Origin of the sequence: Lysinibacillus sp. NPDC056232 (assembly GCF_042267565.1) — a bacterium.
Classification (GTDB): domain Bacteria; phylum Bacillota; class Bacilli; order Bacillales_A; family Planococcaceae; genus Lysinibacillus.
In genome coordinates this window covers 1-55,177 of record NZ_JBHJTF010000033.1, presented here as the reverse complement: position 1 = coordinate 55,177, position 55,177 = coordinate 1, and the positions used below count along the sequence as shown (strand labels likewise).

Genomic DNA, 55,177 nt, shown 5'->3' with positions numbered 1-55,177 from the left:
ATACATTTTTTGGGTAAAATGGTATTATACTTTTACTTGAACAAAATTTACATATTTTTCATTTAAAGAAATAAATAGTATTAAAGATTTTATTGGTTAAAGAATTGTTCTAAGACAAATTATTTAAAACTTTGGATTATTTCGAATTTGAATATTGGAGGGTTATTTATGAATTTATTTATGGTTCAAAGATGAATTATCAACTATTGCTAAAAAAATTGAGATTATTGACAAGGAATTGATTTTTAATAGAAAAGCACTGAACATAAAAAGGCATGAGTCCGATACACTATCGAAACTCATGCCCAAACACTGCCTAATGAAATAACGGAGTCACTTAAATATCCGATTTCTTATAGTTGTTTTTTGATAACTATGTTCTATTAAGTCTTTTCATGCTTACCGGACATACTCACGCTCAAACCAACCTTTAATTTGATGCCGTTCATTAGCACATTCCCCATTGACAACCGCTTCAAGCATCGCCTGCAACACTTCTTTTACCCATGGTCCACCTTTTTTTCCAGACCATTTTATTAAATCTGTACCGCTTACAATGAGCTCTCGCTTGTGTTTAATGGGAAGCTTCGTCTGTATTTCATGAATACTTTGCTGTGGCATTTGAACGTCAAGCTGTCTCAGCTTCGCAAAATAACAAGCTGTCTCTAGTTCCTGTTGTGTATACAAAAAGTAATCCATTTTCGTCCAGCCACTTTTTAAAGCTTTTAAAGCTTCTAACACAGCTTTGACAAATGCCATCTCCTTATTCGATAAACGATAGTCACCTAGCACTTCACGCCAATGATCACCCTGTAAAGCCGCAAAATATGCCCAGCCTAATAGCTTGTCCTGCGTGTTAAATTCAGACCAGTCATCAGCTTGAAAAGTACCATTCAAATAATTCACTAAGCTACTTTCCTCAAGCTTTCTTATACCGTTAAAAACATCTTTCCCTACCCATAGCTTATCGAGCTCTGCCTTTATGCGCTCCCTCGCAATCCAAGAAATGTTATCAGCCTTGTGCTTCATTGCTTTCAAGGTTTCTGATTCGATTAGAAAACCAAGCTGAGCCGAAAAACGCACGGCTCGCAGCATTCGTAATGCATCTTCCGAAAAGCGTTTCTGCGCGTCACCAACAGCTCGAATCACGCCAGCTTCAATATCTTGGCGTCCTCCGTAAAAATCAACATAAGAGCCATCACGACGCATCGCAATGGCATTCATCGTAAAGTCTCGGCGCTGTAAATCTTCTTTTAGCGAACGTACAAATTGCACTTCCTCTGGCCTACGGTGATCCGTATACTCCCCATCTGTGCGATATGTCGTTACCTCCACCGATCCAGCTGGCACGATAACAAGTACCGTCCCATGCTGAATCCCTATATCAACCGTGTGATTAAAAACAGACTTTACTTCGTCTGGCATGGCATTTGTTGCAACATCTACATCGTGGGCAGGACGACCCAGTATTGCATCTCGTACCGCACCACCAACGATCACTGCTTCAAAGCCTGCGTGTTCTAGTTGTTCAATAACTGAATAGGCTGCTTGCCATTCTTTATTGTTTTGCATGATTTCTTTCAGCAACCTTTTCATACAATTTTTCATATTGTTCTACAATTTTAGATGAATGGAATTTTTCATCAACAGCACGGATAGCTGCTTCGCGGAAACGTTGTAATTTCTCTTCATCATTAAATAGGTTCACGGCATATTCTGCTACTGCGTCCGTATCACCTAATTCTACTATATAGCCATCTACACCATGCTCAATGACTTCTGGAATACCGCCTACAGCTGATCCAATACAAGGTACACCACAAGCCATTGCTTCAAGTAAGACTAACCCGAATGATTCCTGCTGTGATAGTAATAATTTAAGGTCACTGATCGCATATAATTCAGCCAAATTTTCTTGTTTGCCTAAAAATAGAACGTCCTCCATATAAGAGCTTTCCTTTACTTGATCCATTACACGATGCTTTTCTGGGCCATCCCCTACTAGCAACAGCTTTGCCTTCATGTTGGCACGAATCTTCATAAAAGCGTCTATAATATGAGGAAGATTCTTTATTTTACGGAAGTTAGATACGTGAATAATCACTTTTTCATCCTCTTGAATTCCAAATTGTTCCTTCAGGGTTCCTGAATTGCGCGGGAAGTATTCACGTTCATCAACAAAGTTGTAAATCGTATTAATTGGCTTTACTGTATCAATAAGCTCATAGGTTTGTTGCTTTAAGGCCTCTGACACTGTCGTAACAATATCAGATTTGTTAATGCCATACTTAATTGCCTGTGAAAGGGTGGAATCCTGCCCAAGCACTGAAATATCTGTACCATGTAGCGTTGTGACAATCCCTATGTCACGACCACTCATTTCACGTGCTAAGACAGCACAGACCGCATGTGGTATTGCATAATGCACATGAAGCACATCTAGCTCTTCATCCTTAATCACGTCCGCCATTTTACTCGCTAATGCTATATCATATGGCGAATATTGAAATACTGAATAATTATTAACTTCTACTTCATGGAAAAAGACGGTTGGATAAATTTTATTCAATCGAAATGGTACGCTTGAGGTGATGAAATGAATCTCGTGTCCTCTCTCTGCAAGCATTTTTCCTAATTCTGTTGCAATAACACCAGAGCCTCCAACAGTTGGATAACAGGTAATGCCAATTTTTAGCTTTTTCATTCGATTATCATCCTTTCTAAATCACGTCTTTTTTTAATTTCGTCTTTCTTGAATCAGTCTCCAATCCACAAAGCCTTCTTGTAGGCCTTTTAGTAATATTTCTGCAGTTCCCATATTTGTGGCCAGTGGCACTTGGTAAACATCACAAAGACGAATAAGTGCAGAAACATCTGGCTCATGTGGTTGTGCTGTTAAAGGATCACGGAAAAAAATGACCATGTCCATATCATTATTGGCAATCATTGCGCCAATTTGTTGATCGCCACCGAGTGGTCCAGAACGGAAACGTGTTACCTCTAAGCCAGTAGCTTCAATAACACGCTGTCCTGTTGTACCTGTAGCAAACAACGTATGCTCATTTAAAATATTTCGGTAAGCTATAGCAAACTGTACTAAATTATCTTTTTTGCGATCATGTGCAATTAATGCGATTTTCATAAATCTTCCATCCCAATCTTTAGATGATGTTTTCTAAACCATATACAAGTTGATCCATTTTCATGACTTCTTCTATGCAAAATGCTACACCAGACATAAAAGAATTACGGTTTAACGAATCATGACGAATTGTTAAAAGCTGTCCGTCTCCACCAAATAACACTTGCTGGTGTGCCACTAAACCTGGTAAACGAACAGAATGAAGACGCATGCCATCCAATTCTGCCCCTCTTGCACCCTCAAGTGTTTCTTTCTCCTCTGGATGTCCTTGCATTTTTTGTGCACGCACCTCTTGAATCAATTGTGCTGTTTTAACAGCTGTTCCAGATGGTGCATCTAGCTTTTGATCGTGGTGCATTTCAATAATTTCAACATCAGGTAAATATTTTGCCGCTTCCTTAGCAAACTTCATCATAAGGATTGCCCCTATCGCAAAGTTTGGAGCAATAATGCAGCCTAGCTCTTTTTCTTTAGCCATTGCTGATAATTCCACTAGTTGTGCATCTGTAAAGCCCGTTGTACCAATTACAGGTCGTACATTTAAATTCAAGGCTTCTTTAGTATGTTTATATACTGCATGCGGGTTTGTTAAATCAACTAATACGTCTGGTGCAGTTGCCTCCACAAGGTCTGACATATCTGTAAAGATTGGAGCCGTATAACTTGCCGGAAACATCTCCAAATCAGCTAATGTTTTTCCTACTTCCTTATAATCTAGTACAGCTACTAATTCCATTTTGTCATGCTTCATTACTGTATGTACAGCCTCAGCCCCCATCTTTCCCCTAGGTCCTGCTATTGCTACACGAATTGACATTATTCTTCATCCTTTCTAGTCCAGCGATCTTTATCCCTTGTTTCAAATTTATGTATAACGCGTAAAAGTGCTTCATCTAATTTAATGCCTTGTGCATTTGCAAAGCACACTAAAACAAAGAAAAAGTCACCTAATTCTTCTTCAATACTGTTTGCTTCCTCTGTACTCTTTTTCTTTTTTTGCCCGTAAACGTCCTGCACCTCGCGAGACAATTCACCAAGCTCCTCAGTTAGACGAGCCAATAACTCAAATGGTGGGAAATAACCTTCCTTAAATTGTCCTATATAATCATCCACACGCTGTTGTAAAGCTTGCATTGTCACTTGTTCAGTCATTTAAATCACACTCCTACTTACCATCGTATAAAATTTACACCATTGTTGTCAAAAACAATAAAATGTCAGATAATAGATAGCACTACTTCATTTGTTTGAGACTACAGGAGGTCATATGCTAAAACAGATCAAAGTTAGCAATATCATCGCAATAATGCTCGGAGCTGCAATTTTTAGCTTCGGATTCGTCCACTTCAATATGCAAAATCAACTTGGTGAAGGTGGCCTAAGTGGGATTACACTCATACTTTATTTTACACTAGGCTGGGACCCTGCCTTCATGAATTTATTATTAAACATTCCTATGTTTATTATTGGTTATCGTTTACTTGGGAAAAAATCATTTATTTATACGCTCGTTGGAACTTTATCTGTTTCAGTTTTCCTTAAAGTTTTCCAAAAGTATCAATTTACTATTCATTTAGAGGATGATTTGCTACTTGTTGCTCTTTTTGCAGGGGTTTTTGTTGGACTAGGGCTCGGTATCGTCTTTCGCTTCGGTGGTACAACTGGCGGTGTAGATATTTTAGCTCGCCTTGGGCATAAATATTTTGGCTGGAGTATGGGTAAAACAATGTTCATCTTTGACGCAATTGTCATTACACTGTCATGGCTAACGTTTTTAGATGCACGCTCTATGATGTATACCCTCGTCGCGGTATTTGTTGGCGCGCGCGTCATTGATTTTGTTCAAGAAGGAGCATATGCAGCTCGTGGAGCACTTATTATATCTGAAAAATCTAGCGCCATTGCTGAGATGATTGCATTGCGAATGGAACGCGGCATTACGATACTTGAAGGTCATGGCCATTTTACGAAGCAACAAAAAGAAGTTATTTATTGTGTCATTGGTCGCAATGAAGTTGTACGTTTAAAATCTATTGTTTATGACGTTGATCCTCACGCTTTCGTATCGATAATAGAAGTACGAGATGTTGTAGGAGAAGGCTTCACGCTAGACGACCAAAAACAACCACTCCAGTAAAACGAACAATTTGCCTGCTCTTTCGAATAAAACATTCGTTGAGGTAGGCTTTTTCTACATATTATAGTTTAACGGATTAAAAAACTTGCTATAGTGAAATATCACTACAACAAGTTTTTTAATTAGTCGTCACTTCGCATATTTGTAAAGATTAATATTAAACGTAATAATTCTAATACAGCTACTGCTGCCGCGGCAACATATGTTAATGCTGCAGCACTTAACACTTTGCGTGCTGGGCGCTCTTCTTCATTTGTAATAATACCTAGAGAATTCATTTGCACTAACGCACGCTTTGATGCATCAAACTCTACTGGTAACGTTACTAATTGGAAAACCACACCTGCTGCTAACAATACGATACCTAAAAGTAAAAATTTTGGATTAGTTGCAAAAATACCAATCATGACAAATATCCAAGACATATTTGATGAAATATTTGCAACTGGCACTAGCTTACTACGTAATGTCAGCATTGAGTAAGCTTCTTTATGCTGGATGGCATGGCCAACCTCATGGGCAGCAACTGCAGCTCCAGCAATACTCGCCTCATAAAAGTTACTTTCCGATAAAGCAACTGTTTTTGTCGCCGGATTATAGTGATCAGACAACACACCTTGTGTTGGAACAACTCGTACATCATATAAGCCGTTTGCATCTAAAATCGCACGCGCTACCTCTGCACCTGTTTGTCCCTTCATTGTACGTTCTTTTGCAAACTTATTATACGTGCCCTTTACTTTCATCTGTGCGTAAAGCGGCAGTAGCATTATGATTGCAAAATAAACAATATACATACTTGTTGACAATTTTTTAACCCCTTTCTATCTCAATACTATAATTCTATAATCAATTACCTAATTCGGCAAATATTTGCGCCACCTAATTGAGAAGATGGCTAGAAAAATGCATGTAATGGATAACCAAAAAGTAAAATAACCAATATAACTTGTATAATCTGCTAAATCTCGGTACATCGGCATTTGGCCAAATACATAATCAATTACATCATTATGCAATGTCCATACGGCTGCCACGGCAATATGCCAATATGAAAAAACATATTTACCAAGATACAGAATTGCTTGAAAGGCCATCATAAAATGCGAGCCTACAAGCATCCATCCTTGCCAACCAATAGATCCCGTTTCAACCAACGTCCAAATATTCATCACATCAGCCCAGATTCCATATTTTACTAATGTAATAAGGGCTAGCACTTCCATTAGCGGCCATTTTTTACCCATAATCCAAGCTAACAATACAAAGCAAAAGAATAAGCTGGCTGTCGGGCTATCCGGCACAAAAATATAAAAAATAGGCTTCGTGATGGCAAGCTGCCATCCGTACCAATAATACCCGTAAATAGTTCCTAATAGATTGATAATAAGTAAAAGTATTAAAAATGACTTATGCGTAAGGAGATACCAGACATTTGCACGTGTAATTTGCATAATTAAAACTCCTTTATCTTCTGTCTTTACTAAGATGCCTTTTTTAACTGTTATTATGTATAAACTAGTCTTTAAATTGCCACATTCTTTCTATAATGAATATTGGCAGTATTTTTTTGCCCATATCCATAACGGGGGTTGATTTCCGTTCCGACTGGGCGCTTTGTTGTTGCTGTCGCTACGCTTTCGCACAGATAAAACAATTGCTGCCGCTTCGCTTTCGCGCAGAGCAGAGCTTCCTGGGGGCGTCGGACTAACACGATGTTAGTCACGAAGGCGTTATCACAGGACGTGATGCTTTTAGCCTTCGTTCCTCTATTGCTATTCCCCAAGGGGTCGCCCAGCCTCCACTCCAATCAACTTTGGAGGCAAGGCAGTCACCGGAATTTATGTAGAGCTACACATTGTGCCGTACCAGGTCATTTTTAAAAGGAATGTTAGAAAAAATAGCTCATCAACAAAAGTTAGGGATGGCATTTGTAAAAACGCAAGCCATGTATATTCGGTTTGTTCACACAAACACTGTCTGGTCTTGAATCGCCAATTTTCCGGCAATAGTAGCAGGGCCTTTGCCTCTATCTTAAATAGTATGTATATCCTCATAAATATTATAGAACTAAAATATATTTTGCGGGAACTTTTTTAAAGTTGTAACAGTCACATTAGTAGACTAGCAGAAAAAAAGAGCCAGTTTCCTGACTCTTTTAATACAAATCTTATTCTTTAGCCTTTAAGCTCGCAATAAATTCTGCTAATTGCTTCGCTTCTTCATCTGTACCGTGGAATTGACCAGCTGGCATTCCACCACGACCATTATGAATAATATCTTCAATTTCCTCAGCCGTTAGTGTATTACCAAGTAATTTTGGAGCAGCTGGGCCACCGTTTAAATCAGCAGCATGACAACCGATACAAGTTTTAGCTTGATCACCTGAGTCACCATTCCAAATTGCAAAACCTGGTAGTGATTCATCAATATCAACATCAACTTCTTCTACAATTGCACCCATTGCTTTTTGAGCTTCCCAGTCATGGTTAACAACTGACTCCCATGTTAAGTAGAACATAGCAGCCAAAGTTAATAACATAAACGCTGTTGGTAATGGGCGTTTAGATGGACGACGCTCTGGACTTTTATCTAAAAATGGCATTAATAATAGCGCTCCAAATGCAAGACCTGGAATTACAATTGCTCCAATAACATTATATGGACCTGAAGCATATGAGTATTTTAATAATTGATACATGAATAAGAAGTACCAGTCTGGTAATGGCACGTATGCTCTTGTTGGATCAGCTGGTCCTTCAAGAGGTGATGGATGTGCAACTGTTAATATTAAATAAGCTATTAAAAATACAGCACCAACCATCCATTCTTTTAGTAAGAAGTTCGGCCAGAAAGCTTCCGTCTTACCTGGATATTCGGAATAATCCTTTGGAACGTTCGGCATTTTGTGATTCGCTTTAATACGAGAATCACCAACAAATTTCATTCCTTTTCCGCGATGCATTATGTCCCCTCCTTTAAAAAATCATCGAACCGTCAAGAACTATTACAACGGCCCTGAAATTCCTTGACGACGAATCATGATAAAGTGTGCTGCAAGTAACCCAAACAATACTGCAGGTAAGAAGAATACATGAATCGCAAAGAATCGTGTTAACGTTTGAGCACCAAGAATAGTTGAGTCACCCGCTAATAAGATTTTAATCCATTCACCGATAAACGGTACAGATGCAGCAATTTCGATACCTACTTTTGTAGCGAATAATGCTTTCATATCCCATGGTAATAAGTATCCTGTAAAACCAAGACCCATCATTACACCAAAAATACCTACACCAACCATCCAGTTTAATTCACGAGGTTTCTTATAAGAACCTGTGAAGAATACACGAAGAGTATGTAAGAACATCATTACGATTACTAATGAAGCCCCCCAGTGGTGCATACCGCGTACGATTTCACCAAATGCTACTTCGTTTTGTAAATAATAAACTGATTTCCAAGCATTCACTACGTCTGGTACATAGTACATTGTTAAGAACATACCTGATAGTATTTGAATAACTGTGATGAAGAAAGTTAATCCTCCGAAACAGTAAACGAATGCTGAAAAATGATGTGCAGGGTTCACGTGCTCTGGCACTTCGTGGTCGGCAATATCACGCCAAATAGGTGTAATATCTAAGCGTTCGTCGACCCAATCATAAATTTTATTTAGCACTGTTTTGTACCCCCTTACTTAACTAGAGTATTTGCTTTAGTTGGACCAAGCGATAAGTAACCATCTTCTTCTTTAACTTCGTATTCATCCAACGGACCTGTAGGCGGTGTACCTGGTACGTTTTTACCATTTTTCTCGTAACGTCCAGCGTGACAAGGACAGAAGAATTGATTTGGATGTTTTGAATCTTCTTCCCAGCCAACCATACATCCTAAATGCTTACAAACAGGAGATAATGCAACGATTTGATCGCCATCTTTGTAAACCCAAGCAACGTTTGTTACTTCTGATTTGTACCATGCGTCAACTTGTTCAAATTTTAAGTCAACTTTAACTGGTTTGTCAGTAATATCAGCGATTTTATGCTCTGTCTTTATAAAATTCCCACCATCATGGTTTTGTAATAATGGGTCAATTGCAAAGCGAACCATCGGCATCAGCATACCTGCCGCCATAAAGCCACCTACACCAGTTAGTGTATAGCTTAGGAATTGACGACGTGAAACTCGATTATTACTCATTTTTTTCCCCCCTCTAACTTAAAGGTAAGTCCAACGGACATTCATTTACAAATAGTAATACTAGGACATATCTATGATATATCAACTCCATAGCTTGGTCAATATAGCATTCTGAGGAAAGATGGAGAATGTGAACATTTATTGAAACAAATTGTTAAATCTGTGCCCATTTGGTCGAAAGCATCGGAATCACTTGTCGCAATTGATCTTCGAGAATAGAGCTTTTCACACCTTTATCCATACTTTCTAACGGAATCGCTGGTAGCCATACAACATTTATTCCCTCTCCAATATTTGTCCAAAAATGGTCACAAGTAATGAAGAACACATGCTTAAAACCAGCATTATGTAATTGTGCCTCTAATTGCTTCGGCATATCTTCGTTTTTTAATGTTTCACTATACGAAAATGGTGGCATCAGTAAAAGACGACCTTTAAACTGTTGTTCGATAAAAGATGTAAGCGATAACAAAAAATCCGCCTCTGTACCACTCTGTTTCAGTTTTTCAGGAGATAAATCGACGGTTACGAGTGGAACAATTGCTGTATCGATAAATTCCTTCTGTGCCATGAACGATGTCACATCACTTGCATTAAAATACATCTCACAAACCTCCTTATGTTGCATAAATCAATTTTTGCCTTGGCGTAATTGCGTAAATTGTGCCCAGGCGTGCCCGAGGGCCGACACGATGTCGGTCATTTTGGTAAACCACCGAACGTAGCAAGTTCCCTCTATTTCAGTAGGTGCATGTTACACCCACTGAATGAAGATAAAAAAATGCCCTTCTCCACTCTTCAATAGGATAGCCAATAAAAAGTGAAAACAATCATTCACTTGTTATGTTATCATATTGAGGTAGATAAAGGACATTCAATTTTTGCCTATAACTAACGTAAATTAGCTGTTTCCTTTAGAGCTTGTAACAAATTAGACAATTCATAAAACCGCTCTTCATCTCCCTGATCGAGAGCTTCATCTATTTGCGCGAGTAATTTTTCTTCTTGGAATACGAGTAAGCTGTTGGAAAGCAGCTCTTCTGCCAGTAAACGATCTTTTTCACTGACAATCAGTGCTTCCGGCATATAAGGGTTTTCTTCAAGAACTGCTAAGTATTGTGCACTTGGTGGTACATTAGGAAAATTCAATTGTATATACATATCTTCATGTTCATGTAAGCGTAAATCATGGAAAGATTTCTCGGCATCTGCTGTCATTACATTGCCTTTGTAAAAACGAAATGGCACACCTGTTGAGTCGACCGTTGACATTACCATTGCTCTAGGGCAATAGTGAGCTTCTTCAACAAATCGAATTCGTTTTAATAACTCATCATTGCTTAATAAGTAATTCAAAATCCATACACATTCACGACGTTTCAATTGATAATTTTTTAAAAACCATCTAACAAATGCTTTTTTATCGACAACTGATACAGAAGCAGTCATACCCACTCCCTCCTTTACTCAAATTCTAAGGTTTCTAACTTCTCTTGCCATTCTAGTTCACCAGGCTGAATAGTTATTAATTGACCGAGTACTTCTTTAGCTTCTGAACGCTTTCCTTCTTCTAATAAGAAATAAACATATTTTTCTAAAAATGCTGCGTCTTCCTTAAAATCATTATATGCCAAATGGTAAAATTCGTATGCACGGTCGTACAATTCTAAATTTTCATATGCAACCGCAGCAAATGGGTATAAGGTGCTCCATTCAAAATCATTTTTTTGCAACGTTTCAAATAATTCTATGACATCCTCATGTCGCTCTTGCTGTGCCAACACAGAGATTAATACTAATACTGCTTCCATGTATTCAGGATCTAGGGCAATAGCTTCACGTAAATGCTGCTCACCCTCAGCTGGCAAACCAGTTTTTAAAGCCATTTTACCTGCGAATAAAAATAAGGTCTTATCATATTCGTCACGCTTTAATCCTTCCTGAATGGCAGCGTAAGCTTTTGTATTATCCTCCGTCATAGCATAGCTTTCAGCAAGCAATAAATAGGCAGAAAAATAATCAGGGTCTAATTCTTTTAATTCCTCTAATTGTTTAATGGCCATTTCATATTTTTGTGATTGAAAGGCTGAATACGCTGCACCAAATAAAACATCTGGCTTTACTTCATCATCAAGTGCTTTTAAATAGTAATCTAAGGCCGTTTCATAGGCAGCTCCTGCACGATACACCTCAGCAAGTCGTTCAACAAGACTTACCCCAGCAAATTCAACTTGCTGTTCATATAATTCTTCATATAGTCTTGCAGCCTCTAAAAAACGACCCGTTTCAAATAACAGCTCCGCTTTAGCAAATTGTAATAATGGCTCCTCTGGTAATATAGATAGTGCCTCATTGATGCGCATTTCTGCTACTTCAAATAATCCTTGCATTTGATAATAATCTGCTAATACTAATAATGCTTGCGGGTATTCCGGAGATGTCTCCTCTACTTCTAATAAAAAATCTAGCGCTTCATCTTCAGCACCAAGTTCCATCAAGACGTTTGCACGATCAATTTTTAACTGTGCCTCTTCTGGGAATAAAAATTGTAAATGCTCCAGTACACGGTCTGCTTCCTTCATATACCCATACTGCATAAACACTTCAGCTAGCGTATAAATTTCCTCTGGTAGCTCTTTCGTTAAAAATGATTCAAGTAGCTGTTCAATTAATGCTAAGTCTCCTTGTTCAAGTGCTTGCATCATTTCAGTCATCGCATTGTTCACAGTCATTCACCTATTCTTTCATTAATACCTTTATGCTACAAAACATTTTCCTTCGAAACAAGAAAAAACTCCCCAAATTCCTTGGAGAGTCAAACATTGACGTTACCTTACTTCCTCTATATGCTCGAAAAACGATGGATAAGAAACCGCAATACATTCTGCATCATCTAAAGTTACAGCCCCATCTGTTATTAGTGCTGCAACAGCGCCCATCATTCCTATACGATGATCACCGTAAGTGTTAAGGTGAGCACCACGTAATGGAGTTGGTCCTTCAATAATCATTCCATCCTCAGTCGCTTCAATAGTAGCGCCTAGTTTTTTCAATTCATCCACTACAGCCGTTATCCGGTCTGTTTCCTTCACTTTTAACTCCTCGGCATCCTTAATAATAGTTCTGCCATTTGCCTGCGTTGCTAATAAAGCAAGAATCGGGATTTCATCGATAAGACGAGGAATAATATCTCCCTCAATTGTAGTTCCTTTTAAAGCTGACGTTTCAATTGTAATTGTTGCAGTCGGCTCTGATTGGCTATCTTCATTCGACATAAGTGTCATAGATGCGCCCATATGTTGAAGCACTTCAATGATACCATCTCGTGTTGGATTAACTCCGACATTTTCTAGCGTTATTTTACTACCTTCACAAATAGCTCCTGCTACTAAGAAAAAGGCTGCTGATGAAATATCACCTGGCACAGAAACATGCGTCCCTGTAAGCGTTTGCCCTCCTTGTAATGAAATAACACCATCCACCTCGTCAACCTGCGCACCAAATTGACGTAGCATTCTCTCAGTATGATCTCGAGATACTTCAGTTTCTCGCACAATTGTAGTACCTTCAGCACGTAAACCCGCAAGTAAAATAGCTGACTTCACCTGTGCACTCGCAACGGGCATATGATAATCAATAGCTTGTAATGCTGTACCTTGAATGGCTAATGGCGTATATTGTCCATCTGCCCTCCCAGTAAAGTGTGCACCCATTTGACGTAACGGATCAATAACACGGCGCATCGGTCGCTTTCCAATGGACGCATCCCCTGTCATCACTGAATGTACATTAGATCCAGCTAGAATCCCTAGCATTAAGCGTGTCGTCGTACCAGAGTTTCCTGTGTATAGTACCTCTGTAGGCTCTTGCCACCCATCTATACCTGGACTGTCGATGGATACATTTGTTCCTTCCACGTCAATTTTCACACCGAGCTTGCGGAAGCAGTCTATTGTACTCAAACAATCCTCACCTAATAAAAAACCGTCCACTGTCGTTTTACCCGTTGCGATAGCTCCAAACATAACGGAACGGTGAGAAACAGATTTATCACCTGGAATCGTTAACGTCCCTTGTAAGGAAGGTTTATCATATTGTAATACTTTTTCACTCATCGTTTTCTTCCCCCCAATATGAAGATAGAAAGCGCCGTAATTCCGACGCTTTCAGGCATTTCCAATTAAGTTTTTCTAGTTTGCCTATGAAATATATGTTTCATAATTAGCACGTTTTTGTATACACGCTGCTGCACGTTCACGGTCACTTTCGCTTTGTAAGCTAATAACAAGAATCCCGAAAACGTCCTCACGTGACTCTACGATACGTAAATTCGTAATACTAATCGCTTCGTCTGCAAGTAAGCCTGTCACCTCAGAAATAACCCCCGGATAGTCAGGAACATCAACATATAAGTCAAATGATGTGAACATAGCTCCTGCACTAATCGGTAATTCATCCCTTAGCTCTTTGGCAATCGCAAAGTATTGTTCAATGTCCTCCGAGCCACCATTTAAAAGCAGTTCCTTAACACGACTCATTTCCTTTTCCCAGCCTTCTAGCTGTGCAATAAGCTCATCTCGATTTTGTAATGTAATATCTCGCCATAAAATCGGATTGGATGACGCAATACGCGTTACATCGCGGAAGCCCCCCGCAGCAAGTGAGCGTGTCATCGGATACTCCCCATTTTCTCCGCCCAACTGATGCACAAGAGATGCTGCAACGACATGTGGGAAGTGACTAACTACAGCTGTCATATGATCATGCTCACGAGCAGATACACTAACAACCTTTGCATGTGTAAATTTTAATAGACTTTCAAGCTGTGCCATATGGACAATTTCTTCACCGGCAAGCGGCGTTAGCATATAATACGCATTTTCAAAAAGGTGAGCCTTTGCAGCTAAAACACCGCTTTTATGTGAGCCTGCCATTGGATGTCCTCCAATAAAGGTAATGCCTAACTCACGTAGCTCCCCAGCCTTTTGCATAATCATCTTTTTTGTACTGCCTGTATCTGTTACGATTACTTTATTTTTTAACGGCCATGTTTTTAATTGTTCCATCCATTCAAGCGTTGCGTTGACGGGTGTTCCAAAAATGATTACATCCACGTCTTCCGCAACTTCTTTTGGATCCGCCACAATATCATGAACAATATTTAATGTTTTCGCATGTTCGCGTGTTTTCGCATCCATATCATAGCCAATAATCTTTGTTTCTGGTGCCTTTTGTAATGCCAAGGCAATCGAGCCTCCAATTAGGCCAAGCCCAATAACGAGCACTTTGCGTGTCGTCATGCAAAAACTCCTTGCTCTTTTAGGACGTTTTCAAGGTGACCTAACAACGCTTCATTTTGAGCCTCTGTTCCGATTGTCACACGGATAAACCCGGGTAATCCTAACGCATTGCCACTACGGATTATAAAGCCTCGTTTCATTAGCTCATCGAAAACAACATCACTATCAGCGTTCGTATTAAAGAAAATAAAGTTCGTATCAGAAGGGAAGTATTGCAAATTATGTTTTTCACAAAATTCAATATATTGTTTTTTACCTTTTTCATTTGCTTCACGGCAAGCATTTATATATTCTTGATCACTTAAAGCGATTGCCGCGACCGCTTGACTTAAAATGGTGTTATTAAATGGCGCTCTTACTGGATCAAGCTTAGCAATTACGTCTGGTTGCCCAATTGCATAGCCCACTCGGAAAGAAGCTAGACCATATGCTTTTGAGAAAGTACGCATTAATAGTACATTTGGAAACTCATTAATTAAAGGAAGAGTATCTTTGTGACCAGGATGCATTACGTATTCGATATAGGCTTCATCTAATACTACTAGCACATCACTAGGTACCTTAGTTAAAAATGCACGCAATTCAACATCAGGTATCACCACGCCCGTTGGATTATTTGGACTACAAACCCAAACGATTGATGTGTTAGTATCTATTGCCGCTACCATTGCATCTAGATTATGTGCACCTTCTATGCAAGGAACTTTGCGTACCTCTGCGCCTTCTATTGCTGCATTGTGCCAGTATTGAGAGAAGGAAGGGTCTGCCATGACTGTGTTTACACCTGGATACAACAATGCACGAGTAATAATGGCAATGATATCGTCGGAGCCGTTACCAAACAGAAGCTGTGTTTCTTTGACATCTAGATGATGCGCAACAGCTGTACGTAAATTTTGCGCATAGCCGTCTGGATAGATAGCATGATTTACTGAATTATTTTGTAAATAAGCAGTTATCTTAGGTGAGCACCCAAATGGGTTTTCATTAGATGCTAATTTTACGACTTCTTGTAAGCCATATTCACGTTGTACTTCTTCAATTGGTTTACCAGGCTTATATGCTTGCATACCGTCCAATTGTTGTTTCCATTTCATCTCAAACATCTCCTCTAATTATTTAGCTTGGGCTAAATCTGGTCTTAATTTCACTGCATCATTGAGATACAAGTGTTTTACATCCTTTTGTGCCATATCCACATTCGCATGTATTAATACACGAATACAAAGTGGCAATGCGTTCGGCACGTCCATTTCATGCATACACATGACAGGTACATATTGCCACCCGTCCATTAACCGTACAGCACGTGCTGGAAATGCTGATGTAATATCAGGCGTTGTGGATATAAGTATGGAAGCAATATCATCTACTTCCACATTATTTGCTGTTACTACTTCACGCACTAATCTTGCTGTTTCATCCCATACAAGCTCCGGCTTGTCAGATTCAATTGTAATCGCTCCTCTAAGTCCACGAATCATACAAGCACCTCCGCTAATAGCTGTCGGAATTCCGTGTCTACTTCTCTGCACTCTGCTAAATCAATTGGTTGAACGAAAGGTTTACCAATTTTACCCAGTAACACAAATTGTAAAACACCATACTCCGCTTTTTTATCTTTCATTAAATACTCTGTTAACTGATTAAAAGAATACATTTTCACAGATTCAAATGGATAGCCATTTTTCACTGCAAATTGTAAAAATGCTGTAGTGAAGTTACGGTCTAATTCACCGTATCGTTCACTTAATAATAAACAATACACGAGTCCAATCATTACAGCCTCGCCATGCGCTACTTTTCCATAACCAGCGGCCGCTTCAATGGCATGACCATAAGTATGACCTAAGTTTAAAAATTTCCGCACGGATTGCTCGGTTTCGTCCTCTGCTACTATTTGCGCTTTTACTTCAATTCCTTTTCTAAGCTGCTTCGCTAATTCTTCTGTGTTGAAATGAATAACTGTCTCTGCTGCCATTAATTCCTCTAACCACGCTGCATTAGAAATCATCGCATGCTTGATCACTTCTGCTGTTCCTGAACGTACCTCGCGCTCAGGTAAACTTTCGATAAATACAGTATCGTAAATAACTCCCTCAGGTTGATAAAACGCACCAATCATATTCTTACCTAGTGGATGGTTAATAGCTGTTTTACCGCCTACTGCTGAGTCATGTGCTAAAATTGTCGTTGGGATTTGAATAAACGGCACCCCACGCATATAAGTAGCTGCCACAAAGCCTGTTAAATCACCTACAGCTCCCCCACCAAATGCAAAAATAAATGATTTACGTGAGCATTTTTGTTCAAGTAAAAATGTTTGGGCTGCATAGTATTGTTCGAAAGTTTTACATGCCTCACCACCTGGTAAGACAAAGACCTCAAAATGATAAGGGAAATTAGCCTTGAAATAATCTCCTTGCGCTGCCCATACATTAGCATCCGTAAAAACAATGAGCTTATCCGCTTTTTGAAGCTTATCATCAAATGCTTTTACTGCCTCTGCTAAAAATTTATGACCAAGGACAACCTCATATTGGTGCGATTTCGTTGCTACTGGTACTCGCATATTAGAACCCCTTTGTATAATGACGGTGTTCGTCGATTTGAGCTTTTAGTTGAGGTAATTGATCGCTATGGAATTGTTCCAATATTGCATTCGCTATTTCCCAGGCAATAACGTGCTCAGCAACAACTGATGCTGCTGGTACTGCACAGCTATCCGAGCGCTCTACACTAGCTTTAAATGGCTCTTTCGTTTCAATATCAACACTTTGCAACGGTTTATATAATGTAGGAATTGGTTTCATTACACCGCGTACGACAATTGGCATTCCAGTAGACATTCCACCTTCTAAACCACCAAGTCGATTTGTTGCACGTGTATAGCCTTCTTCCTCTGACCAAATAATTTCATCATGTACTTCAGAACCTTTACGGCGTGCCATTTCAAATCCGATTCCAAATTCAACACCTTTAAATGCATTGATAGATAACATGGCAGCTGCTAATTTCGAATCTAGCTTACGGTCATAATGAACATACGATCCGACACCGGCTGGCATTCCTTCTACAATGACTTCAACAACACCACCAATGGAGTCGCCCGCTTTTTTCGCTTCATCAATTGCTTCCACCATTTTTGCAGAAGCCTCTGGGTCAACGCAATAGCAAGGGTCTGCTTCAACAATGGCACGAATTTCATCCGCAGATTTTCCTTCTACTAAGGAAGTGTCTGCCTTAATACCAACGATTTCTGTTACATGTGCGACGATGGAAATGCCTAATTCATTTAAAAGCGCTTTTGCAACAGAACCTACAGCTACACGGACAGTTGTCTCGCGCGCTGAAGAACGCTCTAATACATTACGTAAATCACGGTGTCCGTACTTCATGCCTCCTACTAAATCTGCATGTCCTGGACGAGGACGTGAAATTTGGCGTTTGATATCTTCAGGATTCACATCTTCTGCTAATGGTTCTGCTCCCATAATTTTTGTCCAGTGCTTCCAGTCATCATTTGTGACTACGAGCGCTACGGGAGAACCAAGTGTTTGTCCATGACGAACACCAGTGACGATGTCCACTGTATCCGTTTCGATTTGCATACGGCGGCCTCGCCCATGCCCTCCTTGACGACGTTTTAAATCGTGGTTAATTTTTTCTGCTGTAATGGGTAAGAGCGACGGTAAGCCCTCAATAATTGTTGTTAATTGGGGGCCATGTGACTCTCCCGCTGTTAAGTAACGCATAAACACTTTCTCCCTTCAACTCGCTAAAGTATGTATTTTTCACTATAACATATATTCTCTAAAAAAACAGTCCTTTTGCAAATGTCTTTCAAAGACTTGTTTTAATTATTTGTAAATTCCGAATTGCTCTCGCGACTTCAATTATTTTTAAAAGTACCTTTAAAGGTAATTTAGAGCACCTCGTTAAATTCGAATATTCTGAACGATTTACTTAAAAAAAGATATTTTCTTCATTTTCACTAATCATTAGCTTTCACCAATCATGCTTTTACCGGTAGTTAATCTCCTACTTATTTTCATTCGCTAAATTTTGATGTTGGTGTCTTACCGCCCATTGATGCGAGATAACTAATAAAAAATACGCTTTTTGCTTATACCAAGCGAAAAGCGCACGATTCATCTATGTCTCAAGCCTTAAATTATGTACATGACATTCATATTTGTCTAGTGTACGAATGCTTTTCTCATATTATTAACTATTTTCGTCTATAGAAGAATGTATCCTCAACTTCAAACTCATAACGAGATGGATTAAAAATTTGCTCTGTAGATCCAACAAATAAAACGCCATCCTTACGCAATGCTTTACTAAAATTCGTATAAATCTGATCTTTCGCTTCTTCAGTAAAATAAATCATCACATTGCGGCAAACAATTAAATCATAATTAGAATCGTAATGGTCTTTAAGTAAATTCTGTTTCTTAAACGTCACACAACGTTTAATCTCATCCTTGACCCTATAAAAGGAACCTTCTTGCTCAAAATACTTAGCTTTAATATCACTCGGCACTTCTGCTAATGAGCGCTCTGGATACACACCTAATTTCGCCTTTTGAATGACATTTTCATCTAGATCAGTAGCAATGATCTGAATTTGAGATAATGGCAGTAATTGAGATAATACCATGACTAAAGAATAAGGTTCTTCACCCGTTGAACAAGCAGCACTCCAAATTTTTAAACGCTTATTAGATTGCAGTAATTTCGGAAATATTTTTTTCTGCAACACTTCCCAACGCTTCCCATTGCGATAAAATTCGGAAACATTAATGGTCATGCGATCTAAAAACTCATTCATTAAGTCACGATCTTGTTCAAGTGCCTTTAGAAAGTCCACAAAATTACGATATCCCTTTTTCTCATACAGAGATGTTAATCTTCTTTTCATTTGCGCTTCTTTATATAGCGCTAAATCAATTCCTGTTTTGCGCTTTATACCTGCTATAAACTGTTCATAATCAGACATGCGGTCTTCTTCCCCTCTAGCGTCGTATTTCCATTATAGCGGAAAAGTGCCATTCCTGAAATAGTCTTTCACATGTAATCCAAGTTACTTAGTTGAGTTTTGTTTTTCCTCTAATAATAACACTTTGGATTGCTCTAATTCTAGACGTAATTTTTCTGTTTCCATCGTATACGTTTCTAACCTGAGCTTTTCTAACTCCGTTTCTTTCTCAATAGCCTTTAATTTAATTTTTTGCTTTCTTGTATGGGCATCAGTAAAAATCCCTGCTAAACTAATAACTACTCCACCAATAATAGCAACTATTGCAATTGACAATACTTCCACATCCTCTCGTTAATAATGATTATACGGTAAAATGGAAAAAATAGTTTCACTTTTCTTTTCATTCTTTCATTAAATTAGCTAAAATATTCTCATTGATATGTATTAAACGTGATGAGCCTATATCCCCTAAATTTTTACGTAAAAAATGAAGGTAGTTAGTCACCACCTTCAAATTTTTTTGTCTCCTAAACCTCTACTCTATAATCCTTTAATTCTTCTCGCAATTTTACCTTCATGAATTTTCCTACAGAGGTTTTCGGTATTTCATTTAAAAATACAACATCATCAGGAATCCATGTTTTATGGAATTGCGATCGTAAATCTTCTAGTAGCTCTGATTTCGTAATGGCATCCTTAAATTCAGGATTTGGTACAACACACGCTAGAGGTCGTTCAATCCATTTTTCGTGGGGAATGGCTATAACAGCAGCCTCAAACACTTTAGGATGTGACATTAAAGCATTTTCAAGCTCTACTGAAGAAATCCATTCTCCACCGCTTTTAATTAAATCTTTTGTCCGATCTGTAATTTTGATATAACCATCTACTGTCACTACAGCAATATCACCAGTGTAGAGCCAGCCATCTTTAAAGGCTTCTGCTGTTCGTTCATCGTTATAATACTCGGCAGCAATCCACGGGCCTCTAATTGTCAATTCGCCCATTGTTTTGCCATCCCAAGGTACTTCACCGTTTTCATTGACTACACGCGTTTCAATGAGCGGCACTGTTATTCCCTGCGTAATACGAACATCCATTTTTTCATCCATCGTATAATCTTGCATATGTGTTAAATACGTCGATATGCTAACAAGTGGCGATGTCTCGGTCATACCGTAGCCCGTCATGTAAGGAATTTTAAGCTCCTCCTCAAAGCCACGAGTTAGACCGAGCGGTGATGCTGAACCACCACATACAATCAATCGTATCGAAGACAAATCACGAGGATTTTTGCGTTGCTCCTGTAATACCCCAAGCCAAATTGTAGGTACTCCTGCAGTCAACGTTACCTTGTATGTTTCAAATAAATCAAGTAGTAGCTGCGGTGTAAACATTGGCCCAGGGAGCACCTGTGTAGCACCAAATAATACACCAGCAAACGGAAATCCCCACGCATTCGCATGAAACATTGGTACTACAGGTAGTAAAACATCTGCCTCGCCTATTGCAATACTATCGGAGATTCCTGCTGCCATAGTATGGAGGACAATACTACGATGAGTATATACTACACCCTTTGGCATTCCTGTAGTTGCACTTGTGTAACACATGCCAGCAGGTGTGTTTTCATCTAAATCATCTGGGAATCTAAAATTATCATTCGCCTCTTCGAGTAATGCCTCATAAGAAAGAACATTCGGTAATGGGATGTTTTCTAGCTCGACAGCATCTCCCATTACGATAAAATGCTTAACCGATTTAAGCTGTGAGACAATCGGTGCAATAAGCGGAACTAAGTTATCATCAATTAGTAATATTTCATCTTCTGCATGATTAATAACATAAGCAATATGCTCAGGCGCTAATCGAATATTAATCATATGCAAGACAGCACCTGCGCATGGGACTGCAAAATATGCTTCTAAATGGCGATGGTGATTCCAAGCAAAGGTACCTACTTTCATGCCTCTCTCCATTCCTAGCTTTGTAAGGGCACCTGCTAGTTTTCGAGTTCGTTTTACATATTCTTTATAAGTAAACTCGTGAATTGTTGTAGGGCTTGTCCGCGAATATATTTTTTTCGCATGGAAAAATCGTTCTGCTCGATCCAAAAAACTTGTTAATAATAAAGGTGTATCCATCATATGCATAAAAACGCTCCCCTTTGTTCATAAATTTTTGAATCGTCCAAGGCTGACTGCTACTACCAATAATTACATACGAAACAAGCTAACTTTTTCGGCTATCCGCAGACAAGCACTTTTCACTTCAGAGCTTCACGAAAGCGTAATCCGAGAAGGTGGTTTTAGCCTTCGGTCATTCTGTCAGCTTTTTTTGCAGGAGTCGAGCACCTTCAGTTATCCCTACTTCGGCTGCATTCGAATCGCGCCGTCCAAGCGGATTACTTCACCATTTAATAAACCATTTTTGATAATACTTTCGACCAATAGCGCATATTCTGATGGTTTCCCAAGTCGTTTAGGGAATGGAGTCATTTGGGCAAGCGCTGTTCTTGCTGGCTCTGGTAGCGATGCAAACATTGGTGTTTCTACTAATCCTGGAGCAATCGTCATAACACGTACACCAATTTCAGCAAGCTCTCTTGCAATCGGCAACGTCATCGCCGCCACACCACCTTTTGACGCACTATATGCCGCTTGTCCTATTTGCCCATCAAATGCTGCCACAGATGCAGTATTAATAATAACGCCACGCTGACCATCCTCGTTCGGCTCATTATGTTGCATCTTCTCGGCTGCTAGGCGAATCACATTGAAAGTCCCAATCAAATTGACAGAAATCACCTTTTCAAATAAACCAAGAGCATGTACACCACGCTTAGAAAGTACTTTACTTGCATCAGCAATTCCAGCACAATTCACTGTGACGTTAATGGACCCAAATGTCGCTACTGCTTGTTCAAGCCCTGCCGCTACATCAGCTTCTTTGGTAACATCAACACGTGCATATTGGACATTCTCCCCTAACTCCTCTACTAGTGCGTGTCCTCGCTCGTCATTAAGATCAAAAATGACTGCTTTGCCACCTTCTGCAACAACTTTGCGAACAGTAGCCTCTCCTAAACCAGATGCTCCCCCTGTTACAACTGCTATTACTTCCTTCATCAAACACAACCCCTTTTACATTTTTTCAATGATAGTAGCATTCGCCATTCCCATACCTTCACAAATTGCAAGTAAACCATATCTTAAATTTTCTCGTTCCATTCTATACAGCATCGTTGTTAACAGTTTTGTACCCGTCGCTCCTAATGGATGTCCTAATGCAATTGCTCCTCCATCCGGATTCAATTTATCGGGATCTGCTCCAATTTCGCGCAACCAAACAAGTGGTACTGGCGCAAAAGCTTCATTCACTTCATACGTATCAATTTCCTCAATCGTAAGACCTGAACGTTCCAGCGCTTGTCTAGTTGCCTCAATTGGACCAGTTAGCATTAACGTCGGATCTGAACCAACGACAACTCGTGTAACAATTTTAGCAAGTGGTCGGATGCCAAGTTCCTGCGCCTTTTCTAAAGACATAATAACTACAGCTGAGGCACCATCACTCATTTGACTTGCATTACCGGCTGTTATCGCACCATCTTCCTGGAAAACGGTTTTTAGTCCATTTAATTTATCAACTGTCGTTTCTGCACGTGGCCCTTCATCAACAAAAAACGTTGTCACTGTGCCGTCTTCTTGCGTAAATTGGACAGGCAATATTTCCTTTTTAAAACGGCCCGCCTCAATTGCCGCTAATGCTCGTCTATGACTATTGTAAGCATAGTTATTGAGCTGTTCCTTTGACAAGTTCCATTTTTCCGCTATTTTCTCGGCTGATAACCCTTGATGTATAATTGTATAGTTGTCTTGTAATCGTTTACCCGCGTGGGCTCCCTTCATGTTAGAACCCATTGACACCCTCGTCATACTTTCAACTCCACCAGCAATAACAATGTCCATATCGCCTGCTAAAATAGCCTGTGCCGCGAAATGAACAGCCTGCTGACTTGATCCACATTGACGATCAATTGTCACACCTGGGACACTCTCCGGAAAACCTGCCATTAATAGGGCTGTACGGGCTATATTTGCTCCCTGTTCAGCAGTTTGCGTCACACAGCCAAAAATAACATCCTCCACTTGATCCTTATGGATACCTGCTCGTTGTACCACTTCTTGCAGTACATCTGCCGCTAAGTCATCTGCTCGAACGTTGCTTAATGCCCCTTTACTTCTGCCAACTGCTGTACGAACAGCTGATACAATTACCACTTCTCTCATAAAAAAACCCCTTTGCACTGTCGATTCTCTCATTTCCTATCATCCAATGTATTTAGATGCTATGAAATATATTCTTGATTATTAAGCTATATCAATTATGCCTTGGCATAATTGCGTCCAGAATCGGCTTTGTGCTTAGGCCTGCGTGACGCAGGTCAGTTAGCCGTTATCGCATGGATGCGATGATCTTAGGCTAACATCCTATGTGAACTCCCTTCCGATTCCGTGACATCCGCCGGAGGCTTTAACTTCTTACAGCGGATGTTTTTTGTACCGAAAGCGTAGCGACAGGTACAGATGTTTGGACACCCCCTGAAAAGCGGCTTAAAACCGCATTCATCTAACCGCCTATATAGGTAGGAGATTTCTGCTGAAAGAAGTTAAAAACCTTAATTATCAGAATATTGTATCTTTAATTTTACATGACTAAGAAGTATTTAACAATTCTATATGTATCTAGAAAATTCTATTCAACTGTTTTAATAGGTTCCATTTTTTAGTTTTGGCTTCTATCTGTCGCTTTAATAAAGCCTTTTTCAGAGCATAAAAAAAGCAATCTCAAATTGAATTGAGATTGCTTAATCTATTCACAAATAATTAAGCTAAATCTTCACCGAAGAATAAGCCGATTTCACGCTCAGCAGAAGCAAGTGAGTCAGAACCGTGAATGATGTTGTGAGAAACAGTTGTTGCATAGTCACCACGGATTGTACCTGGGTTAGATTCTTCAGGTTTAGTTGCTCCCATCATTGTACGAGCAAGCTTAATTACGTTTTCGCCTTCCCATACCATAGCGAATACAGGACCAGAAGTGATGAAATCAACTAATTCACCAAAGAATGGACGCTCTGCATGCTCTGCATAGTGCTTTTCTGCTAATTCTGTAGGAATTACCATTAATTTAGCACCTTTCAATACAAAACCGCGACGTTCAAAACGATCTACGATATCTCCTACTACTTGACGTTCAACGCCGTCAGGCTTAACCATTAAAAAAGTTTGTTCGATTGCCATGTTTAAAACACTCCTTAAATTCGTATAACAGGTTTTACACCTACCGATAAATATTAACAAAAAATGAGCCTTTGTACAACAAAAAGCTAGAATTTACGCTTACCCATAAACAAAGCGACATCACGTAGTTTTTTCTTGACAGGATGTTTTGGTAATGCATCTATTTCCTGTAATGCCTTTTTCAAATATTTATCACTCATTTTATTAGCTTGCTCAATCGCGTCAGATTTACGCACATACTGCAGCATATTTTGACGTTCTACTTCTGTCAACGTACCTGCAAATACTTTTGCCAAGTAAGGTTGCATCTCAGGATCATCTTTTAACAGAAGAATCGGTAATGTAATATTGCCCTGCAATAAATCACTACCTGCTGGCTTTCCTAATTCTTTATCTGTTGCCATTATGTCTAAAACATCATCGATAATTTGGAAGCTCATGCCTACAAAATAGCCGAAGCGTTTCAAATGTCTCACTGTTTTGGGATCAACACCTGCTGCTACTGCACCAAGTTCACAACTAGAAGAAATCAGTAATGCCGTTTTTCGTTTGATTCGTCTAAAATAATCCTTTAATCCTTGATCTAGTCTAAATTTATCTTCGATTTGAATGACTTCACCGTTACAAATTTCCACCATTGTACGTGCTAAAATTTGATGAACTAATGGGTCTTCAAGCTTTGTAATATATTCAAGTGCACGTGCAAAAATAAAATCGCCCGTGTACATTGCAACTCTATTATTCCATTGTGATTTGACAGTCGGGCGTCCTCTTCGCATATTGGAATCATCAATTACATCATCATGCACAAGTGATGCCATATGAATAAGCTCTACTGGCACGGCTACATCCTTCATCTTTTCGATATCATAGTCGCCAAATTTCGCGCCAAGCAACACAAAAATTGGTCGTATCCGTTTGCCACCAGCTTGCAATAAATGGAGAGAAGCATCATTGATCAAACCTGAAGAAGAGTACACTGCTTTTTCTAATTCTTTTTCAATGATATCGATATCTGATTTCAAATCGGAATAGAGTAGTTTTAACTTCATCTTTTCCACTTGTGAAAACCTTCCCCCATTAACGTACCTTTTTAAAGCCCATATGCATTGCCGCAGCACCGCCACTGTATGCTTTGTACGTTACTTTTTCTAAACCTGCCTGTTCAAACATTGCCGCTAACTTTTTCATACCTGGGAAATCATTTGCTGATTCCTGTAACCAAGAATATTCTTTAAAGCTTTTCGCAAATATTTTACCAAATACCGGCATTATATATTTAAAATAGAAACGGAATAGTTGTCGATACCCGGGAATTTCAGATTGAGATGTTTCTAAACAAACAACCATTCCCCCAGGTTTTACAACACGATTCATTTCCTTTAAAACTTGTAAATAATCTGGTACATTGCGAAGCCCAAAACCAATTGTTGCATAATCAAAAGTATTGTCTGGGAAAGGTAACTCCATAGCATTTCCATGTATTAATTCAATTTGTGGGTATGGCTTTACCTTTTCCTCGCCAACCTTCAGCATGTTTTTACTGAAGTCTAGCCCTTTTACTTCTCCGCCTTCACCAACTGCCTCGGCTAATGCAATTGTCCAATCTGCCGTACCACAGCAAACATCTAGTGCCTTCGCTCCAGGTTTTACTGCCATGTGCTTCATCGTATCATTGCGCCAGCCAACATGCATTTGGAAACTAATAACACCATTCATTTTGTCATAGTTTTCCGAAATACTTTCAAATACTTCGTGCACGTGTTCTTCTTTCGTTTTAGCCATTTTGAAAAACCTCTCTTATCCATTAGTAGAAGCAATGGATGCCTCTACACGTGCTTGTAGAGCTTGTTTCACATCACCTTGTAAAAACGATGCATTTTCTATCACCTGTAACAGCTCTGTTTTTAATTGCACAATTTTGTCCTGTATGACGTTGCCATATGTCGCTCCAGCAGATCTCGCACTTTCTTCAAGAACCTTACTCATTAAAGTTACTTGACCACGTTGATATGTCGCCCATTCTCTTTCTAAACGCAAGATTAATAAGCTCTTCTCCACAATTGGAATATAGTTACCAAACGAATAGAGCTCAAAAAATTTTGAGATTAATCCCGATTCAATGTTACTTATTGAGGCATACCATTGTTCGACTGATCGTTTTTCAGCCTCATAAACTTTAATTTGGTGTTCACAACGTTCCACAATCCCTTGCGACAAACTTCTAATCAATGCGACATTTCCCGACATCGCTAAAATCTCATAATAACGGCCACTATAAAAGTCTCCAGCTAAAACGGTTAGCTGCTGTTCTTTTGATGTGGCATCTAATTCTTTTATATGATCGTGCGCCGCTAAAGCTGCGTACACAATTCCAACAGTGATTGCAGCTTCTCTTTCCTCTCGCTGCCACTCCTCACCATTCAAAAAGGGAACTAACAAGTAAAATAATTGATTTTCATCGAGCACAGGCACCCCTGTGTATTTTTGCAAAGTTCTATGACGAACATCCATGAAAATCTCTGTTTTTAATTGTGCAATTGAATTTTGAATGTATGTTGCATTCATAGACCTTACTCCATTTCACTTTCAAATACGTTAGCCACTTCATGGATCTAACGCTTGCTTACTGAGTCATTATAGCACACGCGACGATTCGGAATAAAAAATTTTTGCTTTATTCAACATGATATGCAGTAGAGCTTCCCCAATCAATTATGTCTCGGCATAATTGCGTCCGGAGGCTTTGGGCCAACGTGATGTTGGTCGCTCAGTCGTGTATTGTTGTAGTTGTTGTTATTGTTGTTGTTGTTGTTGCTTCGCTTTCGCACAGTTAAATTGCCACAGGACGTGGCGTTCTTAGACTGAGTTCCTCTATTTCAGCGGGGACATCCGTTGAAAGTAGTTAAAAAACAGTTTTACACATTTAATCGATTTATATGTGTCATCACTAAACCATTCTTAAAGCACCTCTGAATGTAATTGCTCTTTATTACTTTTTCGCTTCGCTATTTATAACACCATGAGCTGTATGAATCTGTGCTTTCCCACGAATTTTCATGGCAGATGTATGTTCGGTAAATTGAGCAATCATCACTTCGCCTGCATCTAATTTTTCAGAATGATGGAACTTTGTATCTGTACCTCGTGTTAAACCAATTACATGCACGCCATCTTCCTCTGCTTGAATAACAATATAATCTTGTGCCATTGTCTGTACACTCCTTAAATCCGACAAATTCTTAGTCCATCATAACATAATTAGACATGCAATTTAAGACATTTGAATAAATGATAAAACTTCTCTACGTTTTACTTCATCTTCTTCGTAAATACCACGTGCAACCGATGTCACAGTTTTAGATCCTGGCTTCTTAAGCCCTCGCATAGTCATACACATATGCTCCGCCTCAATCACTACATAAACACCTTTCGGAGAGAGCATTTCCATAATTGTCTCTGCCACTGAAGAAGTAATACGTTCTTGTAATTGCGGACGACGAGCAATTGCTTCTACTGCACGTCCTAATTTACTTAGTCCAGCAACAATGCCATCGTTTGGTATGTATGCGACATGAGCTTTTCCGTAAAAAGGCACTAGATGATGCTCACACATCGAATAAAACGGAATGTCCTTTACAAGCACTAATTCCTCATGGTCTTCATGAAACACTGTTTTAAAATAATCTTTTGCGTCTTCATGTAAGCCACTAAACATTTCTGCGTACATTTTTGCTACACGTTTTGGTGTATCGAGTAAACCTTCACGATTTACATCTTCGCCTACCGCTTCTAATATCATTTTTACTGCTTCTTCTATTTTCAATAAATCAACATTCGACATCCGTAAAAACCCTCCTGCGTATCAATACATTACACATTTCCTTATGCATCGTAGCATATCCAAAAGGTAAGCGCAAAACGACTTACTTGATTCAAAAGAAATTCAACGCTATATGAGAAAAATTGCCACTTAATGCTTTCTAATTTGGAGCATATTTTATAAATTTTGACTCACCACCATAACGTGTGGTTGATTTCCGTTCCGACCGGGCGCTTTGTTGTTGTTGCTGACGCTTCGCTTTCGCACAGATAAAACATTTGTTGCTGACGCTTCGCTTTCGCACAGATAAAACATTTGTTGCTGACGCTTCGCTTTCGCACAGAGCAAAGCTTCCTGGGGGCGTCGGGGCAACAGGATGTTGGTCACGAAGGCGTTATCACAGGACGTGATGGTTTTAGCCTTCGTTCCCCTATTGATAATCCCCAAGGAGTCGCCCAGTCTCCACTTCAATCAACTAATATTATGGTATATATTTTAGCAAAGAGCATCCCAACTTTTAGTGATGGACCTCAATTATGCATATGCTATCTACGTTGCATACACTTATGTTTATTGCATCTTTCTATGTACCATTATCTTATTTTGCTATGTGCGCAACTTTTTCGTTGAAAGAAGTTAAAAAGAGCAGCCTCCATGTTTGTTAACATGAAGACCGCTCTATGTAACTACTAGACGTGTATTATTTTACAGCATCTTTAAGCGCTTTACCTGGTTTGAAAGCAGGTACTTTGCTAGCAGCGATTTCGATTTCTTTACCAGTTTGTGGGTTACGACCTTTACGAGCCGCACGTTCACGTACTTCAAAGTTACCAAAACCAATTAATTGTACTTTGTCACCCTTTGCAAGAGCATCTTGAATTGTATCAAATACAGCTTCAACTGCTTTAGAAGCGTCTTTTTTAGAAAGACCTGCCGCTTCAGCAACAGAGTTTACTAATTCTGTTTTATTCACACCATTCACCTCCTCTCAAAGGGTCATGAACCAATTCTGTAAAAAGATTAACACATAGAAAACCGCTACGCAACTGTATTCATTCATGATTATAACCAAAAATTAATTTTTTCACCCAAAAAACAAAAATATCAGGACTTTTCGCACAAAAACGAAAAGCCCTGTGATATTTTTTTGCTCTTTTTTTATTTTTTTATCACTACAAAATAAATGTAACTAACCCTCTATCACCTTCGTTAACCATACGTTCAATTGTTTGTCGCATCCGTTTTTTGGCTGTTGATGGAACGGCATCCATTTTATAGCGTATTCCTTCTTTTAACACTTCATGTAGTGGAGTTCCAAAAAGCTGCGTGTTCCATAAAGCGTCACGATCATGTAAATAAGCATGATTTAAATCCTTAAGCAATTGTTGACTATGGAATTCAGAGCCAATTAGTGGCGCAAATTCTGATTCCATATCTACACGAATGATATGATACGATGGCGCTTTTGCCTTCATACGCACACCATAAAAATTATTTTGTTTTATGAGCTCTGGTGCTGTTGGCTCAAACTCCTGCATCATCGGCAATGTTACACCATAACCTGTCGAATCTGCTTGACTAATAGCATTTTTAAAGCGTTTTTGGGCCTCTTTTGCTTCGGCTGCCTCTTTAATAAAGAGTAACCAATCTCGCTTCGTCTCAATTGGCTCATCTAGCCATTCATTACAAACTGACTTATATAGCTCACCTTGCAATGACACTCGAATAACTGCGGTTCCAACACCGGCATCCACATGTACCACTTCACTTTGGTCAATAAAATCAATGGCTTTAAAGGCATCTGACGCCTGCTGTACATCCCTAATTTTCATAACAGATGACAACACTTCTTCCATCGAATCAATTAATGCAACATTCAATGGGTGTGTTGCATCTAAAACATCTAACCAATCTGGCTTTTCCACCTCAATTGTTCGAATTGGAAATTCAAATAATGCTTCTTGCAAAATATACTGAATATCAGAGGCGCGCATTTGATCAATCGAAGTGGCAATTACTGGAACATTATAGCGCTCAAATAGCTCATTTCGAAGCTGTACCGTTTCCTCCCGTGCTGGCATTTGGCAATTTAATACAACAACAAAAGGTTTTCCAATATCCATTAATTGCTCTACAATTTCCTCTTCAGCCTTCTCTGCTGCACGACGACTTATCCCATTTACTGTGCCATCTGTTGTTACAACAATCCCAATATTGGCATGGTCACGAATTACTTTATCTGTGCCTATTTTCGCCGCTTCTTGGAAGGGGATAGGCTCTGTATGCCAAGGTGTATGCACATATTTTGGCCCATTTTCATCCTCATAGCCCTTCGTACCTTCAATGACATAACCAACGCAATCGGCTAAACGAATTTGGAACGGCATTTCATCATCACCGACCGCAATACGTGTTGCTTGGGCAGGCACAAACTTCGGCTCAGCAGTCATAATGACTGGCCCCGGCGAGCTTTGTGGCATCTCGTCTTGTGCCCGCATTCTTTCTGTTTCATCCACTATATTCGGTAACACGACCGCTTCCATAACCTTTTTTACAAATGTTGATTTACCTACACGTACTGGACCGACAACACCAATATAAACATCGCCATTTGTGCGCTCTGCAATTTCTCTAAATACTGCTTCACTCAAGGTTTCTGCCTCCTTTATCTACGCTTTTTCACTATATGCGGACGGATAGATAAATATGAAAAGCCCCTCACAAATGTAAGGAGCTTTTCGACTAATCTTTTTTAGTTTTAGATTCAGACTCTTGAATTGCTTTTTCTCTAGCTTTTTCTCTAGCTTTTTTTGCGTCACTATTATAGGCATCCATAGAATAAATTGGCTCACCATTTTCATCTACTGTATACGGTATAGAATAAGCTGGTACTACTGGATATTTATCGACAAGTAGCTGACGAATATCATCTCCAGGCTTTACAGCAGGTTTGTCTTCTTTTAGTAGTTGACCTAAATCGATTGAATAGTCCACATGCATTTCGCCATCGCCTGTCATAAATATTGGTAATTCGGTACCAGAATAGGGGCTTTTCACAGTTACATCTGTTTTATAGCCCAATTTTTCAAAGTTTATTTGATATACATTATCAGAAGCTGCACCCTTTATTGGTAAATATTGGGTAGAAAGTTTGCGGATATTAATTTCACGAATTCGCTCTGCAGCATTTAAATCTACCAATTTTACTTTAGCTTCATTCTCAGGATCCCAAATAATATACTGGAAAATCCCACCCTTTTCATAGGCGTTCCCAGGAATTTGTGCAAGATATTTAGGCATTAATTTTTCAAAATCAATTAAATATTTTATATATATATCTGTATCTAGCTCGCTATTTTTAATTGGAACTAGTCCACCAGTTGCTTCACGATATTCATTAACCGCACGCTGAACCGCAGCTAATTGGTCAGCATCAGGCACTAATTTTGCCATTTTTTCATCTTCTGGATACGCACAACCTACTAGAAGTACAGCGGTTATTATTACAAAAAGAAAAGCACTTAGTTTTTTCATGTCACTTCCACCTCATCATTTTTTATGCTGGCCATGTGGCTACAATTAGAACCATTAAAAATGTGCCAAGTCCAAACAGTATGTATGCAATTAAATTTATAATTGTACGTAAAAAAACGTTCGAAACCTTATTACGAGCTAAATAAATTAAAGCAACAGATATAATCATAAAGCCGATACAATAAAATGATACCCACATTACATCAAGCGAGGGCAAATGTGCTAACGGACCCATTTAAGAGACAACCACCTTTCTACAATGTTACGAAACAATCAAAGTATATTATACTATGTGCTTTTGCCAAAAAGAAATAGTTGTCCAATAACTATCATCAAATGGACAACCTTTATAACTTTATGGATTATTCAAACTAAAAACAAACAATAAGGCGTCTCAGTTATATTCTGAGACACCCTATTTTTGTCCATTTTATGACAAACCTTATCAAATAGATCAGGTATGTTGATTAACCATTTTCAACCACTTCCGTTAATTGGAAAGCACTGATTTCCGCTACCGGCTACAATCAGATAAAATGGGCATACATAAGCAAAATATCAACAAATAAATCCTTATATCAGTCAACAGAACACTATATTTTCCAGATTGACATACCTGCAAATATATATTATCAATACATCATGTCATCGATTTCTCGTTTTTTCATACGCATCATTAATGCATCAACCGCTATTTTTGGTTCTATATTATTAAATAGAACACTATAGAGCTCCGTTGTTATTGGCATAGCAACGTCATGTTTCTCTGCTAGTTGATAGGCAGCTTTTGTTGTGCGTACCCCCTCAACCACCATGCCCATTTGATCGAGCACCTCTGGCAGTTTCATTCCTTGCCCCAGTAAATTACCTGCGCGCCAATTACGAGAGTGCACACTTGTACATGTGACAATTAAGTCCCCCATGCCTGTAAGTCCTGAGAATGTAAATGGATTCCCTCCCATTTTAACACCCAAACGTGAAATTTCAGCCAACCCTCGCGTAATAAGTGCAGCTTTGGCATTATCACCATAATTTAAGCCGTCTGAAATACCCGCAGCTAATGCGATTACGTTTTTTAATGCGCCACCTATTTCTACGCCTAGCACATCTTTGTTTGTGTAGACACGGAAAAATTGGTTCATAAATAAATCCTGCACTTTTTCTGCAGCTTCAATGCTTGCACAAGCTGCTGTAACAGTTGTCGGGTGGTGTAAGACAACTTCCTCTGCATGACTTGGACCTGAAAGTACAACAACTTCTTCTACAAATTCAGGTGGTAAACTTTCTACTAAAATTTCTGAAATTCGTTTTAATGTATCGGGTTCAATTCCCTTCGATACATGAACAAACAGTACTTTTTTATCAAGTGTTGCGATCATTTTTTCACATACTTCTCGAATAGCCTTAGTAGGCACGGCTACGACAATTGTCTCCGAATGAGCAACTGCCTTAGCAATATCGCTTGTCGCATACAAATTTGTCGGTAGCACCGTTTCAGGTAAATACTTCCTATTTGTATGCAGGTTGTTAATTTCTTCAGCTTGATCTGTTCGATGAGTCCATAGAAGTGTATCATGCCCATTTTCTGCAAGCACCATCGCAAGCGCTGAACCCCATGAGCCTGCCCCTAATACACAAACTTTTTCCATTCAAAAACCTCCCTTGTTTTGAAAAGACAATTCACTCCTATTAGTTACAAAAAATGCTAGAGAAAGGCTTATAACAGTAAAGCTTTCAAAGCAATCTTACATTAGAAAAATTATTCTTTCCTCTCTTGTAAAAAGACGCCACCCAACAATAATTGTCGGGTTGGCGTATTGTATGTGTATATTTTTCCTAAGCACGAGCACGGGTAATTAAACGAATTGGCGTTCCTTCAAAATCAAATGTTTCTCGAATACGATTTTCTAAAAATCGTTCATAAGAGAAATGCATTAGCTCTGGCTCATTAACAAACACCACAAAAGTAGGTGGCTGTATCGCAACTTGGGTAGCATAGTAGATGCGAAGACGGCGGCCTTTATCAGTTGGTGCTGGGTTGCGTGCCACTGCATCCTCAATCACTTCATTAAGGATAGATGATTGAATACGCATTGCATGGTTCTCACTTACACGTTGTATTATCGGTAAAATTTGATGTACACGTTGCTTTGTATTGGCTGATACAAAAATAATTGGAGCATAGTCTAAGAATAAGAAATGCTCACGAATTTGTTGTGTAAAGACGTTCATTGTTTTTTCGTCTTTTTCAATAGCATCCCATTTATTAACAACGATAACAATAGCTTTTCCAGCTTCATGCGCATAGCCTGCAATTTTTTTATCTTGTTCTTGAATGCCTTCTTCTGCATTTAGAACAACTAAAACAACATCAGAGCGTTCAATTGCACGTAACGCACGTAATACAGAATATTTCTCTGTCGTTTCGTATACTTTCCCTTTTTTACGCATACCTGCAGTATCTATAATGACATATTCCTGATCATCATACTCATAAGGCGTGTCAATAGCATCTCGAGTAGTACCTGCGATATTACTCACAATAACGCGGTCTTGGCCTAAAAATGCATTTACTAATGAAGATTTCCCTACATTTGGTCGACCAATTAACGAGAATTTAATAACCTCGTCTCCATATTGTTCTTCATCTTCCTTAGGGAAATGATTAGCACATTCGTCCAATAAATCCCCTAAGCCTAAGCCGTGAGAACCAGAAATTGGCCAAGGCTCACCAAAGCCAAGCGCATAGAAATCATAAATCATCTCGCGCATATCCGGGTTATCAATTTTATTTACTGCTAACACGACCGGCTTTTTTGTTTTGTATAAAATTTTAGCAACTTGCTCATCAGCAGCTGTTACACCTTCACGACCATTTGTCATAAAGATTATAACGTCCGCTTCATCAATGGCAATTTCTGCTTGTTGACGAATTTGTTCTAAAAACGGCTCGTCTCCAATCTCAATACCACCTGTATCAATAATATTAAAATCATGTGTTAACCACTCTGCCGAACTATAAATACGGTCGCGTGTAACGCCTGGAATATCTTCCACAATCGATACACGTTCTCCAACGATACGATTAAAAATCGTCGACTTACCTACGTTCGGACGACCTACGATGGCTACTACTGGTTTCGTCATCTGTACTTCATCCTTCCAACTTCTTGTCTTTCGCTATTATACACGAAAAATGCCATTATATCATATCATATCCATGAAGGGGCGCGCTATGTACCGTTCTTTCCATCTATTTAGGAATTTTTATATCATTTCGGCTGTTCTATTTGAATGTTCGATGTGATGTGGTTATCTTCGAGTCTGATTTATTCTATCTGTTTTACTTCGATTGTTCTATCCGTTTCCGCCATAAAAAAGCGAGGACACAAACTGTATCCTCGCTTGTCAAGTTTATTTAAAGTTTTTCAGTTTATCGCCAATAACATCACCGAAAGAGAAGCCTGTGTTTTCTTCTGGTAATTCATAGTCGATTACTTCCTCTGCCTCAGGATTTTCAAGTAAATCTTTAATGCTTAATGCTAAACGGCCATCTTCAGCATTTACGTCAAGCACTTTCACTTGTACTTCTTGTCCTTCTTTTAAAGCTTCATGTGGCGTGTTAATATGCTTATGCGCGATTTGCGAAATATGCACTAAGCCTTCTACACCTGGGAAAACTTCCACAAACGCTCCGAATGAAGTAAGACGTTTTACTTTTCCATCTAACACTGTACCTTTCGCTGCACGCTCTTCAATGCTCGACCAGGGACCAGGTAACGTTTCCTTAATAGATAACGAAATACGCTCATTTGCTGGGTCTACAGAAAGGACTTTTACCTTCACCTCTTGTCCTTCTGATAAAACCTCACTCACATCACTCACATGCTCATGAGACACTTGTGAAATATGCACAAGACCATCAATACCACCAAGGTCAATAAATGCACCAAACGATGCAATACGCTGTACTTTACCATCTAAAACATCACCAGTTTTAATTTGGTTAATGACATTTTTCTTTTGAGAAGCTTTTTCAGCTTCCACCACAGCACGATGTGATAAAATCAAGCGATTTTTTTCTTTATCAAGCTCAACAATTTTAAAGTTAAGAGACTTCCCTTTATAGTCTTCAAAATCATCAACAAAGTAGTCTTCTACTAGAGATGCTGGAACGAAGCCACGTACTCCTAAATCTACGACAAGACCACCCTTAACAATATCTTTTACTTCCGCTTCAAAAATTTCCTCAGCGTTGAATTGTTGCTCAAGTGTATCCCATGCTTTTAAAGCATCTACTTTACGTTTTGATAATACATAGTTTTCTTCTTCAACTTTTGTAATCATCAAATCCAACTCATCTCCGACAGAGATTACGTCAGACGCTTTTTCAATGTGTAAGCTTGATAATTCACTTATTGGTACAATACCATCAAATGGTGCACCTGGGATTGAAACAGTTACCGCTTTTTCATCAACCTGCTCAGCGATACCTTTGACGATATCACCTTCGTTAAACGTTTGTTCTACATTGTTCATTTCTTCAGACATATGTAACCCTCCTTCGCATCTTCCCTTACTATTTTATTCGATATTGAAGACAAAGACAAAAATAAATCCTTTAAATTCAAAAAATGTCTGAAATTTTTGGATTTATACCATTTCTTCTTGCGCTAATTTTAAAATGGCCTGTGCTGCACCATCAATTGACAGGTCTGTCGTGTCTAAAAATATGGCATCTTCCGCTTGAATTAGTGGTGATGCTTCACGCTCGCTATCCATTTTATCGCGCAGGGCAATTTCTTCTTGAAGCTTTTCAACGGAAGATTCAATTCCTCGCTTTTGGTTGTCAATAAAACGACGTCTTGCTCTCTCCTCTACAGTTGCAGACATAAATATTTTTAGTTCTGCATTCTTTAATACATGAGTAGCAATATCGCGCCCATCCATAACAACACCACCATTAGCCGCAAGCTTTTGTTGCTGTGTTACTAATAATTCACGTATTTTAGCATGAGCCGCTACTTGTGAAACAGATGAAGTTACCTCATTTGATCGAATTTCAGCAGACACATTCTTCCCATCTAAAAAGACAAGTTGTCCTTGAGAAGAAGGCTTTAATTCAATTGTGCTAGATGCTAGCATTTCTGCTAATTTTGTTTCATCATCTAAATGTATGTTTTGTTGCATTGCTTTATACGTCACAGCACGATACATAGCACCTGTGTCGATATACGTAAATCCAAGTGCCTCTGCAACAATTTTTGCGATTGTGCTTTTCCCAGCACCAGCCGGTCCATCAATCGCAATTTGAATGTTTTTTTTCATATTTCCCCCTACTTTCTATCACACCATATTGTATCATAAAAAAGCCCTCTTCAAGGAGAGGGCTTTCTAAAATCAAATTACTTCTCGAGTTGAAGGTTTGTAAACTCCCTTCAAAAATTCATGGAAATTTTCCACTCATCAATAGAGGTTGGGAAGACATCCGCCGGAGGCTTTGGGCCAACAGATGTTTTTTGCGCGAAAGCGTAGTGCTAACGCAGCGTCAGCAACGTGTTTTGTCTGTGCGAAAGCGAAGCGACAGCAACAACAAGATGTTGGTCACTCAGTCGTTGCCACAGGACGTGGCGTTCTTAGACTGAGTTCCTCTATTTCAGCGGGTATAAAGACACCCACTGAAAGAAGTTAATAAGCGTAAAAAAATCAAGCATCAAAAGGATTTATTTCTTTACGACGATTCACTAACTGACGTTCAAAGCAGAAACGAACAATATGCTGTTGGTCTACATCATCAGTATCTGTTAGTTGTATAGTGGCAATTTTTTTGTCATCTTTTTCGAATATACGAACAACCGTCGCATCCGTAATCACGTATTTAACATCCCCGTTGGCATATGGTAAGACGATTGTTAACCGAACCTCATCACCATCTTGGAAAATAATTGCCCCTTTCAAGATAACTGCCAAACCACCTGCGCTAATATCCGATGTTACGAGCTGATATTTGTAATCCTTAAACTGTATCGCTACATCCACAGGCGTTTCCACACGTACATATTCACGACGCTGAATTTTGATAAAGTCATCTTCCTTTGGGCAATGCAACATAATCATAGGAATATTACCAGCTTTACGTCCAATCACTTCAGTACTAAAAGCAAATGATTGTTTATCCCCCGTGCGAAAACTTGCTCTAAATTCAGATCCATCTATTAAAAAAGCTGTTTTCTTTGTGGCAACATTTATTGGATAATCGATGTAAATAATATTTTCATTTTGTTCTACAACTTTACAGAGGAATTTTTCAACACGCTCTGTATAAGTTGGTTCAAGTTCTAATTGTGTACCAATTTTTATTTCCATGAGCATCTCCTCGAACACAAATATACTTTATTATCGCATGAGATGCCCATTTTGGCTATAAAAACTGGTAGTTTTTTCTTATATTACGTTAAATATTCCACTTTTAAAACATTGTGATTTTCAGCGTCAATAACTATTCTGAATGTTTCTTGCGCATCACGAACCGCAATTACCTCATAACAAAGACGTTGTTCAAATTGTCCATTATCTGTATAAATATTTCTTACTTCTTCTACTTTCACGTCATCATCGAAGAAAGTTTTCCAATCAATTGGTTTTGCAGTTTGTGGTTTAATTGTCTCTGCCTGAATATATTCCATCGCATTAGCACCAAGTAACTCGCCTGTATCCTTAGCAAGCTTTAATTGCACCCCATCTGCATAAACCAATGCATTATCGCCAGGGTGAACACGTGCAAATGTCACATGCCATGCTTGATGGTTTTCACGAGATTCCACAAATGCAACATCATTCATGCCAAGTCGTTTTACATATTCTTCAGCTTTTTTCATAATTTCATCTTGTGATAGCCTTGCTTCATCAACTGGACGTTCCACTAAATAGGATATTAAATGTCCACCCTTTTCTGTTAGATCGACATATCCTAAACGAATATCTTGGTGGAATTGGATATGATAAAACGGATATGGTGCAGTATCGCTACTTTTCGTCACAGTAAATGTTGCGTCTTTTATGATAGGGAATAATTGTTTTACTTTTTCCAATGCTTCTTTTTCAGTAATGACTGAATCTTGTAATGCTTTAAGATCTATTTTTTTCTGCCAATCCGATTCGCTTAATGTAAGTGGGAAGTCTTTTTCGCTGTAACCCTTTAATGTCTTTTGTACATTATCAAAAGTTGTATTTGGGTTTTTAGTATCTACTTGTCTTAACCAGACATCCATTTTACCGTTATTTTTATAAAAATCTACTGTTGCAGCTGACCATTCATCTGAAAGTGATTGTAAATTCGTTGAGACTTGTGGCATTTTTTCTCGCCAAGCTTTATAATCACCAGTTTTAGATGTTTTCTTTGCCTCATCTCCTAGACGTCCTAAGTAACTTAGCCAGTCGTTCGACATTTCCTGCCCGATAGGAATATTCGACATAGAAGATCGAACGTCAGAGCTTAGTCGCCAAACAGAATCTAACTCATTGTGGATGGCATTGTCATCCCGAAACAATAGAGATTGTGAAACAGATTGTTGTAGATGCGATAATTTCTCAGATGCATCCGTTAAATTATCCGTGTACTGAGCTAGCACAGTACGTTGTAAACTTGCATTTTTTCCGTGCATATTAATGCTATATGCCCCTAAACCAATAACCGCCGCAGTGAGTATAACGAGCATTGTTCTCATTTTTTTCCTCCTTTCTTATGAACAGAAAATGTGTTCTCCAATTCGTTTAATTTGAGCTCGTGACCAAATCCACTTACTTGTAGCTGTTTTCGGATTAAAATAATAAAGTGCATTTTCTGAAGGATCCCATCCATTCATAGCATCAAGAACTGCTTCTTTTGCACGTTCATTTGGTTCAAGCCAAATTTGTCCATCTGCCACCGCAGTAAATGCTAGTGGTTGGAAAATGATACCTGAAATAGTATTTGGGAATTCAGGACTTTCCAAACGATTTAAAATAACAGCGGCTACAGCCACTTGACCTTCATAAGGCTCTCCCCTAGCTTCACCATAAACCGCATTCGCCATTAACTGTACATCTCTGTCAGTATACTTTGGAGGTAGTTGAGTTTTAGTCCCATTATTGTTACTACTACCACTACTTTTACCTCCACCTCCACCGCCGCCGCCAGTGTTTGTTTTCACTTGCTGTTCAAGTGGCGTACCACCATAATAGGTAAATTGATTTCCTGCATTTAATTGCGCTTTTACCCATCCTTCATCGTAATCTGAATAACCTGATAAAGTTTTTTTAGTTTTAGCACCGGCTATTCCATCTACTGGTAAACCATATTTCTCTTGGAAAATTCGCAAAGCCCAATATGTGTTATAGCCAAATTTGCCATCAATTTTACTTTTATAAAACCCTAAGTATTGTAGCCTTGCCTGTAGCTCAATTACATCATCTCCATAAGCACCACGAGAAATCTGTTGCCCGGTAAATGCAATGGCGTCATTTTGCGGAATAGCGAATATACTAATCCCCAACATCAAAGCAAAAACTATGCTTACTAATCGCACTATCATCACTCCTTTTTTTCATAGCTTGAAACAAACGACTTATTTTATACATTTAAAAAATAGAAAAGCGTAGAAATCTTTTTTAGATTTCTACGCTTTATATTTTTTATGCATATGCAAATGTTGTACTAGGTGATAGTGAGCAAGCTTGACTTTTCGTAGCCCAAACCACCACAAAAACAGCATAAAAGGTATCATTAAATATACCCAATATCCTTTAAACGATAAAATTGTATTATATAAAATGTGTAAAACTACCGGTGCACAAAGCGCCATAGCAATCATTTCTTTCGTCTTTGCAAGCTTCGAAAACTTGGCACGTCCATAATAATAGCCCATTACAACACCGAACAAAGCATGACTTGATACAGGTAATAATGCACGCATAAATGCTGTATCCAAACCGAAAGAAAATAAATAAAGCACATTTTCAATCGTGGCAAAACCAAGAGATATGCTTGCACCATACAGTATGCCATCATAAGGATCATCGAATTCTACATGATTGTAGATTGCGATTAACAGAACAAACCATTTAAAAAACTCTTCAACTACACTCGAAAAAACTACATCTTGTAGATAAAGATATCGAAAGACCCCTTCCTCTGTTAGTACATACTGTAAGAACATGATTGGGAACGTTAAAAATGCGCCATACAAAAACGTTTGAAGTAAAGTTCTTCTTGGCTCCGTTGCCATCTGATTGCGCAAATAAAAGTAACTAAAAAGCGCTAGACCGGGTGCAATGGCAGCTGATAATAAAATGATCATGATGCCGGCCCCTTTCAAAAATCAATTTCACCTTGACATAATGATGTTAAGATTTTAAAATTCGTGACATCCTTCTGACTTTAGACCAACAATTTTTTTGCATGAAAGTGAAGCCAGCCCCATAATGTTGGTTAACTTTAGCGTCTTCGCAGGATGGAAAATTTCACAGTTCATCTTTTTCTGTCGGTTATTGGGTGGAACTTTTTTGACATTAAACTTTTATTTTCGACAAAAAATATCTGTTACATGAAGATAAACTGCTATTATTATACCATGTTATGACATAAAACTTTTTAAAAGGAGATATTATTTTTTATGAAAAAAACAATTTTATTAATTCATACAGGTGGAACAATTTCTATGGCGATGAGTGATGAAGGTGCCGTTATGCCTAACAAGGAAAATCCGCTAATGAAGGAAAGCAGCAAACTTGATGCACTTGCCTCAATTATTGAAATGGAGGCATTCAACCTCCCATCACCACATATTACTCAAAAAGAAATGCTTAAATTACGTAATCTTATTATCGAAAAAGTGGCAGAGGAGAAAATTGATGGCGTTGTCATCACCCATGGTACTGATACATTAGAAGAAACAGCATACTTTTTAGAGTTAACGACTGATTTATCAATTCCTATTGTTTTAACAGGTGCCATGCGCTCTTCAAACGAACTTGGTGCAGACGGGGTTTATAATTTAGTAGAAGCCGTCCGTGTAGCTGTAGATGAAGAAGCTAGTGAGAAAGGTGTTCTTGTTGTTATGAATGACGAGGTCCACCTTGCTGTTAACACGACAAAAACAAGCACAAGCTCAGTAAATACCTTCCAGTCACCTCAATATGGCCCAATCGGACTTATTACAAAATCAAGAATATTGTTTCATCATGCCCCTATCCGCCGTCAATATGTAGATGTTGATGGTTTATCAAAACGAGTAGCCATGCTGAAAGTGTATGCTGGTATGGAGGTTGACTTACTTGATGTAGTACTCGCATGTAAATATGACGGCGTTGTATTAGAAGGACTTGGACAAGGTAACGTCCCTCCATCAGTTGTTAAGGGTATTGAAAGTCTGTTAGAGCGCGGTATCCCTGTTATACTCGTATCCCGTTGTTTTAATGGAATAGCAGAAGGTGTCTACGGTTACGTTGGTGGTGGCAAAATGCTCGAAGACCTAGGAGCTATATTTGCAACTGGCATTAATGGTCAAAAGGCTCGATTAAAATTATTAATTGGGCTCAATAAAGTTGGAACTCCTATTGATTTAAAGGAATTTTTCATGTAAAGCTAATATATTCGGCATTCACTTTAGCTTATACATCTATAATTTGCTTATAATAATCCAAGATATTATGTAAATGATTGATGGCTATCTCAAAATCTGGCTGAATAACAGACAGCTGTATGAAATTTCTTTGACGTAAATATTGGCTATCCGCATGAACATAATAACCATTTAAATTTAAGTCTCTCTGTAGGTTTGCCAAAGCCTTTGGAAGTTGTAAAGTGATGAGCATCGGATACTGTCTAGTTGAAATTTGGTAGTGCATAAATGGTAGCTGCAGCATTGTTTTAAAGCGTTGCTGTAGCTGTCCATATCTTTCTGGATATGCTTGTAATGCTGCAGTAACATTTGCAACAAGTACTGCTGGTAATGTAAACGGGATCGCACCAGACTGGTAATTAGCTAGATCGAGATAAGCAGGTATTGTTGTAGAAGATTTCACAATGTTTTGCGAAAAAACAAAAGCCAAGCCACTGAGTGCACCAATTGCTTTTCCACTCACTGCAGTCGCTAAATAACAATCCTTTAAGGAAAATGGCATTGCTCCGAACGAGCTAATGCAATCTACGCAAAGCTTTATATCGTAACGTTTAGTTAGCTGTGAAATTTCCTTTAAATCATTACATGTACCAGTCGACGTTTCTCCATGTACTGCAAGAAGCCATTGATAAGATCCTTTTTGCAAATAAGAGTCCAATATATTTGAATCAAACGAAATTCCCCAATTTTGCTCTATTACATCAAAATCTAATGACCATCTCTCTGCTTGCTTTCGAAGACGTTCTCCAAACTCACCATTTGTTAAAATTAATCCACGCCCTAATTGTTGAGCCTTCAATTGCCCCAACATAACTTCATTCGCCAATGTGCCAGTTCCTACAATTGTAGCTACATGCTCTGCTCCTGATAGTTGAAGCAACTTATTTCTCATTTGCTCAATTAATGATTGAAAGCCTAACGAACGATGAGAAAGCTCAGAATACATAAATGGTTCACTTTGTTTTACTGGACCTGGATAAAATGTATGGCACTCCTTCGCAAGTCTTTGCTGCAAAGACTTTTCAAACTCCTGTCTCGTTAATACCATAGGTAAAAATAAAGCATCCTCTGTCCCTGTAGCAAGTGCAAATTGAGTAAATCCCATTTGCTTATAAAGTTTCTCCTCACGAGTAGTACCTGAAATAACCGCTGCCGAATAACCTTTTTCGTAGGCAAAAGCAGTTAATGCCTGTGTCAATTTCAATAGTACTCTTCCTGTTCGATACGCCTTCTTGACGGCAAGCAATCGAATTTCACAAAGCTTAGTACTAATCTCCTTTGATAAATACTGCTCAACCTCTCCTATCTTTTCATCAATTGAAAAAGGCCTTTGCTCTCTAAATGCAAGCATGCCTATAAGTTCTATTCCTTTATAAACAACAATATACGTATTTTCATGATGAAAACGGTCAACTTTTTTTCTTTCGGAGTTTGGTTTATGCTGTGGAATTTCTTCGACAAAGGTTTCATAATTTAATCGTGCAATTTCCTCAAACTCCGCTTCTGTATGCGCAATTTTACACCAATACATATAATCACTTCCTTCTCTCTAAAGCCTCTTTAATATTCGACATATGCTTAATAAGCATAAAGCTTATTGCTACTAGTATCGGTATGTATAACAGTAATTTATCTGTATAAACAATCGCTCCAACATATAAAACAAAGCCACCTAACATACTAAGTGTTAAACTTCTCGTTACACTAAGCGTAATAGCAGTTCCTACAACCATCATGAAAAATAAGCTTGGTGACAGTGCCAGACCTACACCTATAAAAGTTGCTACTCCTTTTCCCCCATTAAACTTAAGCCAAAACGGAAACATATGACCAAGCATGCTCAAACTAGCGCCTAAAATGATTTCTCATTCTTCGAAATGCAGTAAACGTCCTGCACCGACAACGAGCGCACCTTTTAAAGAATCCCCTAAAAAAGTCCATAGAAAAGCAACTTTCCCAATCACGTTGCCAGCATTTCGAGCCCCTAAGTTTTTACTTCTTTCTTCCTGTAAATTAACACCATATACTTTTCCAACAAAATATGCCGTCATAAAGTTCCCTATGATATAACTTAGCATCCAGTATAATCCAAGCATTTATTCACACCTTTTTTCAGCTTCGCTTAGAGAAATTATGTCCATCGCTTTGACTTCTTCCATCCGTAGTTTAAAAAAAGCTGTATAAGCAGCTTACTTGCCTATACAGCTCTCCTATTGCTATTTTCCTTTTTCTAGAATAGTCTTCGCAATACAATCGCCATGGAAGCGGCCATTTTCGATAAAAATTTCATTAGCATTATTTCCAGCTGCAATAACTCCTGCAATGAATAATCCTTCTACATTTGTTTCCATAGTTTCTGGATTAAAGAAAGGACGTCCCGTTTCATCATCAATAGACACACCCATTGCTCGGATAAAAGAATGATCTGGATGATAGCCTGTCATCGCAAAAACAAAATCATTTTTTAAAGTTTTCTCGCTACCATTCATTTCTACAACGACCTCATGCTCACGGATTTCCAGCACATTTGTATTGAACTGCATTTGGACTTCTCCATCCCGTACTAGTCCTTCAAATTCGGGTAAAACCCATGGCTTGATGCTAGGTGAATATTCACTACTACGATAGACAACAGTGACGCGAGCTCCAGCCTTATTCAACTCAAGTGCTGCATCCACTGCCGAATTTTTCCCGCCTATTACAAGAACATCAGTATCAAAAAATTCATGTCCCTCTTTAAAGTAATGGTAGACTTTCGGTAATTTCTCACCTGGAATATTTAAATAATTTGGATGGTCATAGTAGCCTGTTGCAATCACAACATAAGGTGTTGTATAAACCTCTTTATCTGTCGTTACTGTAAACATCGCTCCATTTTTTACAACGCTATTTACTTTCTCGAAGCGATTTATTTGAATATCCTTCAAACGCACAACTTCTCGATAATAAACTAGCGCTTGGTTTCGCTTTGGCTTACGACCTTCAATAATAAAGGGCACATCGCCGATAGCCAGTCGTTCACTCGTACTAAAAAAAGTTTGATGTGTAGGGTAATTGTAAATTGCATTTACGATATTTCCTTTTTCAATGACAATTGGCTTTAATCCAATATTTTGCAAGGCTATTGCTGCGGCTAAACCACATGGGCCTCCTCCAACAATAATTGCATCTACTTGCTGCATTTCTTGACACTCCTATCAACTTTGTATTAGCAATTTGCTAATACTTTACTTAATCGGGCTTTTACCGAATTAATCCTTATCGCTTCCATTATACGCCTTCTAACAAGTTTTGGTTGTTTATTTATCCGAAACTTCAATGTCAATAATATGACACTGTGGTCTCGCACCAAGTCGGAAAGGTAATAACGTAGTACCATAGCCGTTGCTAACTAACGTCATCACACCTTCACGCTCCCGATATGAGCCGTTAGGATGCATCCCATATGAGCCAATTCTAATTTGACCACCGTGTAAATGCCCCCCCATCATTAAATCTGCTCTAAATTTTGCTCGAACTTCTGCAAAAACACCAGGGTTATGTGAGATGAAAACAACTAAGTCTTTCTCTTTTACCTTTGCAAATGCTTCATCAAATCTACTTTTCATTATCGATGTGTCTTCAATTGCATTAAGCCAAAAGCGGTTTTTTTTAGGTAGTAATACAGCATCATTGGCAATAATCTGAACACCATGGTCCTGTAAAATACTTCGTAATCGCTCTTCACCTACTTCTCTGTCATTATTACCCCATACAAAATAAGTTGGTCCTAAAGGCGTTAATAATTTAAGGTTGTCATGAATACGTTGAATAGGTGTACGTCCATCCGCAAAATCTCCACCAATTATAACAGCATCAAATGGACCATCTAACTGCTCAATCATCTGGCGGTTAATTTTGCGTAAATGGGTATCCGAAATAAAAAATAGTCGGATTTTTTCCTGTTCACCCTTTAATAGCAATTGATGATGTAAAACATTATTTTCATGTGCCACCTTCAACATATAAAGCAAGAACGCGATGACTACTAAAATAAATAGTCCAAAATAAATCATTCCTTCACTTCTCCTTACGAAAGCAAAAAGACGATTCATTTAAAAGAAGAATCGCCTTTTCACTAAATCAGACGTACGCCTCAACCCTACTTGGTGTTAACGTTTGTCCATTATTTTATACTAGAAAAACATCATTGCCAAAGAATGACACCTGTTTTCTTATGGTAACTTAATAACTTGCCCAACCGATAGAGTATTAGAAGACATACCGTTTGCTGCACGGATTTTCGCTAGTGTTGCTTCACTGCCATCACCGTAGTGATTCAATGCAATACGATATAAATTTTCATTTGCTTTTACAGTATGGGTACTTGCTTTTGCAGATTGTTTTGCTTCTTCTGCTTTTCGTGCTTCCTCAGCCTTTCGTGCTTGTTCAGCTTTTCTAGCATCTTCTGCTTTTCTAGCTGCTTCAGCTTGTGCTCTTCTAGCTGCCTCTGCATTCTTAGCTGCTTCGGCTTGTCTAGCTTCCTCTGCCTGCTTGGCTGCTTCTGCTTTTTTCGCTTCCTCTGCTGCCTTCTGTTCAGCTGCTAATTTCTCAGCGTCTTTTTTAGATGCTTCCTTTGCTTTGTCTGCTTTGTCTGCTTTGCCTTCTTTATCGTCTTCTTTGTTTTTGTCAGTTGACACAGATACTTTATTCCCTGATTTGTCAATTTCTACAATTTGATCCGTAGAATTTTTTTCAACCTCTTCAATCGTTGATCCAGGTTCATAGAATTTTAAGAAATAGACTAATATTGATAATGGAATTAAGATAAAAATTACAAAAAGAATCGTCATTAATGGCGTTTTTCGTTTTGTATTTTTTGGCTTTTTATTATTACTTCCATTTTTATTCATTCTTGCAACTCTAGATAAAGCTTCCTGTTCTTTTTGTTCTTCTTCAAAAGATTGACGATGTTCTTCGATTTTATCGCGATAATCTTCTTTACTCATTCGTCTTTCCTCCAACCTCACTACGCATTCTATCATTCTATTATGACGAATTTTGCGAAAAAAGTAAATGACCGTCAGTTATAGTCTAAAAAGGGCATATCACCATAACGTGGGGGTTGATTTCCGTTCCGACTGTGCGCTTTCCCAGGGGCGTCTAATCTTCACTGCAATCAACTTATATACATGGCATACGTTTTAACAAATGTCATCCATAACTTTTGGTGGTGAGCCTCTAAAAACCCATTAAGAGTTGCTTTAACCGACTTCCCCATGGAATCATTTCTATTTTCTTCTCTTCCTTCAAGCGTACCTTATTGATTTCATCATAATGGATTCCACAATTTTCACAACAGTTTTCCGGTTTTTTCAGCAATTTTTGCCCAAAATACCCGACTAGCTGTGTGCGAATACAGTCTTTTGTCTGGGTAATTTTATGCATTTTATCGACAGCACGATATTTTTCCAGTGCCAAATGATTTAAACGCACTTTAACTTGTTCCATCGTTTCTTGTTGCAACCAGTAATCCAGCACACGAAAAGCGGTCTCACTCAGCTCTCCATTTTTCAACATTTGTGAAGGGTGTACTTGCTGATTTAGTAGTTCCTGATAACGATCAACATGACCAGCTGTTGGCAAATCGCCTGTTACAACAAATTTCGCAAATTCCTCATCACCATCACTATATAGTAAAATGGCGAGCGCTGGTTGACCATCACGCCCTGCACGGCCAATTTCCTGCATGTAATTTTCTACATTAGCAGGCATCGTTTCATGGATGACCTGACGAATATCTGACTTATTGATACCCATTCCAAAAGCATTCGTAGCCACAATCCAGTCGAGCTCCCCGTCAATAAACTGTTGCTGAATAAACTGACGGTCCTCAGCACCATAGCCTGCGTGATAAGCTGCCGCTCGTATACCTGCCTGTATAAGCGCCTCACTATATTGTTCAGCACGCTTCCGCGAGGACATATATAATATACCCGGTCCTGCCGTCTCTTTAACATACTGCATAATCCAATGTGCTTTATCTGCCCTATCCTCAAATACAACACGCCCAAGATGAATATTAGGCCGATCCACATTGTACAAAAACTCAAATGGTGTATCGAGCGACAATGTATCTCGTATATCATTGACTACTTTATTCGTCGCAGTCGCTGATAAAGCTAAAACCGGTGGACGATTTACTTGTGAAAACCATTGTCTAATTCGTAAATAATCCGGTCTAAAATCAAAGCCCCACTGTGAAATACAGTGTGCCTCGTCCACTACGATAAGACCTAGCTGCATTTGTGAAAGCTTGTCTTGAACCTGTTGCTGTAAAAGCATCTCTGGTGACGTAAAGATAAAACGAAACTGCTCTAAGAAATGTAACACATATCGTTTTTCACTTACGGTTAAAAATGAATTTAAGGCAACTACCCGCTTTTCACCAAAGCGTTTTAGCTCCTCTACCTGATCCTGCATGAGAGAAAGCAAAGGAGAAACGATTAAAACCGGCTTCTGCATGATATATCCTGGTAGCTGGAAACAAAGTGATTTTCCCATTCCTGTTGGTAATAAAGCAATAACATTTTTTTCTTCTAAAATTGCTTCAATGACCTCTTTTTGGCCTGGACGAAAAGTTGTATAGCCAAAATACTTTGCTAATGTTTGTTCAAGTTCCATTTAAACTTCTCCTTTCGCGAGGACAAGCCTTAACTGGAAATAACTCATACCTTCAACTACTTCATGCAATGTTTTCAATTTTTTAGTTTGATAGTGTTTCGATACCTGCCAAACTTTTTCCGCTTCTTCATAAGAGACGAACGGACCAATCGAAAAGTTCGGTTCATTCATGGCTAATTCTACCAAATGATCCTCAATTGTACTTTGTTTTAATTTCCTTATTTGCACAATCTGTTCAATTGAATAGCCCTGCTCATATAAATGTGCTGTTTGCTGCGCTGAATCAGTTAATAATGCTTTGACTCTTAATCCCTCTGCCATTTTACCAAGCAGCAGATAATCATTTGTCTGATGAACTTCATTTAATAACGTATGTAGCAATTCTATAAACGCTAATTGACTATCTAAAACAGTTTCCTGACGTTGACTAGCAAGCTGCTGCCACGTCCATCCTGGTAAACTATGACCACTCAACCGATAAAGGACGAGCTGCTTGTTGGCATCTGACACGGGTAACATGGAAAGCACCTGTTCACACTCCTGCAATAATTGTTGCTGTAAATGTCCATCTTGATAGTGATGCTCGACTAAAAATGATCGAACCCAGGACTGAATATTCGTATCCCTACTAATAGGAGAAAATGAACGAACCGCAGCATTTTGATACGATAAACTTTGTACAATTAACGAGAACCTCGCAAAAAACACATGCTCATTTCCCCTATAGTGCCATCCGTCAAATAAAAAGTCAGGCGTCTGCTCTGCTCGCTGTAAACCTAGCTCTTTCATGGAATAGTGACCAGATTCTTGTATTATTAACCAACTATACTGCAAAAATGAAGTTACGACTTCATCAAATGTCTTCCGAGGTAACTTAGGTAATAGCCCGAAATAATTATGTAACTGAAATAGGCCAATGTCTTGAATAGTCTGACCTGAGCGCTTTCCTCTTAATACATGATAAGCAGCAGAAATAGTTCGTTCGTTATTTAGTTTTTGAAAGATTTGCAATAAAATTTGATGTAACATAGACGCAAATTCCTCCAATTTAATAGTATTTATGTTGAAATGTAAGATAAACATCTTTAAAATGAGTATGAAGCTTTGTAGGAACATGTAAAAGGAGAGAAAGAAAAATGGCTAAATTCACAATTGTTGATAAAGATACATGCATCGCTTGTGGCGCTTGTGGAGCCGCAGCACCAGATATTTATGATTATGATGATGAAGGTATTGCCTTCGTTATTTTAGATGATAACATGGGAACTGCTGAAGTTCCAGAAGATCTACTAGAAGACATGCAAGATGCTTTCGAAGGCTGCCCAACTGACTCAATCAAAGTAGCAGACGAAACTTTTGATGGCGACTCATTAAAATTCGAATAGTTTTAAGTATCTTTAAAGGCATCCTTAACTGGGTGCCTTTTTACATAATTATCATCCCAATGTATTTTCCCACTCAGGATATTCATAAAATCTTTTGGATAATGTTTAATCAAATAGAAACTGATCCTAGCTTATATACCAGATTCATCTCTACCTTAGTAGAGATGAATTTTTTTACTTTTTCAAGTAAAGTTGGTCACTCTTTTCATCTTGTTATTGCAACCATTTTTTATGTATGATAAGATTTTAGTAGTTGGTACTAATAACAGATATTATTTCATAAAGGGGTTCTTATTAGATGATGGATAATTTATTACAATTAAAAGATAAAAATATTGTCGTAATGGGTGTGGCAAACGATCGTAGTATTGCTTGGGGTATTGCAAAACGTTTATTTGACGTAGGTGCAAATGTTATTTTCACATATCGCCAAGAACGTTCATTAAAAAAATTACAAAAGCAATTAGAGAACATCGGACAATCTGATTCATTGATCGTACAATGTGACGTTAACAGCGACGAAAGTACAAAAGCAGCTTTCGATGAAATCGGTACTAAAGTAGGTGTTATCCATGGTATCGTGCACTCAGTAGCCTTTGCTAATGCAGAAGATTTACACAATCGCTTCTTAGATACAACTCGTGATGGCTATGCATTTGCACAAGATACTAGTGCTTATTCTCTTATCTCAGCAGCAAAGGCCGCACATCCTTATATGACTGAAGGCGGTTCTATCGTTACAATGAGCTACTTAGGAGCAGAGCGTGTCCTTGATGGCTACAATGTCATGGGGGTAGCGAAAGCTGCATTAGAGGCATCTATGCGCTATCTTGCTGCAGATGTTGGTAAAGATAATATTCGCGTTAATGCTATCTCAGCTGGAGCGATTCGTACACTTGCTGCAAAAGGAGTTCCTTCCTTCAATACAATCTTACACAAAATTGAAGAAACAGCTCCATTAAAACGTAATGTTCAACAAGACGAAGTAGCAGATATGACAATCGTGATGCTTTCTCACTTATCACGCGGTGTGACAGGCGAAACGATTTACATCGACGCTGGCTACAATATTATGGGTTAAATACAAAAAAGCATGGAAGATCAATTAACTTATCAAGACCAAAATTGAAAAAAGTTAAATAAATTAAAGGACCAAACATATTTTATATGACTAATATGTTTGGTCCTTTTAGATACCTATTTAAAGTATTGAATATATTTTGCTCTTCTCCATCATTGTTTAGTAACATTAAAAATACTGGAAGAAATAAGAGATAAAAAATAAATTGATATTCAACTAACGGGGCAGTTTAGTTCAATAAGAAAAATGGAGATTAGAAGGAAAAAAATACATAAATGGAGAAAGTATCTGTTAAAGATATTGGAAGGAGTCGATAGAATGAGCGAAAAGTTGCTAAGGGTGTGAACTACTTATATTCCAGTAACTAATGTAGAAAATTCTTATGAATGGTATGTAAACAAATTGGGGGCAGAGTTAAGCTATAAAGACGAAGACAAAGCAATTCTTAATTTTGCAAACCAAAGTATTTTTCTTGTTAAGTCTAAAGAAAGTCAAAGTTCTAACTTCTATGATTGCTATGGTGTAGAACGTTTTTCTATAACATTTGAAGTTAATGGACTAACTGCATTAGAGGCAATTCATAGAGATTTTATCGATAAAGAAATAAGAGTTGGAGAAATTGAAAACAGAGGACACTCTGGAAGGAACTTTGTTTTCTTTGATTTAGATGGTAATAAATTTGATGTGTGGAGTGAATTAAGTCCACTTTTCAAAGAAAAATATCTTATCACGAAATAAAAAAAACTATTTTTTTGAACAAACGAAGGCTTTACTTGAAGAAAATCGGGTTGCGTATGCAGCCCCTTTTTTGTTTTACTAACGGAGCAGGTTAGTGGAAGAAATAGCAAGTGGGTTTAACTAGGAGAAGTGTCGATGACATTAAAGAAGACACCGAGTGTAGATTTGAAATAAAGTCGCGATGTTTATAAAAAAGATGCGATGTTTAAAATAAAGTCGCGACGATTGTAAAAAAGTTACGAAGCTTTACCGCTTTGGTTATTATTTAGCCAAATGGGTGTTTTTTATGTCTAAAAGAACTAGAACATCTAAAGTTGAAAAGTGGATTAAAGAAGGTCGTGGCTCGGGAATTGGTGCCGATTATAAACCGTGGTTAAATATTCAAGATGTTTCCTCATTGGGAAGATCCACTCGTTTAAAAGGTATTAAAACGAAAAGGCAGCACGAATTTTTATCAGATTTGGAACGGAACTACTTTTATTTAACAGAATATTCGGATTTTGTTGTTGATATTCGAGAACAATTTCCTTTATTGCCGTTGGAAGAAACAATTTTTCATTGCTGATGAATTAGGTCTAAAACATCCTACAGACCTTAAATGAGCCAGTTGTAATGACAACGGATTTTTTATTAACGGTAGAAAAAGGAAGTGGGTTAGTAGAGCTTGCACGAGGAATGATTCTTACTCTAATCACACGGTGAAGGGCACTTTTTTTAAGAACGCTTATTACAGCGATTGATAAAGGTACTCGTATGTCTTTAACTTTTCAATCTTTGTAATAGGCGTTTTCTCTATGCCTAAATTTAAACAAGGAGGAATCACATTATGCGTGTAAATATGGTTTGGTCTGGAGACAGTAAACAATTGTGGTATAGATGATTCTTTATGGGAATTAATAAAATTGGAGGTTGTATATAAATGACTTCAATGAAATCTATTGAGTATATTGTATTAGATGAATTGTTTGGTGAAATGAAAGGACATATAAATGCTGAAACATTAGAAAATGCAATATTAAATTTTAATAATATACCGAATCATTAAAATAATAACAATTTTAGAACTTATTTCACTATATTACCTTTTAAAGAAAAATATGCTAATATAGTGAGTGTCACGTGGCAAATTATTACTTAGGAGGTATTATTAGTGAAATTTCGTTCAATTCTTTTAACATCTTTAGCAGTTCTAGGTATTTCAGGTTTTGGGTTTGGAACTATTGATGCAAAAGCATCAACAGATTTAAATCAAACTAAAGAATCAGCAACAGTCTTTTCTGATGATGGCTTACAATCAATAAAAGAGAATCAATTAAAAATGGGTAGTAATGAAGAAACTGCTGATAAATTAATTGAAAAGTACAAAAATGGCGGTATGGCTGATGCAGATTTAATGGGATTTGAAGACGCTGTAAGTTCAAGTACTGCTGTCATAGGTGAAATTACTAGTACCACTTATGTATTCCCAGATGGTTCCAGAGCACAAGCGACAGTGGATAAAACACAATCATCAGCTATTCAAAGAATAGGTATCAGTGGGGGTTCTTGTCAGACTACATCGGGTGGAACAGAATGTAAAGGAGTAAAAGTTAGCAATAAATTGGCGGCTTATGGATATGAATACCAAGTTAATTATTGGTTGAACCGTTATGGAAACGATTCTATTATGTGGCAAGGGAACCCTAACATTTGGATGGCCGGAGGAACTTATGCAAGTATGTCTCTTCGAAAGGTTACACCTGTGAATACAACTTGGGATGATGAAGCTCGATTATCTGCTCAACTAAATGTAGGTGGAGATGTTGGTTCCATAACTAGAAGTTTATCATTCTATGTAGGTAACAGAAACAAAACTGATGTAAAATGGAACTCTTTTTATTAAATAGTTCATTTTTATAAAAATTAATTTAGGCTCTATGAGTGACCTCAAATGTAAATTAAATTGAGGTCACTATTTTCTATCTACTTTTTTAAAACTACTGTCTAATTCCTCTGTTTTTTTGGAAAAGGCCCCTAAACATTTTTTCCTTTACGTTTGATTTTATAGATTATCAAGATAGCAATTACTACTATCGGTATTATAAATACACCTAACGAAACAATGTTTGCAATTATATCTCCAACATGCATATTTGACATATTGATGCTCCTTCTTAAAGATTTAAATCTGGAAATTAAAGTATAAATCCCATTTATGTAAATTATTTTATTATATATATA

At 38.3% G+C, this 55,177-nt stretch carries 59 protein-coding genes and 2 pseudogenes; 9 read left to right on the top strand and 52 right to left on the bottom strand.

Annotated features, from left to right (window positions below):
- Positions 1-399: 399 nt before the first annotated feature.
- The 5 genes from ACFCYJ_RS20565 to ACFCYJ_RS20545 are packed head-to-tail and all read right to left on the bottom strand — an operon-like array spanning position 400 to position 4,294.
- The gene (locus ACFCYJ_RS20565) at positions 400-1,572 is read right to left on the bottom strand and encodes a CCA tRNA nucleotidyltransferase (protein ID WP_376076435.1); all 1,173 of its coding nucleotides are present in this window, start codon (positions 1,570-1,572) and stop codon (positions 400-402) included.
- A complete protein-coding gene (bshA, locus tag ACFCYJ_RS20560; RefSeq protein ID WP_376076432.1) occupies positions 1,559-2,704 on the bottom strand; it encodes an N-acetyl-alpha-D-glucosaminyl L-malate synthase BshA in 1,146 nt (381 codons plus the stop codon). Before bshA ends, ACFCYJ_RS20565 begins: the two co-directional genes overlap by 14 nt.
- Positions 2,705-2,737: 33 nt before the next feature.
- Entirely contained in the window at positions 2,738-3,142 is a 405-nt protein-coding gene (mgsA, locus tag ACFCYJ_RS20555) for a methylglyoxal synthase (protein ID WP_079559933.1), read from the bottom strand.
- A 19-nt stretch (positions 3,143-3,161) separates the two neighbouring features.
- On the bottom strand, positions 3,162-3,959 hold the full coding sequence (gene dapB, locus ACFCYJ_RS20550; protein WP_376076430.1) for a 4-hydroxy-tetrahydrodipicolinate reductase: 798 nt from the start codon (positions 3,957-3,959) through the stop codon (positions 3,162-3,164).
- Positions 3,959-4,294 (bottom strand): nucleotide pyrophosphohydrolase, encoded by a 336-nt coding sequence (locus tag ACFCYJ_RS20545; protein ID WP_376076427.1) that lies wholly within the window; start codon positions 4,292-4,294, stop codon positions 3,959-3,961. The genes dapB and ACFCYJ_RS20545 overlap by 1 nt, the downstream gene beginning before the upstream one ends.
- A gap of 115 nt (positions 4,295-4,409) precedes the next feature.
- On the opposite strand from ACFCYJ_RS20545, the gene ACFCYJ_RS20540 reads away from it, so the two are divergent.
- On the top strand, positions 4,410-5,279 hold the full coding sequence (locus ACFCYJ_RS20540) for a YitT family protein (RefSeq protein WP_376076425.1): 870 nt from the start codon (positions 4,410-4,412) through the stop codon (positions 5,277-5,279).
- Between the two features lie 122 nt (positions 5,280-5,401).
- On the opposite strand, the gene ACFCYJ_RS20535 is transcribed toward ACFCYJ_RS20540, so the two are convergent.
- The 35 genes from ACFCYJ_RS20535 to cmk all read right to left on the bottom strand — a co-directional run bounded on the left by ACFCYJ_RS20535 (position 5,402) and on the right by cmk (position 37,757).
- Positions 5,402-6,076 carry a zinc metallopeptidase gene (locus ACFCYJ_RS20535; RefSeq protein WP_483869490.1) on the bottom strand — a complete coding sequence of 225 codons (675 nt, stop codon included), beginning with the start codon at positions 6,074-6,076 and terminating at the stop codon, positions 5,402-5,404.
- Positions 6,077-6,136: 60 nt separating this feature from the next.
- Positions 6,137-6,733, bottom strand: a complete 597-nt coding sequence (lhaT, locus tag ACFCYJ_RS20530) for a lipoprotein heptaprenylglyceryl N-acetyltransferase LhaT (RefSeq protein ID WP_376076420.1) — start codon at positions 6,731-6,733, stop codon at positions 6,137-6,139.
- Between the two features lie 71 nt (positions 6,734-6,804).
- Entirely contained in the window at positions 6,805-7,065 is a 261-nt protein-coding gene (locus ACFCYJ_RS20525) for a hypothetical protein (RefSeq protein ID WP_376076417.1), read from the bottom strand.
- Between the two features lie 384 nt (positions 7,066-7,449).
- A complete protein-coding gene (locus ACFCYJ_RS20520; protein ID WP_376076414.1) occupies positions 7,450-8,244 on the bottom strand; it encodes a menaquinol-cytochrome c reductase cytochrome b/c subunit in 795 nt (264 codons plus the stop codon).
- Positions 8,245-8,286: 42 nt separating this feature from the next.
- Positions 8,287-8,961, bottom strand: a complete 675-nt coding sequence (gene qcrB, locus ACFCYJ_RS20515; protein WP_049666761.1) for a menaquinol-cytochrome c reductase cytochrome b subunit — start codon at positions 8,959-8,961, stop codon at positions 8,287-8,289.
- Positions 8,962-8,975: 14 nt separating this feature from the next.
- Entirely contained in the window at positions 8,976-9,482 is a 507-nt protein-coding gene (locus ACFCYJ_RS20510; RefSeq protein ID WP_376076412.1) for a Rieske (2Fe-2S) protein, read from the bottom strand.
- A gap of 154 nt (positions 9,483-9,636) precedes the next feature.
- Complete coding sequence (locus ACFCYJ_RS20505; protein WP_376076410.1) at positions 9,637-10,086, bottom strand: DUF2487 family protein; 450 nt, start codon at positions 10,084-10,086, stop codon at positions 9,637-9,639.
- A gap of 287 nt (positions 10,087-10,373) precedes the next feature.
- Positions 10,374-10,931 carry a ReoY family proteolytic degradation factor gene (locus ACFCYJ_RS20500; RefSeq protein WP_053593562.1) on the bottom strand — a complete coding sequence of 186 codons (558 nt, stop codon included), beginning with the start codon at positions 10,929-10,931 and terminating at the stop codon, positions 10,374-10,376.
- 14 nt (positions 10,932-10,945) lie between these two features.
- Positions 10,946-12,214: a tetratricopeptide repeat protein gene (locus ACFCYJ_RS20495; protein ID WP_376076407.1), complete on the bottom strand. Its 1,269-nt coding sequence runs from the start codon at positions 12,212-12,214 to the stop codon at positions 10,946-10,948.
- 96 nt (positions 12,215-12,310) lie between these two features.
- Positions 12,311-13,597: a 3-phosphoshikimate 1-carboxyvinyltransferase gene (aroA, locus tag ACFCYJ_RS20490; protein WP_376076405.1), complete on the bottom strand. Its 1,287-nt coding sequence runs from the start codon at positions 13,595-13,597 to the stop codon at positions 12,311-12,313.
- A gap of 84 nt (positions 13,598-13,681) precedes the next feature.
- The gene (locus tag ACFCYJ_RS20485; protein ID WP_376076403.1) at positions 13,682-14,782 is read right to left on the bottom strand and encodes a prephenate dehydrogenase; all 1,101 of its coding nucleotides are present in this window, start codon (positions 14,780-14,782) and stop codon (positions 13,682-13,684) included.
- Positions 14,779-15,879: a histidinol-phosphate transaminase gene (hisC, locus tag ACFCYJ_RS20480; protein WP_376076402.1), complete on the bottom strand. Its 1,101-nt coding sequence runs from the start codon at positions 15,877-15,879 to the stop codon at positions 14,779-14,781. The genes ACFCYJ_RS20485 and hisC overlap by 4 nt, the downstream gene beginning before the upstream one ends.
- An 18-nt stretch (positions 15,880-15,897) precedes the next feature.
- Positions 15,898-16,266, bottom strand: coding sequence for a chorismate mutase (gene aroH, locus ACFCYJ_RS20475; RefSeq protein ID WP_376076401.1), 369 nt, complete (start codon positions 16,264-16,266; stop codon positions 15,898-15,900).
- Positions 16,263-17,354, bottom strand: coding sequence for a 3-dehydroquinate synthase (gene aroB / locus ACFCYJ_RS20470; RefSeq protein ID WP_376076398.1), 1,092 nt, complete (start codon positions 17,352-17,354; stop codon positions 16,263-16,265). Before aroB ends, aroH begins: the two co-directional genes overlap by 4 nt.
- Position 17,355: 1 nt before the next feature.
- Positions 17,356-18,537 (bottom strand): chorismate synthase, encoded by a 1,182-nt coding sequence (gene aroC, locus ACFCYJ_RS20465; RefSeq protein WP_376076395.1) that lies wholly within the window; start codon positions 18,535-18,537, stop codon positions 17,356-17,358.
- Between the two features lie 476 nt (positions 18,538-19,013).
- Positions 19,014-19,784 (bottom strand): CheR family methyltransferase, encoded by a 771-nt coding sequence (locus ACFCYJ_RS20460; RefSeq protein WP_376076392.1) that lies wholly within the window; start codon positions 19,782-19,784, stop codon positions 19,014-19,016.
- Between the two features lie 84 nt (positions 19,785-19,868).
- Positions 19,869-20,099 carry a hypothetical protein gene (locus ACFCYJ_RS20455; RefSeq protein WP_376076389.1) on the bottom strand — a complete coding sequence of 77 codons (231 nt, stop codon included), beginning with the start codon at positions 20,097-20,099 and terminating at the stop codon, positions 19,869-19,871.
- Between the two features lie 194 nt (positions 20,100-20,293).
- Complete coding sequence (locus tag ACFCYJ_RS20450) at positions 20,294-21,919, bottom strand: long-chain fatty acid--CoA ligase (protein ID WP_376076387.1); 1,626 nt, start codon at positions 21,917-21,919, stop codon at positions 20,294-20,296.
- A gap of 213 nt (positions 21,920-22,132) precedes the next feature.
- Complete coding sequence (locus ACFCYJ_RS20445; protein ID WP_376076385.1) at positions 22,133-22,894, bottom strand: 3-hydroxyacyl-CoA dehydrogenase; 762 nt, start codon at positions 22,892-22,894, stop codon at positions 22,133-22,135.
- A gap of 15 nt (positions 22,895-22,909) precedes the next feature.
- Positions 22,910-24,058 carry a thiolase family protein gene (locus tag ACFCYJ_RS20440; protein ID WP_376076382.1) on the bottom strand — a complete coding sequence of 383 codons (1,149 nt, stop codon included), beginning with the start codon at positions 24,056-24,058 and terminating at the stop codon, positions 22,910-22,912.
- Between the two features lie 597 nt (positions 24,059-24,655).
- Positions 24,656-25,072 carry a nucleoside-diphosphate kinase gene (ndk, locus tag ACFCYJ_RS20435; RefSeq protein ID WP_376076379.1) on the bottom strand — a complete coding sequence of 139 codons (417 nt, stop codon included), beginning with the start codon at positions 25,070-25,072 and terminating at the stop codon, positions 24,656-24,658.
- Between the two features lie 86 nt (positions 25,073-25,158).
- Entirely contained in the window at positions 25,159-26,133 is a 975-nt protein-coding gene (hepT, locus tag ACFCYJ_RS20430; RefSeq protein ID WP_376076377.1) for a heptaprenyl diphosphate synthase component II, read from the bottom strand.
- A 19-nt stretch (positions 26,134-26,152) separates the two neighbouring features.
- Positions 26,153-26,857, bottom strand: a complete 705-nt coding sequence (locus tag ACFCYJ_RS20425; RefSeq protein ID WP_376076375.1) for a demethylmenaquinone methyltransferase — start codon at positions 26,855-26,857, stop codon at positions 26,153-26,155.
- Between the two features lie 15 nt (positions 26,858-26,872).
- Complete coding sequence (locus ACFCYJ_RS20420; RefSeq protein WP_376076373.1) at positions 26,873-27,640, bottom strand: heptaprenyl diphosphate synthase component 1; 768 nt, start codon at positions 27,638-27,640, stop codon at positions 26,873-26,875.
- 424 nt (positions 27,641-28,064) lie between these two features.
- Positions 28,065-28,283, bottom strand: a complete 219-nt coding sequence (gene mtrB, locus ACFCYJ_RS20415; RefSeq protein WP_049666799.1) for a trp RNA-binding attenuation protein MtrB — start codon at positions 28,281-28,283, stop codon at positions 28,065-28,067.
- Between the two features lie 63 nt (positions 28,284-28,346).
- On the bottom strand, positions 28,347-28,916 hold the full coding sequence (gene folE, locus ACFCYJ_RS20410) for a GTP cyclohydrolase I FolE (protein ID WP_376076370.1): 570 nt from the start codon (positions 28,914-28,916) through the stop codon (positions 28,347-28,349).
- 170 nt (positions 28,917-29,086) lie between these two features.
- The gene (locus ACFCYJ_RS20405; protein ID WP_376076367.1) at positions 29,087-29,236 is read right to left on the bottom strand and encodes a hypothetical protein; all 150 of its coding nucleotides are present in this window, start codon (positions 29,234-29,236) and stop codon (positions 29,087-29,089) included.
- 359 nt (positions 29,237-29,595) lie between these two features.
- Entirely contained in the window at positions 29,596-29,868 is a 273-nt protein-coding gene (locus ACFCYJ_RS20400; protein WP_004232618.1) for an HU family DNA-binding protein, read from the bottom strand.
- 199 nt (positions 29,869-30,067) lie between these two features.
- Positions 30,068-31,546 carry a stage IV sporulation protein A gene (gene spoIVA, locus ACFCYJ_RS20395; RefSeq protein WP_376076362.1) on the bottom strand — a complete coding sequence of 493 codons (1,479 nt, stop codon included), beginning with the start codon at positions 31,544-31,546 and terminating at the stop codon, positions 30,068-30,070.
- A 91-nt stretch (positions 31,547-31,637) separates the two neighbouring features.
- Entirely contained in the window at positions 31,638-32,429 is a 792-nt protein-coding gene (locus ACFCYJ_RS20390) for a hypothetical protein (RefSeq protein ID WP_376076359.1), read from the bottom strand.
- A gap of 22 nt (positions 32,430-32,451) precedes the next feature.
- Positions 32,452-32,664 carry a DUF2768 domain-containing protein gene (locus tag ACFCYJ_RS20385; RefSeq protein WP_376076356.1) on the bottom strand — a complete coding sequence of 71 codons (213 nt, stop codon included), beginning with the start codon at positions 32,662-32,664 and terminating at the stop codon, positions 32,452-32,454.
- 397 nt (positions 32,665-33,061) lie between these two features.
- Positions 33,062-34,078 carry an NAD(P)H-dependent glycerol-3-phosphate dehydrogenase gene (locus ACFCYJ_RS20380; protein WP_376076354.1) on the bottom strand — a complete coding sequence of 339 codons (1,017 nt, stop codon included), beginning with the start codon at positions 34,076-34,078 and terminating at the stop codon, positions 33,062-33,064.
- Positions 34,079-34,265: 187 nt separating this feature from the next.
- A complete protein-coding gene (gene der, locus ACFCYJ_RS20375; RefSeq protein ID WP_376076351.1) occupies positions 34,266-35,576 on the bottom strand; it encodes a ribosome biogenesis GTPase Der in 1,311 nt (436 codons plus the stop codon).
- A 267-nt stretch (positions 35,577-35,843) separates the two neighbouring features.
- Positions 35,844-36,980, bottom strand: a complete 1,137-nt coding sequence (gene rpsA, locus ACFCYJ_RS20370) for a 30S ribosomal protein S1 (RefSeq protein WP_376076349.1) — start codon at positions 36,978-36,980, stop codon at positions 35,844-35,846.
- Between the two features lie 102 nt (positions 36,981-37,082).
- Positions 37,083-37,757 carry a (d)CMP kinase gene (gene cmk, locus ACFCYJ_RS20365; RefSeq protein ID WP_376076346.1) on the bottom strand — a complete coding sequence of 225 codons (675 nt, stop codon included), beginning with the start codon at positions 37,755-37,757 and terminating at the stop codon, positions 37,083-37,085.
- Between the two features lie 184 nt (positions 37,758-37,941).
- Here cmk and ACFCYJ_RS20360 point away from each other — a divergent pair, with 184 nt between their 5' ends.
- Entirely contained in the window at positions 37,942-38,121 is a 180-nt protein-coding gene (locus ACFCYJ_RS20360; RefSeq protein ID WP_376076344.1) for a hypothetical protein, read from the top strand.
- A gap of 14 nt (positions 38,122-38,135) precedes the next feature.
- Here ACFCYJ_RS20360 and ACFCYJ_RS20355 read toward each other — a convergent pair whose 3' ends face one another.
- The 4 genes from ACFCYJ_RS20355 to prsW all read right to left on the bottom strand — a co-directional run bounded on the left by ACFCYJ_RS20355 (position 38,136) and on the right by prsW (position 41,767).
- Positions 38,136-38,795 (bottom strand): flagellar brake protein, encoded by a 660-nt coding sequence (locus tag ACFCYJ_RS20355; RefSeq protein WP_376076341.1) that lies wholly within the window; start codon positions 38,793-38,795, stop codon positions 38,136-38,138.
- An 83-nt stretch (positions 38,796-38,878) separates the two neighbouring features.
- The gene (locus tag ACFCYJ_RS20350) at positions 38,879-40,156 is read right to left on the bottom strand and encodes a PepSY1/2 domain-containing protein (RefSeq protein WP_376076338.1); all 1,278 of its coding nucleotides are present in this window, start codon (positions 40,154-40,156) and stop codon (positions 38,879-38,881) included.
- Positions 40,157-40,171: 15 nt separating this feature from the next.
- Complete coding sequence (sleB, locus tag ACFCYJ_RS20345) at positions 40,172-40,996, bottom strand: spore cortex-lytic enzyme (protein ID WP_376076336.1); 825 nt, start codon at positions 40,994-40,996, stop codon at positions 40,172-40,174.
- Positions 40,997-41,086: 90 nt separating this feature from the next.
- A complete protein-coding gene (gene prsW, locus ACFCYJ_RS20340) occupies positions 41,087-41,767 on the bottom strand; it encodes a glutamic-type intramembrane protease PrsW (RefSeq protein ID WP_376076334.1) in 681 nt (226 codons plus the stop codon).
- A 315-nt stretch (positions 41,768-42,082) separates the two neighbouring features.
- Here prsW and ACFCYJ_RS20335 point away from each other — a divergent pair, with 315 nt between their 5' ends.
- Positions 42,083-43,051 carry an asparaginase gene (locus ACFCYJ_RS20335; protein ID WP_376076331.1) on the top strand — a complete coding sequence of 323 codons (969 nt, stop codon included), beginning with the start codon at positions 42,083-42,085 and terminating at the stop codon, positions 43,049-43,051.
- A 28-nt stretch (positions 43,052-43,079) separates the two neighbouring features.
- Here the strand turns inward: ACFCYJ_RS20335 and ACFCYJ_RS20330 are convergent, their stop codons facing one another.
- The 7 genes and pseudogenes from ACFCYJ_RS20330 to ACFCYJ_RS20300 all read right to left on the bottom strand — a co-directional run bounded on the left by ACFCYJ_RS20330 (position 43,080) and on the right by ACFCYJ_RS20300 (position 50,782).
- The gene (locus ACFCYJ_RS20330) at positions 43,080-44,621 is read right to left on the bottom strand and encodes an aminotransferase class V-fold PLP-dependent enzyme (protein ID WP_376076328.1); all 1,542 of its coding nucleotides are present in this window, start codon (positions 44,619-44,621) and stop codon (positions 43,080-43,082) included.
- 4 nt (positions 44,622-44,625) lie between these two features.
- Positions 44,626-45,168 (bottom strand): annotated as a pseudogene (locus ACFCYJ_RS20325) (glycerol-3-phosphate acyltransferase).
- A 138-nt stretch (positions 45,169-45,306) separates the two neighbouring features.
- Entirely contained in the window at positions 45,307-46,272 is a 966-nt protein-coding gene (locus ACFCYJ_RS20320) for a YpdA family putative bacillithiol disulfide reductase (RefSeq protein ID WP_376076325.1), read from the bottom strand.
- A 117-nt stretch (positions 46,273-46,389) separates the two neighbouring features.
- On the bottom strand, positions 46,390-47,145 hold the full coding sequence (locus ACFCYJ_RS20315; protein ID WP_376076322.1) for a metallophosphoesterase: 756 nt from the start codon (positions 47,143-47,145) through the stop codon (positions 46,390-46,392).
- A gap of 159 nt (positions 47,146-47,304) precedes the next feature.
- Positions 47,305-48,078 (bottom strand): LysM peptidoglycan-binding domain-containing protein, encoded by a 774-nt coding sequence (locus tag ACFCYJ_RS20310; RefSeq protein ID WP_376076319.1) that lies wholly within the window; start codon positions 48,076-48,078, stop codon positions 47,305-47,307.
- Between the two features lie 232 nt (positions 48,079-48,310).
- Complete coding sequence (locus tag ACFCYJ_RS20305; RefSeq protein ID WP_376076318.1) at positions 48,311-49,753, bottom strand: RecQ family ATP-dependent DNA helicase; 1,443 nt, start codon at positions 49,751-49,753, stop codon at positions 48,311-48,313.
- Positions 49,754-50,782 carry a YpbB family protein gene (locus ACFCYJ_RS20300; protein ID WP_376076315.1) on the bottom strand — a complete coding sequence of 343 codons (1,029 nt, stop codon included), beginning with the start codon at positions 50,780-50,782 and terminating at the stop codon, positions 49,754-49,756.
- 107 nt (positions 50,783-50,889) lie between these two features.
- On the opposite strand from ACFCYJ_RS20300, the gene ACFCYJ_RS20295 reads away from it, so the two are divergent.
- From ACFCYJ_RS20295 to ACFCYJ_RS20270, 6 genes and pseudogenes are all read left to right on the top strand, one after another.
- Complete coding sequence (locus ACFCYJ_RS20295; protein ID WP_053482601.1) at positions 50,890-51,138, top strand: ferredoxin; 249 nt, start codon at positions 50,890-50,892, stop codon at positions 51,136-51,138.
- A 298-nt stretch (positions 51,139-51,436) separates the two neighbouring features.
- Positions 51,437-52,219 carry an enoyl-ACP reductase FabI gene (locus tag ACFCYJ_RS20290; RefSeq protein ID WP_082337380.1) on the top strand — a complete coding sequence of 261 codons (783 nt, stop codon included), beginning with the start codon at positions 51,437-51,439 and terminating at the stop codon, positions 52,217-52,219.
- Between the two features lie 354 nt (positions 52,220-52,573).
- Positions 52,574-52,957 (top strand): VOC family protein, encoded by a 384-nt coding sequence (locus ACFCYJ_RS20285; RefSeq protein ID WP_376076437.1) that lies wholly within the window; start codon positions 52,574-52,576, stop codon positions 52,955-52,957.
- 286 nt (positions 52,958-53,243) lie between these two features.
- Positions 53,244-53,629: pseudogene (locus ACFCYJ_RS20280) on the top strand (heteromeric transposase endonuclease subunit TnsA); the annotation flags it as partial.
- 247 nt (positions 53,630-53,876) lie between these two features.
- Positions 53,877-54,002: a hypothetical protein gene (locus ACFCYJ_RS20275; RefSeq protein ID WP_376076311.1), complete on the top strand. Its 126-nt coding sequence runs from the start codon at positions 53,877-53,879 to the stop codon at positions 54,000-54,002.
- 105 nt (positions 54,003-54,107) lie between these two features.
- Positions 54,108-54,839 carry a hypothetical protein gene (locus ACFCYJ_RS20270; RefSeq protein ID WP_376076308.1) on the top strand — a complete coding sequence of 244 codons (732 nt, stop codon included), beginning with the start codon at positions 54,108-54,110 and terminating at the stop codon, positions 54,837-54,839.
- Positions 54,840-54,970: 131 nt separating this feature from the next.
- On the opposite strand, the gene ACFCYJ_RS20265 is transcribed toward ACFCYJ_RS20270, so the two are convergent.
- On the bottom strand, positions 54,971-55,177 hold a 207-nt coding region (locus ACFCYJ_RS20265; protein ID WP_376076305.1), incomplete at its 5' end, for a hypothetical protein.

Bases quoted from the DNA above. Each gene is read 5' to 3' on its own strand.
- ACFCYJ_RS20565 (WP_376076435.1), bottom strand. From the start codon at position 1,572: ATGCAAAACAATAAAGAATGGCAAGCAGCCTATTCAGTTATTGAACAA.
- bshA (WP_376076432.1), bottom strand. From the start codon at position 2,704: ATGAAAAAGCTAAAAATTGGCATTACCTGTTATCCAACTGTTGGAGGC.
- mgsA (WP_079559933.1), bottom strand. From the start codon at position 3,142: ATGAAAATCGCATTAATTGCACATGATCGCAAAAAAGATAATTTAGTA.
- dapB (WP_376076430.1), bottom strand. From the start codon at position 3,959: ATGTCAATTCGTGTAGCAATAGCAGGACCTAGGGGAAAGATGGGGGCT.
- ACFCYJ_RS20545 (WP_376076427.1), bottom strand. From the start codon at position 4,294: ATGACTGAACAAGTGACAATGCAAGCTTTACAACAGCGTGTGGATGAT.
- ACFCYJ_RS20540 (WP_376076425.1), top strand. From the start codon at position 4,410: ATGCTAAAACAGATCAAAGTTAGCAATATCATCGCAATAATGCTCGGA.
- ACFCYJ_RS20535 (WP_483869490.1), bottom strand. From the start codon at position 6,076: ATGTATATTGTTTATTTTGCAATCATAATGCTACTGCCGCTTTACGCA.
- lhaT (WP_376076420.1), bottom strand. From the start codon at position 6,733: ATGCAAATTACACGTGCAAATGTCTGGTATCTCCTTACGCATAAGTCA.
- ACFCYJ_RS20520 (WP_376076414.1), bottom strand. From the start codon at position 8,244: ATGCATCGCGGAAAAGGAATGAAATTTGTTGGTGATTCTCGTATTAAA.
- ACFCYJ_RS20510 (WP_376076412.1), bottom strand. From the start codon at position 9,482: ATGAGTAATAATCGAGTTTCACGTCGTCAATTCCTAAGCTATACACTA.
- ACFCYJ_RS20505 (WP_376076410.1), bottom strand. From the start codon at position 10,086: ATGTATTTTAATGCAAGTGATGTGACATCGTTCATGGCACAGAAGGAA.
- ACFCYJ_RS20500 (WP_053593562.1), bottom strand. From the start codon at position 10,931: ATGACTGCTTCTGTATCAGTTGTCGATAAAAAAGCATTTGTTAGATGG.
- ACFCYJ_RS20495 (WP_376076407.1), bottom strand. From the start codon at position 12,214: ATGACTGTGAACAATGCGATGACTGAAATGATGCAAGCACTTGAACAA.
- aroA (WP_376076405.1), bottom strand. From the start codon at position 13,597: ATGAGTGAAAAAGTATTACAATATGATAAACCTTCCTTACAAGGGACG.
- ACFCYJ_RS20485 (WP_376076403.1), bottom strand. From the start codon at position 14,782: ATGACGACACGCAAAGTGCTCGTTATTGGGCTTGGCCTAATTGGAGGC.
- hisC (WP_376076402.1), bottom strand. From the start codon at position 15,879: ATGAAATGGAAACAACAATTGGACGGTATGCAAGCATATAAGCCTGGT.
- aroH (WP_376076401.1), bottom strand. From the start codon at position 16,266: ATGATTCGTGGACTTAGAGGAGCGATTACAATTGAATCTGACAAGCCG.
- aroB (WP_376076398.1), bottom strand. From the start codon at position 17,354: ATGCGAGTACCAGTAGCAACGAAATCGCACCAATATGAGGTTGTCCTT.
- aroC (WP_376076395.1), bottom strand. From the start codon at position 18,537: ATGCGTTACTTAACAGCGGGAGAGTCACATGGCCCCCAATTAACAACA.
- ACFCYJ_RS20460 (WP_376076392.1), bottom strand. From the start codon at position 19,784: ATGTCTGATTATGAACAGTTTATAGCAGGTATAAAGCGCAAAACAGGA.
- ACFCYJ_RS20450 (WP_376076387.1), bottom strand. From the start codon at position 21,919: ATGCATATGATGGATACACCTTTATTATTAACAAGTTTTTTGGATCGA.
- ACFCYJ_RS20445 (WP_376076385.1), bottom strand. From the start codon at position 22,894: ATGAAGGAAGTAATAGCAGTTGTAACAGGGGGAGCATCTGGTTTAGGA.
- ACFCYJ_RS20440 (WP_376076382.1), bottom strand. From the start codon at position 24,058: ATGAGAGAAGTGGTAATTGTATCAGCTGTTCGTACAGCAGTTGGCAGA.
- ndk (WP_376076379.1), bottom strand. From the start codon at position 25,072: ATGGCAATCGAACAAACTTTTTTAATGGTTAAGCCTGACGGCGTTGAA.
- ACFCYJ_RS20425 (WP_376076375.1), bottom strand. From the start codon at position 26,857: ATGGCTAAAACGAAAGAAGAACACGTGCACGAAGTATTTGAAAGTATT.
- ACFCYJ_RS20420 (WP_376076373.1), bottom strand. From the start codon at position 27,640: ATGAATGCAACATACATTCAAAATTCAATTGCACAATTAAAAACAGAG.
- mtrB (WP_049666799.1), bottom strand. From the start codon at position 28,283: ATGGCACAAGATTATATTGTTATTCAAGCAGAGGAAGATGGCGTGCAT.
- folE (WP_376076370.1), bottom strand. From the start codon at position 28,916: ATGTCGAATGTTGATTTATTGAAAATAGAAGAAGCAGTAAAAATGATA.
- ACFCYJ_RS20390 (WP_376076359.1), bottom strand. From the start codon at position 32,429: ATGAAAAAACTAAGTGCTTTTCTTTTTGTAATAATAACCGCTGTACTT.
- ACFCYJ_RS20385 (WP_376076356.1), bottom strand. From the start codon at position 32,664: ATGGGTCCGTTAGCACATTTGCCCTCGCTTGATGTAATGTGGGTATCA.
- ACFCYJ_RS20380 (WP_376076354.1), bottom strand. From the start codon at position 34,078: ATGGAAAAAGTTTGTGTATTAGGGGCAGGCTCATGGGGTTCAGCGCTT.
- der (WP_376076351.1), bottom strand. From the start codon at position 35,576: ATGACGAAACCAGTAGTAGCCATCGTAGGTCGTCCGAACGTAGGTAAG.
- rpsA (WP_376076349.1), bottom strand. From the start codon at position 36,980: ATGTCTGAAGAAATGAACAATGTAGAACAAACGTTTAACGAAGGTGAT.
- cmk (WP_376076346.1), bottom strand. From the start codon at position 37,757: ATGAAAAAAAACATTCAAATTGCGATTGATGGACCGGCTGGTGCTGGG.
- ACFCYJ_RS20360 (WP_376076344.1), top strand. From the start codon at position 37,942: ATGTTTTTTGCGCGAAAGCGTAGTGCTAACGCAGCGTCAGCAACGTGT.
- ACFCYJ_RS20355 (WP_376076341.1), bottom strand. From the start codon at position 38,795: ATGGAAATAAAAATTGGTACACAATTAGAACTTGAACCAACTTATACA.
- ACFCYJ_RS20350 (WP_376076338.1), bottom strand. From the start codon at position 40,156: ATGAGAACAATGCTCGTTATACTCACTGCGGCGGTTATTGGTTTAGGG.
- prsW (WP_376076334.1), bottom strand. From the start codon at position 41,767: ATGATCATTTTATTATCAGCTGCCATTGCACCCGGTCTAGCGCTTTTT.
- ACFCYJ_RS20335 (WP_376076331.1), top strand. From the start codon at position 42,083: ATGAAAAAAACAATTTTATTAATTCATACAGGTGGAACAATTTCTATG.
- ACFCYJ_RS20330 (WP_376076328.1), bottom strand. From the start codon at position 44,621: ATGTATTGGTGTAAAATTGCGCATACAGAAGCGGAGTTTGAGGAAATT.
- ACFCYJ_RS20320 (WP_376076325.1), bottom strand. From the start codon at position 46,272: ATGCAGCAAGTAGATGCAATTATTGTTGGAGGAGGCCCATGTGGTTTA.
- ACFCYJ_RS20315 (WP_376076322.1), bottom strand. From the start codon at position 47,145: ATGATTTATTTTGGACTATTTATTTTAGTAGTCATCGCGTTCTTGCTT.
- ACFCYJ_RS20310 (WP_376076319.1), bottom strand. From the start codon at position 48,078: ATGAGTAAAGAAGATTATCGCGATAAAATCGAAGAACATCGTCAATCT.
- ACFCYJ_RS20305 (WP_376076318.1), bottom strand. From the start codon at position 49,753: ATGGAACTTGAACAAACATTAGCAAAGTATTTTGGCTATACAACTTTT.
- ACFCYJ_RS20300 (WP_376076315.1), bottom strand. From the start codon at position 50,782: ATGTTACATCAAATTTTATTGCAAATCTTTCAAAAACTAAATAACGAA.
- ACFCYJ_RS20295 (WP_053482601.1), top strand. From the start codon at position 50,890: ATGGCTAAATTCACAATTGTTGATAAAGATACATGCATCGCTTGTGGC.
- ACFCYJ_RS20290 (WP_082337380.1), top strand. From the start codon at position 51,437: ATGATGGATAATTTATTACAATTAAAAGATAAAAATATTGTCGTAATG.
- ACFCYJ_RS20275 (WP_376076311.1), top strand. From the start codon at position 53,877: ATGACTTCAATGAAATCTATTGAGTATATTGTATTAGATGAATTGTTT.